This window comes from Marinobacter lipolyticus SM19, from assembly GCF_000397065.2.
Lineage (GTDB): Bacteria > Pseudomonadota > Gammaproteobacteria > Pseudomonadales > Oleiphilaceae > Marinobacter > Marinobacter lipolyticus.
In genome coordinates this window covers 1-56945 of sequence record NZ_KE007330.1, presented here as the reverse complement: position 1 = coordinate 56945, position 56945 = coordinate 1, and the positions used below count along the sequence as shown (strand labels likewise).

General features: G+C 56.7%; 52 protein-coding genes (1 of these 52 running past the window's edge). 40 read left to right on the top strand and 12 right to left on the bottom strand.

Annotation, left to right across the window (positions count from 1 at the left end; translation table 11 throughout):
* Positions 1-463, bottom strand: the 5' portion of a protein-coding gene (gene radA, locus MARLIPOL_RS17690; protein WP_012139715.1) for a DNA repair protein RadA. Its footprint begins 914 nt before the window's first position; only the first 463 of its 1377 coding nucleotides appear in the window; it begins with the start codon at positions 461-463; its stop codon lies beyond the left edge, outside the window.
* On the bottom strand, positions 463-2124 hold the full coding sequence (gene ettA, locus MARLIPOL_RS17685) for an energy-dependent translational throttle protein EttA (RefSeq protein WP_012139713.1): 1662 nt from the start codon (positions 2122-2124) through the stop codon (positions 463-465). Before ettA ends, radA begins: the two co-directional genes overlap by 1 nt.
* Before the next feature lie 245 nt (positions 2125-2369).
* Between ettA and glyA the strand changes: the two genes are divergently transcribed.
* From glyA to MARLIPOL_RS17645, 8 genes are all read left to right on the top strand, one after another.
* A complete protein-coding gene (gene glyA / locus MARLIPOL_RS17680) occupies positions 2370-3626 on the top strand; it encodes a serine hydroxymethyltransferase (protein ID WP_012139712.1) in 1257 nt (418 codons plus the stop codon).
* A 94-nt stretch (positions 3627-3720) separates the two neighbouring features.
* The gene (gene nrdR, locus MARLIPOL_RS17675) at positions 3721-4239 is read left to right on the top strand and encodes a transcriptional regulator NrdR (RefSeq protein WP_012139711.1); all 519 of its coding nucleotides are present in this window, start codon (positions 3721-3723) and stop codon (positions 4237-4239) included.
* Entirely contained in the window at positions 4236-5351 is a 1116-nt protein-coding gene (gene ribD, locus MARLIPOL_RS17670) for a bifunctional diaminohydroxyphosphoribosylaminopyrimidine deaminase/5-amino-6-(5-phosphoribosylamino)uracil reductase RibD (protein WP_012139710.1), read from the top strand. Before nrdR ends, ribD begins: the two co-directional genes overlap by 4 nt.
* A 67-nt stretch (positions 5352-5418) precedes the next feature.
* Positions 5419-6534, top strand: a complete 1116-nt coding sequence (ribBA, locus tag MARLIPOL_RS17665) for a bifunctional 3,4-dihydroxy-2-butanone-4-phosphate synthase/GTP cyclohydrolase II (RefSeq protein ID WP_012139709.1) — start codon at positions 5419-5421, stop codon at positions 6532-6534.
* A gap of 48 nt (positions 6535-6582) precedes the next feature.
* A complete protein-coding gene (gene ribH, locus MARLIPOL_RS17660; RefSeq protein ID WP_012139708.1) occupies positions 6583-7059 on the top strand; it encodes a 6,7-dimethyl-8-ribityllumazine synthase in 477 nt (158 codons plus the stop codon).
* Entirely contained in the window at positions 7059-7535 is a 477-nt protein-coding gene (nusB, locus tag MARLIPOL_RS17655) for a transcription antitermination factor NusB (RefSeq protein WP_012139707.1), read from the top strand. Before ribH ends, nusB begins: the two co-directional genes overlap by 1 nt.
* Before the next feature lie 3 nt (positions 7536-7538).
* Positions 7539-8483 (top strand): thiamine-phosphate kinase, encoded by a 945-nt coding sequence (thiL, locus tag MARLIPOL_RS17650; RefSeq protein ID WP_012139705.1) that lies wholly within the window; start codon positions 7539-7541, stop codon positions 8481-8483.
* Positions 8483-9010 carry a phosphatidylglycerophosphatase A family protein gene (locus MARLIPOL_RS17645; protein ID WP_012139704.1) on the top strand — a complete coding sequence of 176 codons (528 nt, stop codon included), beginning with the start codon at positions 8483-8485 and terminating at the stop codon, positions 9008-9010. The genes thiL and MARLIPOL_RS17645 overlap by 1 nt, the downstream gene beginning before the upstream one ends.
* Positions 9011-9050: 40 nt before the next feature.
* Here the strand turns inward: MARLIPOL_RS17645 and MARLIPOL_RS17640 are convergent, their stop codons facing one another.
* Positions 9051-9260, bottom strand: a complete 210-nt coding sequence (locus MARLIPOL_RS17640) for a DUF6316 family protein (RefSeq protein WP_036192424.1) — start codon at positions 9258-9260, stop codon at positions 9051-9053.
* A gap of 240 nt (positions 9261-9500) precedes the next feature.
* Between MARLIPOL_RS17640 and MARLIPOL_RS17635 the strand changes: the two genes are divergently transcribed.
* Positions 9501-10178: a DUF2057 family protein gene (locus MARLIPOL_RS17635; protein ID WP_012139703.1), complete on the top strand. Its 678-nt coding sequence runs from the start codon at positions 9501-9503 to the stop codon at positions 10176-10178.
* Positions 10179-10195: 17 nt separating this feature from the next.
* Here MARLIPOL_RS17635 and MARLIPOL_RS17630 read toward each other — a convergent pair whose 3' ends face one another.
* Both MARLIPOL_RS17630 and MARLIPOL_RS17625 read right to left on the bottom strand, forming a co-directional pair.
* Entirely contained in the window at positions 10196-11725 is a 1530-nt protein-coding gene (locus MARLIPOL_RS17630) for a WS/DGAT/MGAT family O-acyltransferase (RefSeq protein ID WP_012139702.1), read from the bottom strand.
* 113 nt (positions 11726-11838) lie between these two features.
* Complete coding sequence (locus MARLIPOL_RS17625; protein WP_012139701.1) at positions 11839-12750, bottom strand: LysR substrate-binding domain-containing protein; 912 nt, start codon at positions 12748-12750, stop codon at positions 11839-11841.
* Between the two features lie 105 nt (positions 12751-12855).
* On the opposite strand from MARLIPOL_RS17625, the gene MARLIPOL_RS17620 reads away from it, so the two are divergent.
* Positions 12856-13842, top strand: coding sequence for a glutathione S-transferase family protein (locus MARLIPOL_RS17620; protein WP_012139700.1), 987 nt, complete (start codon positions 12856-12858; stop codon positions 13840-13842).
* 1 nt (position 13843) lies between these two features.
* Here MARLIPOL_RS17620 and ispB read toward each other — a convergent pair whose 3' ends face one another.
* Entirely contained in the window at positions 13844-14812 is a 969-nt protein-coding gene (gene ispB / locus MARLIPOL_RS17615) for an octaprenyl diphosphate synthase (RefSeq protein WP_012139699.1), read from the bottom strand.
* A 241-nt stretch (positions 14813-15053) separates the two neighbouring features.
* Here ispB and rplU point away from each other — a divergent pair, with 241 nt between their 5' ends.
* From rplU to proB, 4 genes are all read left to right on the top strand, one after another.
* Positions 15054-15365, top strand: a complete 312-nt coding sequence (gene rplU, locus MARLIPOL_RS17610; RefSeq protein WP_012139698.1) for a 50S ribosomal protein L21 — start codon at positions 15054-15056, stop codon at positions 15363-15365.
* A gap of 36 nt (positions 15366-15401) precedes the next feature.
* Positions 15402-15662 (top strand): 50S ribosomal protein L27, encoded by a 261-nt coding sequence (gene rpmA, locus MARLIPOL_RS17605; protein WP_012139697.1) that lies wholly within the window; start codon positions 15402-15404, stop codon positions 15660-15662.
* 131 nt (positions 15663-15793) lie between these two features.
* Positions 15794-16987, top strand: coding sequence for an Obg family GTPase CgtA (gene cgtA, locus MARLIPOL_RS17600; protein ID WP_012139696.1), 1194 nt, complete (start codon positions 15794-15796; stop codon positions 16985-16987).
* A gap of 35 nt (positions 16988-17022) precedes the next feature.
* Positions 17023-18147 (top strand): glutamate 5-kinase, encoded by a 1125-nt coding sequence (gene proB / locus MARLIPOL_RS17595; protein ID WP_012139695.1) that lies wholly within the window; start codon positions 17023-17025, stop codon positions 18145-18147.
* Between the two features lie 83 nt (positions 18148-18230).
* Here proB and rpsT read toward each other — a convergent pair whose 3' ends face one another.
* Complete coding sequence (gene rpsT / locus MARLIPOL_RS17590; RefSeq protein WP_012139694.1) at positions 18231-18500, bottom strand: 30S ribosomal protein S20; 270 nt, start codon at positions 18498-18500, stop codon at positions 18231-18233.
* A gap of 203 nt (positions 18501-18703) precedes the next feature.
* Here rpsT and murJ point away from each other — a divergent pair, with 203 nt between their 5' ends.
* The 12 genes from murJ to MARLIPOL_RS17525 all read left to right on the top strand — a co-directional run bounded on the left by murJ (position 18704) and on the right by MARLIPOL_RS17525 (position 32986).
* Positions 18704-20284 carry a murein biosynthesis integral membrane protein MurJ gene (gene murJ / locus MARLIPOL_RS17585; RefSeq protein ID WP_012139693.1) on the top strand — a complete coding sequence of 527 codons (1581 nt, stop codon included), beginning with the start codon at positions 18704-18706 and terminating at the stop codon, positions 20282-20284.
* 83 nt (positions 20285-20367) lie between these two features.
* Positions 20368-21339, top strand: coding sequence for a bifunctional riboflavin kinase/FAD synthetase (gene ribF / locus MARLIPOL_RS17580; protein WP_012139692.1), 972 nt, complete (start codon positions 20368-20370; stop codon positions 21337-21339).
* A gap of 68 nt (positions 21340-21407) precedes the next feature.
* A complete protein-coding gene (ileS, locus tag MARLIPOL_RS17575) occupies positions 21408-24227 on the top strand; it encodes an isoleucine--tRNA ligase (RefSeq protein WP_012139691.1) in 2820 nt (939 codons plus the stop codon).
* Positions 24227-24751: a signal peptidase II gene (gene lspA / locus MARLIPOL_RS17570; protein ID WP_012139690.1), complete on the top strand. Its 525-nt coding sequence runs from the start codon at positions 24227-24229 to the stop codon at positions 24749-24751. Before ileS ends, lspA begins: the two co-directional genes overlap by 1 nt.
* A complete protein-coding gene (locus tag MARLIPOL_RS17565; RefSeq protein WP_012139689.1) occupies positions 24751-25203 on the top strand; it encodes an FKBP-type peptidyl-prolyl cis-trans isomerase in 453 nt (150 codons plus the stop codon). Before lspA ends, MARLIPOL_RS17565 begins: the two co-directional genes overlap by 1 nt.
* 20 nt (positions 25204-25223) lie before the next feature.
* Positions 25224-26177 (top strand): 4-hydroxy-3-methylbut-2-enyl diphosphate reductase, encoded by a 954-nt coding sequence (gene ispH, locus MARLIPOL_RS17560; RefSeq protein ID WP_012139688.1) that lies wholly within the window; start codon positions 25224-25226, stop codon positions 26175-26177.
* 181 nt (positions 26178-26358) lie between these two features.
* The gene (locus MARLIPOL_RS17555) at positions 26359-26961 is read left to right on the top strand and encodes a GspH/FimT family pseudopilin (RefSeq protein WP_012139687.1); all 603 of its coding nucleotides are present in this window, start codon (positions 26359-26361) and stop codon (positions 26959-26961) included.
* A 14-nt stretch (positions 26962-26975) separates the two neighbouring features.
* The gene (gene pilV / locus MARLIPOL_RS17550) at positions 26976-27518 is read left to right on the top strand and encodes a type IV pilus modification protein PilV (protein ID WP_036192448.1); all 543 of its coding nucleotides are present in this window, start codon (positions 26976-26978) and stop codon (positions 27516-27518) included.
* Positions 27519-27526: 8 nt separating this feature from the next.
* The gene (locus tag MARLIPOL_RS17545; protein WP_012139685.1) at positions 27527-28612 is read left to right on the top strand and encodes a PilW family protein; all 1086 of its coding nucleotides are present in this window, start codon (positions 27527-27529) and stop codon (positions 28610-28612) included.
* Positions 28613-28633: 21 nt separating this feature from the next.
* Complete coding sequence (locus MARLIPOL_RS17540) at positions 28634-29119, top strand: pilus assembly PilX family protein (RefSeq protein WP_456085437.1); 486 nt, start codon at positions 28634-28636, stop codon at positions 29117-29119.
* A gap of 423 nt (positions 29120-29542) precedes the next feature.
* A complete protein-coding gene (locus MARLIPOL_RS17530; protein WP_012139682.1) occupies positions 29543-32527 on the top strand; it encodes a pilus assembly protein in 2985 nt (994 codons plus the stop codon).
* A gap of 6 nt (positions 32528-32533) precedes the next feature.
* Entirely contained in the window at positions 32534-32986 is a 453-nt protein-coding gene (locus MARLIPOL_RS17525; RefSeq protein ID WP_012139681.1) for a type IV pilin protein, read from the top strand.
* A 49-nt stretch (positions 32987-33035) separates the two neighbouring features.
* On the opposite strand, the gene MARLIPOL_RS17520 is transcribed toward MARLIPOL_RS17525, so the two are convergent.
* Positions 33036-33596: a GspH/FimT family pseudopilin gene (locus MARLIPOL_RS17520; protein WP_012139680.1), complete on the bottom strand. Its 561-nt coding sequence runs from the start codon at positions 33594-33596 to the stop codon at positions 33036-33038.
* Between the two features lie 181 nt (positions 33597-33777).
* Here MARLIPOL_RS17520 and MARLIPOL_RS17515 point away from each other — a divergent pair, with 181 nt between their 5' ends.
* From MARLIPOL_RS17515 to MARLIPOL_RS17490, 6 genes are all read left to right on the top strand, one after another.
* Positions 33778-34257, top strand: a complete 480-nt coding sequence (locus MARLIPOL_RS17515; RefSeq protein ID WP_012139679.1) for a type IV pilin protein — start codon at positions 33778-33780, stop codon at positions 34255-34257.
* 233 nt (positions 34258-34490) lie between these two features.
* Positions 34491-35003, top strand: a complete 513-nt coding sequence (locus tag MARLIPOL_RS17510; RefSeq protein ID WP_012139678.1) for a GspH/FimT family pseudopilin — start codon at positions 34491-34493, stop codon at positions 35001-35003.
* Positions 35000-35476, top strand: coding sequence for a type IV pilus modification protein PilV (gene pilV / locus MARLIPOL_RS17505; protein ID WP_012139677.1), 477 nt, complete (start codon positions 35000-35002; stop codon positions 35474-35476). Before MARLIPOL_RS17510 ends, pilV (MARLIPOL_RS17505) begins: the two co-directional genes overlap by 4 nt.
* Complete coding sequence (locus MARLIPOL_RS17500; RefSeq protein ID WP_012139676.1) at positions 35469-36551, top strand: PilW family protein; 1083 nt, start codon at positions 35469-35471, stop codon at positions 36549-36551. Before pilV (MARLIPOL_RS17505) ends, MARLIPOL_RS17500 begins: the two co-directional genes overlap by 8 nt.
* Complete coding sequence (locus MARLIPOL_RS17495; protein WP_012139675.1) at positions 36551-37105, top strand: pilus assembly PilX family protein; 555 nt, start codon at positions 36551-36553, stop codon at positions 37103-37105. Before MARLIPOL_RS17500 ends, MARLIPOL_RS17495 begins: the two co-directional genes overlap by 1 nt.
* On the top strand, positions 37102-41136 hold the full coding sequence (locus tag MARLIPOL_RS17490) for a pilus assembly protein (protein WP_012139674.1): 4035 nt from the start codon (positions 37102-37104) through the stop codon (positions 41134-41136). The genes MARLIPOL_RS17495 and MARLIPOL_RS17490 overlap by 4 nt, the downstream gene beginning before the upstream one ends.
* 61 nt (positions 41137-41197) lie before the next feature.
* Here the strand turns inward: MARLIPOL_RS17490 and MARLIPOL_RS17485 are convergent, their stop codons facing one another.
* Together MARLIPOL_RS17485 and MARLIPOL_RS17480 are read right to left on the bottom strand one after the other, a co-directional pair.
* Positions 41198-42583 (bottom strand): sigma-54-dependent transcriptional regulator, encoded by a 1386-nt coding sequence (locus tag MARLIPOL_RS17485; RefSeq protein WP_012139673.1) that lies wholly within the window; start codon positions 42581-42583, stop codon positions 41198-41200.
* A gap of 44 nt (positions 42584-42627) precedes the next feature.
* Positions 42628-44274 carry a sensor histidine kinase gene (locus tag MARLIPOL_RS17480; protein ID WP_012139672.1) on the bottom strand — a complete coding sequence of 549 codons (1647 nt, stop codon included), beginning with the start codon at positions 44272-44274 and terminating at the stop codon, positions 42628-42630.
* 86 nt (positions 44275-44360) lie between these two features.
* On the opposite strand from MARLIPOL_RS17480, the gene MARLIPOL_RS17475 reads away from it, so the two are divergent.
* Complete coding sequence (locus tag MARLIPOL_RS17475) at positions 44361-46025, top strand: NAD+ synthase (protein ID WP_012139671.1); 1665 nt, start codon at positions 44361-44363, stop codon at positions 46023-46025.
* 27 nt (positions 46026-46052) lie between these two features.
* Here the strand turns inward: MARLIPOL_RS17475 and MARLIPOL_RS17470 are convergent, their stop codons facing one another.
* Entirely contained in the window at positions 46053-46886 is an 834-nt protein-coding gene (locus MARLIPOL_RS17470) for an outer membrane protein assembly factor BamD (protein WP_012139670.1), read from the bottom strand.
* A gap of 138 nt (positions 46887-47024) precedes the next feature.
* On the opposite strand from MARLIPOL_RS17470, the gene rluD reads away from it, so the two are divergent.
* The 3 genes from rluD (at position 47025) to clpB (ending at position 51462) form a co-directional block, all read left to right on the top strand.
* Positions 47025-48002, top strand: coding sequence for a 23S rRNA pseudouridine(1911/1915/1917) synthase RluD (gene rluD / locus MARLIPOL_RS17465; protein WP_012139669.1), 978 nt, complete (start codon positions 47025-47027; stop codon positions 48000-48002).
* Positions 47992-48747, top strand: coding sequence for a peptidoglycan editing factor PgeF (gene pgeF / locus MARLIPOL_RS17460; protein ID WP_012139667.1), 756 nt, complete (start codon positions 47992-47994; stop codon positions 48745-48747). The genes rluD and pgeF overlap by 11 nt, the downstream gene beginning before the upstream one ends.
* 138 nt (positions 48748-48885) lie before the next feature.
* Positions 48886-51462: an ATP-dependent chaperone ClpB gene (gene clpB / locus MARLIPOL_RS17455; protein ID WP_012139666.1), complete on the top strand. Its 2577-nt coding sequence runs from the start codon at positions 48886-48888 to the stop codon at positions 51460-51462.
* Positions 51463-51507: 45 nt separating this feature from the next.
* Here clpB and MARLIPOL_RS17450 read toward each other — a convergent pair whose 3' ends face one another.
* Entirely contained in the window at positions 51508-51981 is a 474-nt protein-coding gene (locus MARLIPOL_RS17450; protein WP_012139665.1) for a DUF4124 domain-containing protein, read from the bottom strand.
* 493 nt (positions 51982-52474) lie between these two features.
* Between MARLIPOL_RS17450 and MARLIPOL_RS17445 the strand changes: the two genes are divergently transcribed.
* The 4 genes from MARLIPOL_RS17445 (at position 52475) to pssA (ending at position 56700) form a co-directional block, all read left to right on the top strand.
* Positions 52475-54193: an acetolactate synthase 3 large subunit gene (locus tag MARLIPOL_RS17445; RefSeq protein ID WP_012139664.1), complete on the top strand. Its 1719-nt coding sequence runs from the start codon at positions 52475-52477 to the stop codon at positions 54191-54193.
* Positions 54194-54195: 2 nt separating this feature from the next.
* A complete protein-coding gene (gene ilvN / locus MARLIPOL_RS17440; RefSeq protein WP_012139663.1) occupies positions 54196-54687 on the top strand; it encodes an acetolactate synthase small subunit in 492 nt (163 codons plus the stop codon).
* A 67-nt stretch (positions 54688-54754) separates the two neighbouring features.
* Positions 54755-55771: a ketol-acid reductoisomerase gene (gene ilvC, locus MARLIPOL_RS17435; protein ID WP_012139662.1), complete on the top strand. Its 1017-nt coding sequence runs from the start codon at positions 54755-54757 to the stop codon at positions 55769-55771.
* 89 nt (positions 55772-55860) lie between these two features.
* A complete protein-coding gene (pssA, locus tag MARLIPOL_RS17430; RefSeq protein ID WP_012139661.1) occupies positions 55861-56700 on the top strand; it encodes a CDP-diacylglycerol--serine O-phosphatidyltransferase in 840 nt (279 codons plus the stop codon).
* Positions 56701-56945 lie beyond the last annotated feature (245 nt).

Sequence of the window (56945 nt, the reverse complement as noted above, 5' to 3'; positions counted from 1 at the left end):
TTTCCGACAGCATTTTCAGATCCCTGGTGGGCAAACCCAGGCGTTTGGCACGCATGGCCACCTGTTGCAGGGATTCCTCACCGGTGACATACAGGGCCGGAACACTGGCCGCCAGATGGCAGACTGCCTGAAGCAGCAGCGTACTTTTGCCGGCACCCGGATGGCCACCCATCAGAACGGCCGAACCCTCTACCAGGCCGCCGCCGAGAACCCGGTCAAACTCCTGCATGCCGGAGCTGATACGGGGCTGCTCGGCGAGGCTGACGTCGTCCAGGCTCTGGACTTCCGACAGGCTGCCGGCGAATCCCTCGAAGCGGGCACCGCGGGCGCCTTTGGCATTGCTACTGACGCCGCGGACTTCGCTGACGGTATTCCAGGCCTGGCAGGCCGTGCACTGGCCCTGCCATTTGGAATAGTCCGCACCGCATTCGGTGCAGACGTAGGCGGTTTTGGCTTTGGCCATCAGGCGAGCTTCTTGTACTTCATACGCTTGGGCTGCATGGCAGAGTCCCCCTTGCGTTTCTTGAAGTCTTCGTCGTACTCAGTGAAGTTGCCTTCGAAATAGACTACGTCGCCGTCATCCTCGAACGCCAGGATATGGCTGGCCACCCGGTCCAGGAACCAGCGATCGTGCGAGATCACCAGGGCAGAGCCCGGGAAGTTCAGCAGCGCCTCTTCCAGAGCGCGGAGGGTTTCCACGTCCAGATCGTTGGTGGGTTCGTCCAGCAGTAGCACATTGCCGCCCTGTTTCAGCAGTTTAGCCAGATGCAGCCGGTTACGCTCACCACCGGACAGATCGCCTACACGCTTCTGCTGGTCGCTGCCTTTGAAGTTGAAACGTCCCACGTAGGCCCGGGAGGGGGTCTCGTAGTTGCCCACCTTGATGATGTCATTGCCGTCGGAGAGTTCTTCCCACACGGTTTTACTGCCATCCAGGTCCCGCATCTGATCCACGTAGGCCAGTTCCACGGTGTCACCCACGGTAATGCTGCCGGAATCAGGCTTGTCGAAGCCTGCGATCATCTTGAACAGGGTGGATTTACCGGCGCCGTTGCCACCGATAATACCGACAATGGCGCCCGGCGGGACGCTCAGAGACACGTTCTCATAAAGTAGACGTTCCCCGAAGGACTTGCTGATGCCCTCTACCTCGATCACCTTGTTGCCGAGGCGGGGACCGGGTGGGATATAGAGCTCGTTGGTTTCGTTGCGCTTCTGGAATTCCTGGGAGCTCATTTCCTCAAAGCGGGCCAGGCGGGCCTTGCTCTTGGACTGGCGGCCCTTGGCATTACTGCGTACCCATTCCAGTTCCTGCTTGATGGCTTTCTGGTGAGAGGCTTCCTGCTTGGACTCCATCTCCAGGCGCTTCTCTTTGTTCTCCAGCCACTGGCTGTAGTTGCCTTCAAACGGAATGCCCTGGCCGCGGTCCAGTTCGAGGATCCAACCGGCGACATTGTCGAGGAAGTAGCGGTCGTGGGTGATAGCAACCACGGTGCCTTCGTAGTCATGCAGAAAGCGCTCGAGCCAGGCCACGGATTCGGCATCCAGATGGTTCGTGGGCTCGTCCAGCAGCAGCATGTCCGGGCCGGACAGCAGCAAGCGGCAGAGCGCTACTCGACGGCGCTCACCGCCTGACAGCACCTGGACCTTCTGATCCCATGGCGGAAGACGCAACGCGTCCGCGGCGACTTCCATCTTGCGTTCAATATCGTGGCCGTCAGTGGCCTGGATATACGCTTCCAGTTCACCCTGCTTTTTGGCGAGAGCGTCAAAATCCGCATCCGGTTCGGCATAGGCGGCATAAACCTGATCCAGTTCCGCCAGTGCGTCGTGGACGCCGGAGACTGCCTCATCGACAATTTCCTTGACGGTTTTGTCTTCGTCCAGCTCTGGTTCCTGGGGCAAGTAGCCCACATTGATGCCTGGCTGGGGGCGGGCTTCACCGATGTAATCCTGGTCCACGCCCGCCATAATGCGAAGAAGGGTGGATTTACCAGAACCGTTGAGGCCGAGTACGCCAATCTTGGCGCCCGGGAAGAAGCTCAGGGAAATGTCCTTGAGGATTTCACGCTTGGGCGGAACCACCTTGCCCACGCGGTTCATGGTGTATACGTACTGGGCCATAACTGGCTGTGTCCTCTGTTGTATTCGGAGGTAAATAAAAGGAACTCGCGGATTAGCCCCGTAAGGTAGCGAAACAGGCAGGCTATGGCAATTGTGGGGAAGTGATCGATGTAAGCGAAAATTGCCGTATGACGGTTTCTGCGGAGGGGCAGCTGGCGGTATAAAGGATGATTTTTCACCCATTTGTAGGATAGAATAGCCGCCCAAATTTTTCGGGCAGCTAAGCACACAGGGGCAGCGCATCCATGTTTAATCGTGATATGAAAATCGCCGGCTTTGACGACGAACTCTGGAACGCCATGCAGGCGGAAGAAAAGCGTCAGGAAGTTCACATCGAGTTGATTGCTTCAGAAAACTACACCAGCCCGCGGGTGATGGAAGCCCAGGGCAGCGTGCTCACCAACAAGTACGCCGAAGGCTACCCCGGTAAGCGCTACTATGGTGGTTGTGAGTTTGTCGACATTGCCGAAGACTTGGCGATTAACCGCGCCAAGGAGCTGTTCGGCGCCGCGTACGCCAACGTGCAGCCGCACTCCGGTTCCCAGGCCAACTCCGCGGTATTCATGGCGCTGCTGAAGCCGGGCGATACCGTTCTGGGTATGAGCCTCGCCCACGGTGGTCACCTGACTCACGGTGCCAGCGTGAACTTTTCCGGTAAGATCTATCATGCCGTTCAATATGGTCTGAACCCGGAAACCGGCCTGATCGATTATGACGAAGTGGAAGCCCTGGCGGTTGAGCATAAGCCAAAGATGATCATTGCCGGTTTCTCTGCCTATTCCCAGGAGCTGGATTTTGCCCGCTTCCGCGAGATTGCGGACAAAGTGGGTGCTTACCTGTTTGTGGATATGGCTCACGTTGCAGGTCTGGTGGCGGCTGGTGTCTATCCTGACCCGGTTCCCCACGCCCACGTGGTTGCAACTACCACCCACAAGACCCTGCGCGGCCCACGCGGTGGCCTGATTCTGGCCTGCGACGATGCGGATCTGCAGAAGAAACTGAACTCCGCGGTTTTCCCGGGCGGCCAGGGCGGCCCGCTGATGCACGTGATTGCTGCCAAGGCTGTGTGCTTCAAGGAAGCCATGAGCGAAGAGTTCAAGGCGTATCAGCAGCAGGTTGTGAAGAACGCGTCGGCGATGGCGCAGGTATTCATTGAGCGCGGTTACGATGTCGTGTCCGGTGGTACTAAAAACCATCTGTTCCTGGTCAGCCTGATCAAGCAGGACATTACCGGTAAGGATGCGGATGCAGCCCTGGGCCGTGCCCACATCACCGTCAACAAGAACGCGGTACCGAACGATCCGCGCTCCCCGTTTGTGACGTCTGGGCTGCGTATCGGTACTCCGGCGGTGACTACCCGCGGGTTTGGCGAGACCGAGTGCCGCGATCTGGCCGGCTGGATGTGTGACATCCTCGATAACCTGGAAGACGATGCCGTCAATAACCGTGTACGCGAACAGGTTGAAGCCCTGTGTGCTCGCTTCCCGGTGTACGCGGGCTAAACTTCAGGCAAGGCAGGCCGGGTCGTCCCGTCGACGGCCCGGCAATTCTTTAACCGGTGACTCTTAACCCGGCTATTTTCCGGAGCTCCCGATTATGCACTGTCCCTTCTGTGGTGAAGCAGATACCAAGGTGATTGACTCACGGCTGGTGGCCGAGGGGGATCAGGTGCGTCGTCGCAGAGAGTGTCTGTCCTGCCGTGAGCGTTTCACAACCTTTGAATCCGCCGAACTGGTAATGCCAAGGGTGGTCAAGCAGGATGGCACGCGCCAGCCGTTTGACGAGGAAAAACTCCGTTCCGGCCTGATGAAAGCGCTGGAAAAGCGCCCGGTCAGTATTGAAGAAATCGACGCCGCGTTAAATCGCATCAAGTTCCGGTTGCGCGCTACCGGCGAGCGTGAAGTCAAATCCATGCAGCTTGGCGAGGAAGTCATGACCGAACTTCGCCAGTTGGACAAGGTGGCTTACGTCCGGTTTGCGTCGGTGTACCGGAGCTTTCAGGATATCAACGAATTCAAGGAAGAGATCGAGCGGCTGTCAGCCAATTCCGGCGAGGATCCGGTGGATGTGGCCAAGGTTCTGGCCGGTAATCACTCCTCCAAGGGCAAAGCATGATAGATGCCCAGGACACTGCGTTCATGGCCCGGGCGGTGCAGCTGGCCTGGCGTGGGCGCTACTCGACGCATCCCAATCCACGGGTAGGCTGTGTTATTGCCCGGGGCGGCAAGATCCTGGGGGAAGGCTGGCATGAGCGGGCGGGTGAGGCCCACGCTGAAATTCGTGCGCTGAGTCAGGCAGGGCCGGCGGCGCGAGGCGCTACGGCTTACGTGACCCTGGAACCGTGTAGTCACTTCGGCCGCACACCTCCCTGTGCCAAGGCATTGATTGAGGCCGGCGTTGCCCATGTCTTTGCGGCCACCAAGGACCCCAATCCTTCGGTGTCCGGTCGCGGTCTGGACATGCTTCGCGAAGCGGGTATCCGCGTTACGGAAGGCCTGCTGGCAGATGAGGCCGCCCGGCTCAACCCCGGTTTTATGAAACGAATGAATTCTGGTCGCCCATTTGTCCGGTTAAAGATGGCGGCCAGCCTGGATGGGCGCACGGCGATGGCTTCGGGTGAAAGTCAGTGGATTACCGGGGCAGATGCCCGCCGGGACGTACAGCGCCTGCGTGCCATGAGTGATGCTGTGCTGACCGGTGTTGGTACGGTACTCGCCGACGATCCGTCGCTGACAGTCCGGCGTGAGGAGCTGGGGGATATCGGCGATGCGACCGAGCCATCTCGTATGCCGTTACGGGTGATCGCAGACCGTGATGCCCGCACACCATGCGGCGCAAACATTCTTCAGGGTGGCAACGTTCAGGTGTACTGTGCGTCCCCCACATTGGCGACCGCGCCGGCCCAGGATCTTGCCGCGCTGGGCGTTAGTCTGACCGGGGTCGCCTGGAAGGATAATGGCATCGATGTTGGTGAGCTGCTCGATTCTCTCGGTGAGCTTGGGATCAACGAATTACTGGTGGAAGCCGGGCCAACCCTGGCCGGCACCTTTATTGACGAGCGCCTGGTGGATGAGCTCTGGCTGTACCAGGCGCCGGTATTTCTGGGCAGTACGGGGCGGCCAACAGCCCATCTGCCACTGGAGTCCATGGCGGATAAAGTGCAATGGAAAGTGCTGGATCGCCGTCAGGTGGGTGAGGATCAGCGTTTGATCCTGGCGCCACGATAACGTTTTCAATTCACGGTTTGTTGGTTGCGGGCTCTGCTCCGGCAAACTGAAAGGGTGCAAAATACCTATGGCACTGAATAGTATAGAAGAGATCATTGAAGATATTCGTCAGGGCAAGATGGTGATCCTGATGGACGACGAGGACCGCGAAAATGAGGGCGACCTGGTGATGGCGGCGGAGCATTGCACGCCAGAAGCCATTAATTTCATGGCTCGCTTTGGTCGCGGCCTGATCTGTATGCCCATGACCCGCGCCCGTTGCGAGCAGCTGGGGTTGCCGTTGATGGTTCAGCGTAACGCTTCCGGATTCGGAACCAAGTTTACCCTCTCCATTGAGGCAACCGAGGGCGTAACCACCGGTATTTCAGCAGCGGATCGGTCGCGTACCGTGCAGGCCGCCGTGGCAAAGAATGCCAAGGCATCCGATCTTGTTCAGCCTGGTCATATATTCCCATTGATGGCGGACCCCGGCGGTGTGCTGAGCCGCGCTGGTCATACCGAGGCGTCCTGTGATCTTGCGTCACTGGCCGGTTGCGAACCGGCAGGCGTGATCTGCGAGATCATGAACGACGATGGTTCCATGGCCCGTCGTGAGGATCTTGAACGGTTTGCGGAACAGCACGACCTGAAGGTCGGTACCATCGCCGATCTGATTCATTACCGTACCCTGAACGAGCGTACTATCGAGTGTGTCGAGAAGTACGATCTGGATACAGAATACGGTGTATTCAACCTGAGGACCTATCGGGACAATATCCAGGGTGCAACGCACCTGGCGATGGTGATGGGTGACATCGAGCCGGATGAGCCAGTGCTGGTGCGCGTGCACATCACCGACACCTTGCGCGACCTGTTGGGTGCCCGCCGTGCCGATTCTCGCAGCTGGCCGCTGCACCACGCCCTGGAAAAAGTGGCCGAGGAAGGCCGCGGTGTGGTGGTGCTACTGAACAGCGCCGAGGACAGTTATAACCTGGAAGACCGGATTCACGAGTTCTTCGGAGAAGAGCAGGCGGCAGCTGCGAAAGGCAGTTCCGGTGTGTACTTTACGGTGGGTACCGGCTCCCAGATCCTCAAGGACATTGGTGTGGGCAAAATGCGACTGCTAAGCCCCCCCATCAAGTTTTCTGCGATTTCCGGTTTCGATCTGGAAGTGGAAGAGTACGTACCCTATACCCCCGAATGATGAACCCGCCAGTACTGGTGCTCAGTGCTGCCCGTTAAGGAGCCGTTCATGGCAGATATCAAAGTAATTGAAGGCGATTTCACCCACTGCAGTGGCCGATATGCCCTGGTGGTTGGCCGTTTTAATGGATTCGTTGTGGAAAGCCTGGTGGAAGGTGCGGTGGATACCCTGCGTCGCCATGGCATTGCTGATACAGACATCACCATTGTGCGTGTTCCTGGTGCCTACGAGATGCCGCTGGCGGTCAAGCGCGTTGCCGAAACAGGCAATCATGATGCGATCATCGCACTCGGCGCGGTGATCCGTGGCGGTACGCCGCATTTTGAGTATGTTGCTGGTGAAGCGTCCAGTGGTCTGGGTGCCGTTAGTCTGGAAACGGATGTACCGGTGACCTTCGGTGTGCTGACGGTGGATTCCATTGAACAGGCCATTGAGCGTTCTGGTACCAAGGCTGGTAACAAGGGTGCGGAAGCTGCGATTACCGCTCTGGAAATGGTCAGCCTGTTCAAGAAGCTGGGTGAGTGATGAGCGCAACTGAAGACACTTCTCCGCAGCCAGGCGCGTCCGGGCAACCGAAAGCCGGTGATCGTCGCCGTGCCCGCGCCCTGGCTATGCAGGGACTTTATCAGCGCCATTTCAGCAAGAGCGCGATTTCGGACATCGAATCCGAGTTCCTGGTCGATAACGACATGACCAAGGTGGATACGCTTTATTTCCGGGATTTGTTGCGTGGGGTTCACCGCGAGCAGGCCGAACTCGACAGGTTGCTGGAACCGTTCCTTGACCGTCCGCTCAACGAAGTAGATCCGGTTGAGCTGGCCATCGTCCGTCTTGGTGCCTATGAGCTGAAGCATCGTCTGGATGTGCCGTACAAGGTCGTGATCAATGAAGGCATTGAAATGGCCAAAAAGTTCGGCGGTACGGAGGGGCACAAGTTTGTTAACAGTATCCTCGACAAGCTCAGCCGTCGCTTGCGGCTGGCTGAAACCCGCCCACGCTAACGAATGGGTGAGTTCGAGCTGATACGACGCTATTTCAGTCCTCTCGCCGGGCAGAGCCGCGCTGGGTCGCTTGTGCTCGGCCCGGGGGATGACTGTGCCATCGAGCGTGTTGCGTCCGGTCATGAACTTGTTTTTTCCGTGGACACCCTCGTTGAGGGAGTTCACTTTCCCGCCGGTTATGATCCCGAACATCTCGGTTGGCGATCACTGGCGGTGGCCGCCAGTGATCTGGCCGCCATGGGCGCTCAACCTGTCTGTTTTACCCTCGCGCTGACCTTGCCGGAAGCGTCTCCGGAATGGCTGGATCCTTTTTCCCGCGGACTTTCCCGGGCATCCCGGGCCTTTGGCCTGGAGTTGGCCGGAGGGGATACGACCCGAGGGCCGCTGACGCTCAGTCTTCAGGTACATGGCGAAGTGCCCTCCGGTGCAGCTTTATTGCGTACCGGTGCGGAAGCGGGGGATTTCCTGTGTGTGTCTGGCACACTTGGCGCGGCGGGCGCAGCTCTGGATTATCTTGATTCGGTCTCCCCGTCTGAGGATGAGCGGGCCGTCCTGGAGCGATATCACGCTCCGGTTCCCAGGCTGAATCTGGGGATTGCATTGCGAGGGGTCGCCAGCGCCGCCATCGATATCTCGGATGGCCTGTTGGCAGACCTTGGGCACATTCTGGAGGCCTCCGGTGTCGGGGCTGACCTGGATTGTCAGGCAATGCCGGTGTCTTCGGCAGTCACTCGCCTCAAGGGCCAGGCCGAAGCCCTCAGGCTGGCACTTGAGGCTGGCGACGATTACGAACTATGCGTTGCTATCCCTCCGGCCCTGTGGAAGGAATTGCCAGAGGCTGTACGGACGCAATTGAGTATTGTTGGTAAGGTGGTATCCGAAAGCGGCATTACGGGTATCGAGGGTTCACTGGTGGCTGGTGGATATGATCATTTCGGGAGTAAGTAATGAGTAGTGATAATAACCTGCAGGAGCCCGAATTGACCGGAGCGCTGCTGCCTCCCGGTTTTCTGCGTGATCCGGTTCACCTGCTGGCGTTCGGCTTTGGCAGTGGTGCTGCCTCGCGCGCGCCTGGCACTTGGGGCAGTTTGGCGGCTATTCCGCTATGGCTTGCTATTGCCTGGCTACCATTCGCTGCCTACTGGGCTGTCATTGCGGTTGCCTTTGTCGCAGGGATCTGGCTGTGTGGCAAGACCGCCAATGACCTGAAAGTACACGATCACGGGGGCATTGTCTGGGATGAGTTTGTCGGCATGTGGATTGCCCTGGCACTGATTCCCGACAATATCTATGGGGTGTTGATGGCGTTCGCGTTGTTCCGGTTGTTCGACGTGGTGAAGCCCTGGCCGATCGGCTGGATCGACCGGCGCACACCCGGAGGTCTGGGTATTATGGTAGACGATGTGGTCGCGGGGTTCATGGCGCTCGGTTGCCTGTTCGCCATTGACCGGTGGTTAATGCCGATCATGATCTGATCCGGCTCCTCCCATGAGCCGGATCTGTCGGCTGGTTGAGTCAGTGTATCTGCTGTTGTTGCTCTTCGGGTAGCAGGCGGACAACATGTAAAAAGCGTCTCAGCCCGGTCTCTGCGCGATCACGAGTGGCAAAAGGGCCACTGTCGAAACCTTCCCTGGTCGTGAAGTACCACTTGCTTCCCACACAGAAAAAACGGCTGCTGCGAAACGGTACGGGCCCGTCTTCCCCGGTTCGGCGTTGAGTGTCCATGGAGCCTCCTGTGCCCTGTCGTATTCTGCTTTCAGGGCCACGTCTTGTCCGATTGTATAAAATTAAATCAATTTCGGATGAATTCAACCGTTTTTTGTTGTTTGTAAGCCCTGGGTCTCATTCCGGGTTTTCATCTCTGGAGAGGGCGAGGCTGAAAACCGGGTGCCGCCCTCTTGCCCTGTCCAATGGCACTCGTCAGAATGCCAGCAGTCTGAACTCTTCACATCACAAGGACGCTTCATGAGTATTTATCACGTTTTGCAAGTTTTCAAGGTGACAGCCTTCCCGGTAATGGCTCTCCGATTGTTCGTTTTTGCCCTTGCTGCTGCAATGCTGGCTGGGTGTGCCTCATCCCTGGCCCGGATACAGACGTGGGAAGGGGAGGTTGCTGAGGGTGGTCGTGCGCTACTCAAGGCCCCGGGCGAGATTCAGGTGGTCAGAGTGAATGGTCTGAGCATGAGTGATTTCCTCATGGATGACCTTGCCCTGAATTACGATCTGTTGCCTGGTGAAAACCAGATCGTATTCAACTACAAGACGATCTGGGCCAAAACCGGAGTCGTGCGAGACGGCGAGTCTAAGGTTCATGTGGTGGAGACGGAGCCCCATGCGGTGTCTTTCGTTGCCCAAGCGGGTGAATCCTACACTTTCGAGTTTGACAAACCGGAGTCGCGCCGGGAAGCGGAAGCGCTGCAGGAACGTTTCTCTGGCGCTATTGTGGATGGAGCCGGTGTAGAGGTGGCGAGCTTCAAGTTGTGGAATGGTAAGACGCCTGGTCCTGCGCGCGCACCTGTTTCTGGCGATCAGCGCGGAACGATCGGAACAACAGGCGGTGACACTCTGGGGCAGTTGAAAGCGCTGTGGCAAAACGCCAGCGAAGAGGAAAAGCGTACTTTCTTGCGCTGGGCATTTGAATAACGGTCAGGCGCGGCGCTTCAGCGCCTGAAACGTTGAAGCGTTCTTTTCAGCATACCCTCAAGCAACGTCAGGGCCTCGTCCGCGAGGCTCTGGCCGTTGTCCGTCTGATCATCCAGCTCTTCGTCGGATTCAGTCAGCTTGGCTGCTGAGCTCTCGATGGCGGATAAGCTCTCTTCCAGTAACGGTTTCAGTGACTCGCCATCTGCGACAACGTCGGGGCAGAGTGTGAAGTTTACCGTCAGTCGTCCTTCGTAACTGACCGCTACGATCACCAGTCCCATACTGTCAAACAGCGGCGCGGTATTGTACTGCCGAACCAGGCGTGCACCCTGGAGGTAAAGCGGGACCTGGGGGCCGGGTACGTTGGTGATGGGCAGGTTGAAAACCGGCTGATACCGCTGTGCAATCTGCAGCTCCGAGTAGAGCCGCGCAGACAGAGCCAGCATGGTGGAAGGTAACAGTTCCGTGAGTCTATCCGCCGCAATGGCTTCCCTGTAGGGTTCTGACGCGACTGCATTCCGGTGGATCTTGCGGATTCGGCGGGCGGGGTTCGGTTCGCTGGTTGCCAGATCCAGCAGCATCGCGGACATCTGATTGCCCGTTGCTTTGCGCAGGCTGTTGGAGCGCACGGATATCGGGGTCATGGCGACCAGTGACTTGTCCGGATCCCCTTCCTGGTTTACCAGATATCGCCGGAGTGCCTCGGCGCACAGCCCGAGGACCACGTCATTGAGGGTGACGTTGCCCAGGCTAGCTTTTATGGCCTTGAGGCGAGCCAGATCAATATCGGCGGCTACAATCTGACGATTCGCGGTGATCTGGCGGTTGAAGGGGCTGTGGGGCGCAGAGAATACCGGGAATGGTAGCGGCAACTTCCGCATCTGTTTCTGAATCAGCCCCCGCGCCGTTATCTCCGCTGCGCTGAATGCGAGAGAGGTGACCTGGAGGGGTTTGCGCAGCAGGTTAGCGCCGGTCTGCACAATAACCCGCTCTTCTGACGGAGCGGGCTTGGGGTGCCAGGGGCGGGGAGGGGAAATGGGTCTTGCCTCTGGCGTATATTCCAGCAACTTACCAATGATTTCCTCACCACTGAAGGCGTCAATGGCCGCGTGGTGAAGTTTGACGATCAGGGCGAACCCGTGGTGCCCATCGTCGTCATCCGCTGCGGGGAAACCATCCACAAAGGTGATGTGCCAAAGTGGGCGATCCCGTTTGAGTGGCTCCTCCAGAATTTTGGAAGCCAGTTCCATCATGCCCTGCACATGACCGTGTTCACCCAGGTTGACGTAGGCGAGGTGGCGCTCGATGCTGAAATCTGGATCATCAATCCAGTAGGGACGACCAAGACGAAAGGGGATTTCTTTCAGGCGCTGGCGGAACAGGGGAACCACATGGAGCCGGCTGCGCAGATAAGCCACAAAGGTGCTGAAGGCCAGTGGTTTGTTGCTGCCACGACCATCAAACAGATAGATGCCCCCGATGTGCATGGGCGCCGTTTCCGACTCCAGGTAAAGAAAAGAGGCATCCAGTTCCGACAACTGCCGCATGTTTGAACTCCGTTCGGCGTTTTGTTTTCCGGCAGTATAAACGAGTAGTGCCGGATTCCGTTGGCTGTTTTGCCTCTTCCGCCTACGCCTCGGCGGCCACGTCGACCTCGGGGTTAAGTTTCAAGCCAGGAGGACAATTCCTCTGATTGGCTCAGGTGTTTCCAGAACCACATCAAGGCTTTGCCCTGATCTTCAGCGTGCCGTGCCAGGTGGAGCATAATGGGTTGGCGAACGTCATGGACATCAACGGCAATCAACTGGCCTTCCCTCAGTTGCGAGCGAATCCGCGATTCCGGCAGCCAGCCCACTCCCAGTCCCGCCCGCTGCACAGCAATCTTCTGGTCAATGTTGGCTACCGTGATGGTGCGTTGTCGCCGGAAGATGCCTGCATGCCCAGGCGGTAGTGAGCGGGAGGTGTCCGCCGCAACCGCAGCCGGGTAGCGGGCAATATCCTCTTCCGTCAATGGTTGGGGGGCGGAAGCCAGCGGGTGATCGGGAGCAACGGCGTACACAAAGTTCATCTTGCCGAGGGCCTTGGTGGTAAAGGTGCCGGCCGGCTTGCTGAGCTGATCTGCGCCGACAATCAGATCGATACGGCGACTCTGCAGCGCGTCCCAGGAGCCGGCAAATACTTCTTCAACGAGCTGAACTTCTACGGGAATGTTCAGATCGTTGAATGCCTTAATGGCCGGAAACAGGCATTCGGCGGGGAGCAGGGAGTTGAAGCCGATGCGCAGTCGGGTTTCCCAACCCTGGGCGACCTGTTTGGTGGTGTGCGCCAGGTTTTCCGCAGCTTCCAAAAGGGTTCGGCCTTCCTCCAGCAAGTAGCGTCCCGCTGGCGTCAGGGTGGCGCGATGACCACTGCGGTCGTAGATGGCGATGTTCAGATCTTCCTCAAGCTTCTGCACCGTATAGCTTATGGCGGAGGGTACCCGGAACAGTTCCCCCGCGGCGCCGGCGAAACTGCCTTTGCGGTCAATGGCATCGAGGACTTTGAGAGCGTCTATGGTGATGGCTGTATGCATGTTCGAAATATCTGAGGTTGTTGGCCAGAAAAGCTTGTTTGAGAGGGTAGCAGGCTGACCGTTATTCTTCTTCAAATATTATCGGGTTTTGGAGAGGGAGACATTATGGGCCTTTTAGTTGACGGCAAATGGCACGATCAGTGGTACGACACCAGCAAGACCGGTGGCAAGTTTGAACGGGAGGCTGCGAGGTTCCGCAACTGGGTAACGGCGGATGGCTCGCCTGGTCCGGAAGGTCAGGGTGGATTCAAGGCCGAGTCGGGTCGATACCATCTGTATGTGTCGATGGCGTGTCCCTGGGCACATCGCACCTTGATTTTCAGGAAATTGAAGGGGTTGGAGCAGCACATTTCCGTGTCGGTGGTTCATCCGGACATGGTAGAGAACGGCTGGGAGTTCCGGCCCGGTGATGAGCGCCACAGGGATCATTTGCACGATTATGGTTTCCTGCATCAGGTTTACACCCGGGCGGCGCCGGATTATTCCGGTCGAGTGACGGTACCGGCGTTGTGGGATCGGGAAAAGCAGACCATTGTCAGCAACGAATCGGCTGAGATTATCCGGATGTTCAATTCCGCGTTTGATGGTCTGGATGGTGTGCGTGAGGAGCTGGATTTCTATCCTGAGCCGCTTCGAGGTGAGATCGAAGAGGTGAATGCCCGGGTGTATGACACCGTCAACAATGGGGTCTATAAGGCCGGGTTTGCCACCGCCCAGGACAAGTACGAAGAGGCTTATGGTGCATTGTTTGACTCACTTGACTGGCTGGAGGCGCGCTTGGAAAAGCAGCGCTATCTGGTCGGAGGGCAGCTCACTGAGGCGGATTGGCGTCTGTTTACCACTTTGATCCGGTTCGACGCGGTGTACTACAGTCACTTCAAATGCAACCGGCAACGCATTGGGGACTTTCCGGCGTTATCGGCTTATGTTCGTGATCTGTATCAGGTGCCGGGGGTGTCGGAGACGGTCGACATCGGCCAGATCAAGCAGCACTACTATGTGAGCCAGCGGACCATCAACCCGACCCAGATTGTCGCTGTGGGGCCGCAACTGGATTTTGAGACGCCCCACGGCAGAGAGTCACTGGGTTGAGTTAACTGACGCGGGCAACGGCAACTTCGGTGAGGAGTGCCAGCGCTTCTTTGTAATCGGATTCGGGAAGGGCATCGAGGCACTCCGCTGCCAGGGAAGCCTGCTCCCTGGCTTTCGCCATGGTGTACTCCAGGGCGTCGGAGCTGTCGACTATCTGCAGGATAGCCGGCAGGTCATCCAGGCCGCCCTTGCGAATGGCCTGACGAATCAGCTGGCGTTCATCTTCCACGCCTTTGTCCATGGCGTGAATCAGGGGCAGGGTGGTCTTGCCCTCGGCGAGGTCGTCACCCACGTTCTTGCCCATGGCTTCGGCGTCGCCGCGGTAGTCGAGCACGTCATCCACCAGCTGGAATGCCAGTCCCAGGTGTTTGCCGTAGTCCTTCAGGGCATTTTCCTGACGTTCGTCGGCGCCGGCCAGCAAGGCACCGGTGTGGGAGGCGGCCTCAAACAGCATGGCGGTCTTGTTGTGGATGACCTCCATGTACTGCGCCTCGGTGAGGTCCGGATTCTTTACGTTCATCAATTGCATCACCTCGCCCTCGGCAATGACAGCGGTGGCGTGTGACAATACATCCATGATGCGCAGGCTTTGCAGCTCCACCATCATCTCGAATGCGCGGGCATAGAGGAAATCACCTACCAGCACGCTGGGGGCGTTTCCCCACCGGGCATTGGCAGTGCTGCGGCCCCGGCGCATGTCGGATGTGTCCACCACATCGTCATGGAGCAGGGTTGCGGTGTGCAGGAATTCGATAACGGCGGCCAGTTTGAGGTGGTCGTCCCTGTGGTAGCCTGCGGCCTGGCTGGACAAGAGGACCAGCAGGGGCCTCAGCCTTTTACCACCACTTTCAATGATATAGTGGGCTATTTTCTCCACCAGCGGGACATCGGAAGAAAGCCGTTTGATGATCAGGTCGTTCACGCGGCTGAAATCATCCGCTACGGTGTCGTAGATGCGCTGGGCTGTCATGCGGCTTGTGGATCCCTTTCTGGTGTTTTCGTTGATGCTTTCTTTGATAAATCGGGCAGGAAGCGGCAATGCTAGGTACTGGGGCTTTCTGTGTCAACTTGGCTTGTATTGCCGGGCCGGTTTTCGTACAATCACGCGCCCAACTCATCCCAACCTGCGCTCCCTGCTATAGGGTTGCCGAAGCGCTTCCCTTAGAACCAGGTGGATAAGAGCAGGGATGGGTCAATCGCGGAGAACGTTAATGTACGCAGTTATTGTTAGCGGTGGTAAGCAGCACCGTGTAAAAGAAGGCGAAACTCTGAAGCTGGAAAAGCTGGAAGTGGAAACCGGCGGTAACGTCGAGTTTGACCGCGTTCTGCTGGTTGCCGATGGTGACAAGGTTCAGGTTGGTGCGCCGGTTGTTGATGGTGCCAAAGTGACAGCCGAAGTGGTTAGCCACGGTCGTCACGATAAGATCCAGATCATCAAGTTCCGTCGTCGTAAGCATTCCATGAAGCGTCAGGGCCACCGTCAGTGGTTTACTGAAGTCAAGATCACGGGTATCAAGGGCTAAGACCCTCGAATAACCCCTTAGATAAGGAGGCTTGTAATGGCTCATAAAAAGGCAGCAGGTAGTACCCGTAACGGTCGCGATTCCGAGTCGAAACGACTTGGTGTGAAGCGCTTTGGCGGTGAGGCTGTTTCTGCAGGCAGCATCATTGTTCGTCAGCGCGGCACCCGTTTTCACGCTGGTAACAACGTTGGTATTGGCAAGGACCACACCCTGTTTGCGAAAGCAGACGGTCAGGTGAAGTTCGAAGTCAAAGGCCCGCAGAGCCGTAAGTTCGTGAGCATCGTTCCGGCTGCGTAAGCAGCGGCGATCCGGTTCTGTCGAACCTTGGATTGCTCTGGTGGTATCATCAGGGTGATCCGGAGCCCCGCAAAGCTTCCTAGAGGCTGCGGGGCTTTTTAGTTTATGCGCACAGCGCAAAGGGTTGATCCATGAAATTCGTAGACGAAGCCACCATCATCGTGGAAGCCGGTAAGGGCGGTCACGGCTGCCTGAGTTTCCGGCGAGAAAAGTACGTTCCCAAGGGTGGTCCCGACGGTGGTGACGGCGGGGATGGTGGTTCCGTGTATCTGGAAGCGGACGATTCACTCAATACGCTGATCGACTACCGCTTCCAGCGCAAACACAAGGCTCAGAATGGTGAGCCGGGTTCCGGTCGCAACTGCACCGGCACCAAGGGTGAAGATCTGGTGCTGCCGGTGCCTGTCGGTACCACGGTTGTCGATATGGACACCCATGAGGTGCTCGGGGACCTGACTCATGTCGGGCAGCGCCTGAAGGTCGCCCAGTGTGGTTTTCATGGCCTCGGCAATACCCGCTTCAAGTCCTCGGTCAACCGCGCTCCGCGCCAGACGACCAAGGGCTCGGAAGGTGAGTTGCGCAACCTGCGGCTGGAGCTCAAGGTATTGGCGGACGTGGGCCTTCTGGGTATGCCCAATGCGGGCAAGTCCACCTTTATCCGTTCCGTATCGGCGGCGCGGCCCAAAGTGGCGGACTACCCGTTTACCACGCTGGTGCCTAACCTGGGCGTAGTCAGCGTGCAGGCGCACCAGAGTTTCGTCATCGCCGACATTCCTGGATTGATTGAGGGCGCTGCTGAAGGCGCTGGGCTCGGCATCCGTTTCCTGAAGCACCTGGTTCGCACGCGCCTGCTGTTGCACCTTGTAGACGTGGCTCCCTACGATGGCTCCTCGCCGACGGAGTCTGTTCGAGCCATTGAGCATGAGTTGGAGAAGTTCAGTGAAACCTTGGCTAACCGGGAGCGTTGGCTGGTCCTCAACAAAGTAGACATGGTTGCGGAAGAAGACCGGGATGCCCACTGCCAGGCTATTGTTGATGAGCTGGGTTGGGAGGGGCCGGTGTTCCGTATTTCCGCATTGAGCGGAGAGGGTACCAAGCCGTTGACCCAGGCGGTCATGCGCTGGATTGAAGAGCAAGCCGAGGAGGAGGCTCAGAATCCTGAATTCGCCGAGCGCGAGGCGGCGCGGCGCCGCCAGATGGATGAGGAAGCACGTGCCCGTATTGAGGCGGAGCGTCAGGCTCGCCGTGCTGCCCGTGAGGACGATGACGATGACGACTTCGACGACGATGATTACGACGTCGAAGTGGTTTATGCCCCGGAATAATTCGATAGATTTATCAGTGAGCGCCCAGACGAATCATGAGTGAACGCACCCAGTTACGTCAGGCTCGTCGCCTGGTTGTGAAAATAGGAAGCGCCCTGCTGACCAATGATGGCAAGGGGCTGGATGTTGCGGCCCTGGGGTTGTGGGTGGATCAGATTGCCGAGCTGATTGACGATGGCGTAGAGGTGGTTATCGTTTCTTCGGGCTCCGTTGCTGAAGGGATGAGTCGCCTGGGGTGGACGTCCCGCCCGCAACAGTTGCATGAGTTGCAGGCCGCAGCTGCAGTTGGTCAGATGGGGCTCGTGCAGACCTGGGAGGCCCAGTTCAAGCGCCACGATATCCATACCGCCCAGATTCTGCTGACTCACGATGATTTGTCTGACCGCAAGCGGTACCTGAACGGGCGCAGCACGCTGAGGGCGCTGCTGGATTTTGGTGTGGTGCCCATCGTTAATGAGAACGACACCGTGGTCACGGACGAAATACGCTTTGGTGACAACGACACGCTTGGCGCCCTGGTGGCTAACCTGATTGAGGCGGATGGTCTGATCATTCTCACCGATCAGCTTGGGCTGTTTGACAAGGATCCCCGCAAGCACGCCGATGCGCAGCTGGTCACCGAGCGGAAAGCCGGGGATCATGAGCTGGACGCCATGGCCGGTGGCGGTGCCGGTACTCTCGGGCGAGGCGGTATGCAGACCAAGGTTCGTGCGGCTCGCCTGGCGGCTCGCTCTGGTGCCTTTACCGTCATTGTCGGTGGTCGGATAGAGCATGCCATTACGCGTCTGCGTAGCGGCGATGTGATTGGTACGATGCTGTTGCCGGAGCAGGGGCGGATTGCGGCGCGTAAGCAGTGGCTTGCCAGCCACTTGCAAACGCGAGGTCAACTTGCGCTGGATGATGGTGCTGTAAGAGTGCTGTGCCTGGGTGGTCGCAGTCTGTTGCCGGTTGGCGTCAAGAGTGTGTCCGGTCAGTTCCGTCGCGGCGAAATGGTTTCCTGCGTGGATCGGAGCGGGAAAGAAGTTGCCCGTGGGCTGGTCAACTATGATGCGGACGAGGCCAGGGCCATTGCCGGCCGTTCCAGCGGCAGGATTGCAGAAGTGCTTGGCTATATCTCGGACGAAGAGATGATACACCGGGATAACATGGTAATTGTCTAGCGTTTCCACTTCCCCCGATTTGGCGGGCAGGCACAAAAAAACCGGCTCGAAAGCCGGTTTTTTTAGCTCTGAAGGAAAGTCGCTTACGCGCTCTTCAGGGCCTTGATCTTGGCGCTCAGGCGGCTCTTATGGCGAGCAACCTTGTTCTTGGCGAAGATGCCCTTGTTGACCATGCTGTCCATGATCGGCTGAAACTGCTGGAAGGCAGTCTGTGCTTCTTCGTAGTTGCCGGCTTCAATCTTGGATTGAACTTTTTTCATGTAAGTACGAGCCATGGAACGCAGGCTGGCATTGTGCTTGCGGTTCTTCTCGTTCTGACGAGCGCGCTTCTTGGCTTGCGGGGAATTTGCCACCGTATAACTCCTGAAAATCTGTAATTGATTCGAAAAATTCGCGGGCGCGCCAAAACCAGCGCGTCGAAATAAATGACGCGGAACTATGCCGCTGATGGGTTTAAATGTCAAGGCTTAAACCCATTTCATCCCGTGGCACATAAGGGCTGTGCTAAACTCGCCGCCAGCCATTTTCATGAGCCATTTCAGACATCAGGACCCGCATGTCATCCCAAGCTGAAGATACGCCACAGAAAAAAGAACCGCCGAAAGCGCCGGGCCTGCTCCGCTCGTCAGGATTGGTTGGGGTGATGACGATGCTCTCGCGGGTGCTGGGGCTGGTGCGGGACATGGTGATTGCCCGTTATTTTGGCGCCGGAGCCAGTGCCGACGCCTTCTTCGTCGCCTTCAAGATTCCCAACTTCCTCCGCCGGCTGTTCGCAGAGGGGGCTTTTTCCCAGGCCTTTGTGCCGGTGCTGTCGTCCTATCGGGAAAAAGAGGACATTGCCGAGGTGCGTCGGTTGGTCAACGCGGTCGCCGGCTCCCTCGGACTGGTGCTGCTTGGGGTGACCATCGTTGCGATGCTGGGGGCGCCATTATTGACGGCACTGTTTGCGCCCGGCTTTCTTGATGACGACTACAAGTTTGGTCTGGCCAGCGACATGCTGCGGATTACCTTTCCGTACCTGTTGTTGATCTCGCTGACCGCCTTCGCGGGCGGCATTCTCAACAGCTATGACCGGTTTGCGATCCCGGCCTTTACGCCAGTGTTGCTGAACCTGGCGATGATCGGTGCCGCGATATTCCTCACGCCACTGATGGAGACCCCGATAATGGCCTTGGCTTGGGGGGTGTTTATTGCCGGGGCGCTGCAGTTGTTCTTCCAGTTGCCGTTTCTGATGCGTCTTGGGCTGCTGCCCCGGCCCAGGGTGGATTATCGCCATGAAGGTGTAAACCGGATTCTGAGGCTGATGGCGCCGGCGTTATTTGGTGTCTCGGTCAGTCAGATCAACCTCCTGTTGGATACGGTGCTGGCCTCTTTCCTGCAAACCGGCAGTGTCTCCTGGCTGTATTACTCCGACCGCTTATCCGAGTTGCCCCTTGGGGTGTTCGGCATCGCCATTGCCACCGTGATTCTGCCCAGCCTGTCCCGCAAGCACGCGGCAGCATCCGCTGACCAGTTTGCCGCCACGCTGGATTGGGCTGTGCGGGCGGTTCTGCTGATTGGCGTGCCAGCGGCACTGGCACTGGCGTTACTTGCCGAGCCGCTGATCGCCACGCTGTTCCATTATGGCGAAGTGACGGATCGTGATGTCACCATGTCCGCGCAAAGTTTGCGTGCTTACTCGGCCGGGTTGCTGGCCTTTATGCTGATCAAGGTGCTGGCGCCGGGTTTCTTTGCCAGGCAGGACACCAAAACACCGGTCAAGATCGGCGTGATCGCCATGGTTGCCAACATGGTGTTTAACCTTATGCTCGTCTTTCCGCTGGCCCACGCTGGGCTGGCATTGGCGACCTCGTTGTCCGCCTGGTTGAACGGTTTCCTGTTGTGGCGGGGGTTGCGAAAAGAGGGGGCCTGGCAAAGCCAGCCAGGATGGCCCCGGTTCCTCGGTCAGCTTGCCTTTGCCAATGTTGCGCTGGCTGGTGTTGTCGTCTGGTTGCAAGCCCCGGTTGCCGACTGGCTTGCCGCTGATGGGCTGCAAAAGGCGGCAGACATGGGTGTTCTGGTGGCTGCCGGGGTGGCTGTTTACTTTGTTGCGCTGGCCGTTGCCGGCGTCCGGGTAAGACATTTCCGCCACAGGTAGGGTATAATCGCGCGTTTTCTCACCAGCGGATGGCCGTCGGCTATCCGTGGAATGTACAGCTGGCAATTGAAGGTTCGCATTACATGCGTCTGATCCGGGGCCTGACCAACCTGAAAGCGCTCTCCCGGCAAGAGGGATCCCCTCTTGCCGATGGTTGCGTTGCCACCATTGGCAACTTCGACGGTGTTCATCTTGGTCATCAAACCATTCTGGACCAGGTCAAGGAAAAGGCCCGCGTCCTTGGGGTGCCGTCGGTGGTGATGATCTTCGAGCCTCAGCCCCGTGAATTTTTCCAGGGCAGTGAGGCACCACCCCGTTTGATGGCGTTTCGTCAGAAATTCGAGGCTCTGCTGGCTGAAGGCATCGATATCGTGTTGTGCCTGCATTTTGATGAGAAATTTCGTAGCTACTCCGGCATGGGATTCATTGAGGACGTCCTGATCGACGGGCTTGCGGTCCGGCATCTGGTGGTTGGTGATGATTTCCGCTTTGGCTGTGATCGCGCCGGGGATTTTGCCTTGCTGGAGCAGGTCGGCGCACAGCGGGGCTTCAGCGTTGAGAATACCCGAACCGTCACCGTTGGCGGCAAGAGAGTAAGCAGTACCCGGGTACGAAACCTGTTGAACGTCGATGGTCTGGAGCAGGCGGAACAACTGCTTGGCCACCCCTACCGGATACGGGGGCGGGTAGTCTATGGCCGCCAATTGGGCCGAGAGCTTGGCGCACCGACGGCAAACATCCTGTTGCGCAGAATGCCTGCGCTTCAGGGGGTGTATGTTGTCAGTGCGACTCTGGAAGACGGCTCCATTCACGACGGTGTCGCCAATATCGGCCTCCGGCCGACGGTGGATGGCAAGCAGCCGTCGCTGGAAGTGCACCTGTTTGACTTTGCTGGCACACTTTACGGACAGCATATTGAAGTGGTGTTTCGTCACGGTGTGCGGGAAGAGATCAAATTCTCCTCCGTGGACGAGCTGAAAGCGCAAATAGCCCGTGATTTTGACAGCGCCCGGGCGTGGATTGCCGACAATGGTTCTGCCGCTGGTGACCGCTGAGGTCGACCGGCGTGATCTGGCCTCTATTTTACTGATGACAACTGACCGAAAGAGTACGCACACATACCATGAGCGACTACAAGCACACTCTGAATCTGCCTGAAACCGCCTTTCCCATGCGCGGTAACCTGGCCAAGCGAGAGCCGGACATGCTCAAACGCTGGCAGGACCTGGACGTCTACGGCAACCTGCGCAAGCAGCGTGAAGGGCGGGACAAGTTCATTCTTCATGACGGCCCTCCTTACGCCAACGGCAGCATTCACATCGGTCACGCGGTCAACAAGATTCTCAAGGACATGATCGTCAAGTCCCGAGGCTTTATGGGGTACGACGCCCCATACGTACCGGGCTGGGACTGCCACGGTCTGCCCATCGAGCACAAGGTTGAGCAGGAAATCGGCAAAGCGGGTGTGAAGGTGGATTATAAAACCTTCCGTCAGGCCTGCCGTGACTACGCCACCAAGCAGATCGCCGGTCAGAAAGCCGACTTTATCCGTTTGGGCGTAATGGGGGAGTGGGACAAACCCTACCTCACCATGGACCCGAAAGTGGAAGCGGGTATTGTTCGCGCGCTTGGCAAGATCGTTGCCAAAGGTCATCTGGTTCGTGGTTACAAGCCGGTTTACTGGAGTGTGGTGGGTCAGTCCGCACTGGCAGAAGCCGAGGTAGAATACCAGGACAAGACGTCCACGCAGATTGATGTGCGCTTCACAGCGGTGGATCAGGCCAAGGCACTGTCGTTGTTTGGCGCTGACAAAGGCGAAGGGGACGTGTCTGTGGTGATCTGGACCACCACGCCCTGGACCATCCCCGCCAATCAGGCGGTGTCGCTGAGTGCCGATCTGGACTACGCCCTGGTTCAGCTGGATGTCGGGCAGGGACCGGAACGGATGATCCTGGCCGCTGACATGGTGGAAGGCATCATGGCGCGCTGGACTGTGGAGAATTTCGAGGTACTGGCCACCTGTTCCGGTGCGGCGCTGGAGCATCTGGCGCTTCACCACCCGGTTTATGACAAACAGGTGCCGGTGACTCTGGGGGGTCACGTATCAACGGACGCGGGTACGGGCGCCGTTCACACTGCCCCCGACCATGGTATGGAAGACTTTGAAGTCGGCAAGGCCTACGGTATCGATACCCTGAACCTGGTACAGGCTGATGGCACCTACACGACTGCCGCGGGTGAGTTTGCCGGTGTGCACGTGTATAAAGCCGATGAGCCGGTGTGTTCCGCGCTGGAGCGTGAGGGCAAGCTGGTGTTCTCCGAGAAGTTCCGCCACAGCTATCCCCATTGCTGGCGCACCAAGACGCCGCTGATCTACCGCGCCACCCCGCAGTGGTTCATCAGCATGGAGAAAGAGAACTTGCGTGCCGATGCCCTGGAAGCCATCAAGGGGGTGCGCTGGATTCCGGCCTGGGGCCAGAACCGCATTGAGGCCATGTTCCAGCAGTCCCCGGACTGGTGTATTTCCCGTCAGCGTACCTGGGGAGTGCCGATTACCCTGTTTATCCACAAGGAAACCCAGGAACTGCACCCGGATACCCAGAACCTGATTGAGGCCGTGGCCAAAGAGATCGAAACCGGTGGTATCGACGCATGGTACGAGATTGACACCAACGCCCTGCTGGGTGATGACGCCGACCAGTATGAGAAGGTCACGGATACTCTGGATGTCTGGTTCGACTCAGGGGTGACCCACGAGTCCGTCCTGCGCCCGCGGACCGAGCTGGGCCAGTTCCCGGCCGATATGTATCTGGAAGGTTCTGATCAACACCGTGGCTGGTTCCAGTCGTCCCTGAAAACCTCCATCGCCATGAACGGTGTGGCACCCTACAAGCAGGTGCTGACCCACGGTTTCACGGTGGACGGCAAGGGCCACAAGATGTCAAAGTCCATGGGCAACGTGATTGCGCCCCAGGAAGTGATGAACGAGCTGGGCGCCGACATCCTGCGTTTGTGGGTGGCTGCCACGGATTACAGTGGCGAGATGACGGTGTCCAAGGACATCCTCCGTCAGACCGCAGACGGTTACCGTCGAATCCGCAACACCGCGCGCTTCTTGCTCAGTAACCTCACCGGTTTCGAGCCGGACCAGCATATGGTCGCGCCGGAGGACATGATTGCTCTGGACCGCTGGATGGTGGATCGTGCCCTGCAGTTGCAGAACGAGCTCAACGAGGACTACCAGAACTACGCCTTCCTGCGCATCTATCAGAAGGTGTATAACTTCTGCGAGGCGACGCTGGGCGGGTTTTACCTCGATATCATCAAGGATCGCCAGTACACCACTCAGGCAGACAGCCGGGAGCGTCGCTCCTGTCAGACCGCGCTCTACCATGTGGCCGAAGCCCTGGTGCGCTGGATTGCACCGATTCTGAGTTTCACCGCGGACGAGATCTGGCAGACCTTGCCGGGTGAGCGTGGCGACACCGTATTCTACGAGACATGGTATGAGGGGCTGACGGCGCTGCCGGAGGATGCCGAGCTGGGGCGCGACTACTGGCGTGAAATCTACAGCGTCAAGGAAGCGGTGAACAAGTGCCTGGAGGAGGCCCGCGGACGTGGTGAAATCAAAGGCTCCCTGAGTGCGGAAGTCACCCTGTATTGTGAAGGTGAGCTGGCGGCGGATCTCAAACACCTGGGTGAAGAGCTGCGGTTCGTTCTGATTACCTCGGAAGCCACCGTCAAGCCGGTGTCCGAGGCTGGTGATGCCGAGTCCACCACCCATGAAGGATTGTTGGTGAAGGTGACCCCGGCGGCTCATGCCAAGTGTGAGCGCTGCTGGCATCACCGTGAAGATGTGGGACAGCACGCGACTTACACGGATCTCTGTGGCCGTTGTGTGACCAACGTGGAAGGGGCGGGTGAAGCCCGTTCGTTTGCCTGATGGATGCGGTTATGAGCGATGAACGCCCCGGCGCCAAACTGAAGTGGCTGTGGCTGTCCGTTCTGGTGATTGCGCTGGACCTGGGAACCAAGGCCATGGCGACAGCCATGCTGACCTACGGCAACCCGGTGCCCGTAATCCCGAGCTTCAACCTGACGTTGCTGCACAACACCGGCGCCGCCTTCAGCTTCCTCGCGGGCGCCGATGGCTGGCAGCGCTGGTTTTTCGTGGTGCTGGCCATTGGCGTGAGCGTGGCCTTGGTGATTTGGCTCCGCTCCCTCAAGCGCCATGAAACCTGGCTGGCCGTTGCCGTCGCCCTGATTCTCGGGGGCGCACTCGGCAACGTCTATGACCGAGTGGTGCATGGCTATGTAGTGGATTTCCTGCATTTCTACTGGCAGGACTGGCACTTTCCCGCGTTCAACCTGGCCGACACCGCGATCACCATCGGTGCCGGCATGATGATTCTCGACATGTTCCGCAAGCCCCCCGAGGAGGTTGCGGACGGGAGCGATAAACACTGATGAAAGAATTGCCTGTAGACAAGGGAACCCGCGTTACTCTCAACTTCGCCCTGAAGTTCCAGGACGGGGAAGTGGTGGATTCCACCTTTGATAAAGAGCCCGCTACCCTGGAGATCGGTGACGAAAACCTGCCCGAGAACTTCGAAGCCTACCTGATGGGCATGACTGCCGGTGAGCAAAAGTCGGTAGAAGTACCGCCTGAGCGGGCCTTCGGTCAGCACAACCCGAATAACGTGCAAACCTTCAAGCGTCACGAATTCAGTGCCGATATGGTACTCGAGCCGGGGGTGATGATCTCCTTCGCCGATGCCCGCCAGCAGGAGTTGCCGGGTGTGGTCAGCCGTGTCGAGGGTGACGAAGTGGAAGTGGACTTCAACCATCCCCTGGCAGGGCGTACACTGACCTTCGACGTGGAAATTATTGACGTGGAGCCGGTCGGACCGGCCCACTAACCATAGCAGCAGGCGCAGATATGCAGATCCGACTCGCGAACCCCCGTGGCTTTTGTGCCGGTGTCGACCGTGCCATCGAAATCGTTAATCGGGCCCTGGATGTGTTCGGGGCGCCCATTTACGTGCGCCACGAGGTCGTTCACAACAAGTTTGTGGTCGACAACCTGAGGGATCGGGGCGCGATTTTCGTGGACGAACTGCACGAAGTGCCGGACGATACCCTGGTCATCTTCAGTGCCCATGGGGTTTCCCAGGCGGTACAGAACGAAGCCGCCAGTCGTGGCCTGAAAGTGTTCGATGCCACCTGTCCGCTGGTCACCAAAGTCCACATGGAAGTCATGCGCTACAGCCGCGAAGGCCGTGAGTGCATCCTGATCGGGCACCAGGGCCACCCGGAAGTCGAAGGCACCATGGGGCAGTACGACCACAGCAACGGCGGCGATATCTATCTGGTTGAAAACGAAGAGGATGTTGAAAAGCTGGAAGTGCAGGACCCGTCCAAGCTGTCCTACGTTACCCAGACCACGCTGTCGATGGACGATACCGCCCGCGTCATTGACGCCCTGCGTGCCAGGTTCCCCGAAATCCAGGGCCCCCGGAAAGACGATATCTGCTACGCCACCCAGAACCGCCAGGATGCGGTCAAACAGCTGGCCGGCGACTGCGACCTGATGCTGGTGGTCGGCTCACCCAACAGCTCCAACTCCAACCGCCTGCGGGAACTGGCCGAGCGCATGGGCACCCCCGCCTACCTGATCGACGAAGCCGCCCAGATCGAACCGCAATGGCTGGACGGAAAACAGTCCGTTGGCGTCACCGCTGGCGCCTCCGCCCCGGAAGTGCTGGTGAATGATGTGATATCCCGCCTCCGGGAGCTTGGTGGTGATCTGCCCGAGGAGATTGCGGGCAGGGAGGAGAACATTGTGTTTTCTATGCCTAAGGAATTGCGAATTGATGTGGTGGATGTAAGCTGATTTTGCATCTGGGCCCGATGGTGCATCGTGGACGTATCTGAGTGTTCGTGTACGTGATGGCCATCACACCAAAAACAGTTTGCATGCCGCTCATCCCCTGACATTTGCCGCTGATCGAGTGACGCTGGCCTATCAATTTCATCTGGCATAATCTTTATCCAAGTAAAACTGGGAAGGATTTATGTCTGGAATCAAGCGTCATTCGGGTTTTACCCTCCTTGAACTTCTGATCACCATTATCATCCTCGGGATCATTGCAGCGTTTGCAGTCCCGTCTTTCCGTGAGATGGTGCTGAATAATCGCCTTTCTGCACAAATCAATGAGACTAGCAGCCTTGTCAGCTTTGCGCGCAGCGAAGCGTCGAAGATTCTTTCCGGTGTCGTTACAGTATGTGCGTCCGCCGACAGTGCGACCTGCAGTGGCAACTCCAACTGGGAAACAGGTGTCATTGTATTCCGCGACGATGACATGAATGCGACATTTGGTGGCACTGATGAGCTGCTCAAGGTCAGCGGGGGGCTTGCGGGCGGAAATACGCTGAGAATTATTGATATGACCAGTGACAGCGGCAACTTCGTGCAGTTTGACAATAAAGGCTTTCCCAGAGCTTCGGCTGCTGTCCCGCCGAATGTAGCTGGCACGTTTGTTGTCTGTGACGAAAGAGGTGCTGCCGAGGCGAGGGCTATCTCGATCAATTTCTCGGGTCAGACCCATTTGGCCAGGGACACCGATGGCAATGGCACTCTGAACGACCATGAAGGCAACGATGTGACCTGTCCGTGATGGTGAGCCAAGACATGAACAAAAAGCGTACATATAAGCATCTATTTTTCCGCACCGGCGACGCGGCCCGAGGTCAGCGTGGCTTCACGCTCATTGAGATCCTCGTAACGGTGTTCATCCTGGCGATTGGCTTGCTCGGTCTGGCCGGTCTCACCCTGGAGGGCATGCGCAACAACCAGGGGGCGTATCTCAGGACGCAGGCCAGCATCCTTGCCTACGATATGGCTGATCGAATGCGCGCCAACAAAGAAAGGGCGGCTGATTATGCCGGCTTCAGCACCGACGGCGCGACCACGACGCTCCCGGCCTGTGCCACTGATGCTGCCGGCTGTACGCCTGCAGACCAGGCAACGTTGGATAAGGTGGAATGGACCCGTCAGATCCAGGGCATAGGCAGCGACACGGTCTTGTTGCCTGGCGGGGTTGGGACGATTCAATTCGATGCAGCCACGTCCAGATTCACTGTCACCGTGACCTGGGATGAGGTCGCCCGGGAGGGGGACGCGGGTGAAAACATTAGCGGCGACGGTTCATACACCGTGCGGTTTCTATTGTGAGGTATGACATGATCAAGGCTCCTGACGTCAGGAACATTGCCAGCATGAGGAATGCCCAGCGCGGTCTTTCTCTGGTGGAGCTGATGGTTGCTCTCGCTCTCAGTGCCACCCTGATATTCGGGGTGTTCACCGTGTACATGGATTCCAACCGGACCTCTCAGGTAAGCAATGCGCTGGCGCGAACCCAGGAGGCCGCACGCATCGCCACAGACCTCATGGCCCGGGATATGCGCATGGTCGGGTTCCAGGGGTGTGCCGATCCGGATGATGTGACGTTGAACATTATCGCCGACAACCCGCCCACATCCGATTTTTTTGAGACTACGTTGCGTGGCTGGGAAGTGACGGACGGGGCCTGGGCCGATGGTACCGAATTTGACGGTACCGCAATCGAGTCGAGTGCCAAAGTGGGCAGTGACGTGATCTCTGTGCAGCGTGGCGAAACAATGGCTATTGGGCTTACGGGCAACATGGAAGTGGAGAATGCCAATGTTCAGGTAACAGGTAACGATGTAGCCCGGTTTGCCCAGAACGATATCGTGATGATCTCCAATTGTGAGGCGGCGGATCTCTTCCGTATCTCCAGTCAGCCCTCTTCCAACACATGGGCTCATGCCAAGGGCGTAAACAGTTCAAACCGTTTGAGCCGGGCCTACACGGCAGACGCAAGAATTATGAGGTTCTCCTCGACACTCTACTTTGTCGCCGATACTGGCCGGGATGATGCCCGAGGCAACGATATTTTTGCACTATACCGTCAGATAAATAAGTTGGATGGGTCGCTCTTGCCGCCGGAAGAAATCGTTGAAAACGTGGAGAATCTCCAGATCGAATTCGGTGAAGTGCTGGCTACCAATAATATTCGTTACCGTCCTGCCAATCAGGTGGGAAATATGACTAGTGTGAAAGCGCTCCGGATTGGCATGCTGATCAGTCACTCTGATCCGGTCCGGGACGACATTGATAGCGCGGATTATGCACTTCCAGGTGAGACAATAACCGGAACCAGCGGTGGTGGTACTGTCACTCACCCGGAGGACCAGCGGTTGCGCCGGACCTTCGTATCAACAGTAATGCTCCGCAACCGTGACTGATGACAGGGTAATGGTGACCAGATGATGAACAGGCAAACAAAATTCGTTTTAGTCCAGCGGGAGCGTGGGGCTACGCTGATCGTATCCCTGATTGTGTTGCTGGTGCTGACGCTGATCGGGATTGCGGGAATGAATACGTCAGTGATGCAGGAGCGCATGGCAGTGAATTCCCAGAATTCCAATCGGTCATTCCAGGCAGCGGAGAGCACGGTTAGGTCGCTGATGGATCTGGTGTACGCAAACAACCTCGATCTGTTGCGAGAGTCCATGCAGAACGCCTCCGGTCTGAGCTCCGAGGTCAATGTGACCATCGATTCTGGAAACGGCGTAAGCGGAAGCTATCAGGCGCGTTATCTGGGTGAGGTCATCGTCACCAGTGGCAGTTCCATGGATGCTGACGAGAGTTCCAACCAGTTAAAGGGATTTCGTTACGAATTGGAGGGCGAGGCCAATATGACAAATACCGGTGCATCCGCGCGAGTGTTCAAGGGCATTGAATACTACTGATATTAATAAGGGGATTTCGTCCCCGGAGGCAGAGATGGGCAAGTTTCACTCAAATAGTATGTTCAACCTTAAAGCTGTCGTTGCCGTGTTGATGTGGGGGCTGGTGTCATTGGTATTGGCCGATGAACCCACAGGTCAGCTTATAGATTCGCCCTACGAGGCAGTGGAGGCGCGGGCAATTGAATTGGTAGTCAGCGCTCGTGGTGATGTGGTCGGAGTCCGTGGCGAGGGCTGTCCTGGCTGTCCCTCTTCTTCCCTCCTTCCGTCGGGGAATCTGACGGTTGAGGCTGGAGGCCGGCAATTACAGCAGGGCGAGTTGGACACTTTCAATGGTAGACCGGGAGTTATACATATCCACCGGCCGACGGGCATGGCTCACCGTGTGTCCTTCACTGGCGTTTATTCCTCTGGAGGTGGCGAATAATGAAAACAAAACTCAATTTCCGCCTGATAATCTCGGTGGTGGCAATGGCCTTTGCTGCTACAGCGAGCGGACCGGTCTACGCGGACGATACCGAAATCTTCTTCACACCGCCGGGCACCTCGCAGATTGTTAAGCCCAATATCATGTTTATCATCGATAACTCGGGCAGCATGGGCAGTTCCGTTGACAACGCTGGCACTACCCGCATGGATGTGGTTCAGACGGTGACCAAGAATCTGATCGATAAGATGCAGGACATCAACGTTGGTGTCATGAAGTTCAACATCCAGACAAAATGCACTAGTAAAGATGATGACGGTACCTGTACAGAAAATACAGCTTATACGGAGAGTGGCGGCCATATCCTCTCTGCACCGGTCGACGTGGAGACTAACGCGGCAACCTTGAAGGGGTTAGTTGACGGTCTGTACCCGGTGGGTAACACGCCTTTATCTGAAACTCTGGCTGAAACCGCTCGCTACTTTCGGGGTGATGCCCCCTCGTACGATGATCAGCCGATTTCATCGGTCACTTCCGAGACGGACGGGTCATACGTTTCGCCGGTTACCTACCAATGCCAGAAGAACTATGCAGTTTTCCTGACTGACGGCGCACCTACTGCGGATGATACGGATTCGGCTATTGGTACCTATATAGGTCAGGCTTGCGGGGACGGTAACGCATCGGATTCCAATGGCAGCTGCCTCGACGAAGTGGCCGGTTTTCTGGTCGATGCTGATCTGAGTGCGTCCCTGGATGGTGACCAGTACCTGATCACCCACACAGTCGGGTTCCACACAAACCAAACCTTACTGTCGGATACTGCCGCCGCTGGCGATGGCAATTATTATCTGGCTAATGATCAGGCCGCTTTGGAAGACGCATTCGATAAAATCTATCAGGCGGTCCGAGCTCAGGGCACAACCTATGTATCCCCGGGCGTTGCGATCAACACCTTCGATCGACTAAACCACCTGAACACTCTCTATTACGCACTGTTCCGGTCGGATAAGGGCGCCATCTGGGATGGCAACCTGAAGCGGTACAAGCTGGATATTCAAACCGACAATTCAGGTAATTCGGTTGCGGTCATCGTGGATTCCAATGGTAATCCCGCTATAGACAATACCACCGGATTCTTTAAAGAAACGGCAAAAAGCTGGTGGAGCCCAGAGGTTGACGGGCCGGACGTCAGTCTCGGGGGAGCTGCATCCCAATTGCCAACGACGACATCCACACGCAACGTTTATTCAAACCTTGACTCTCGTAGTTCGAATCTCACGAACTCGGGTAATGAGGTCGTCACTACCAACACCAATATTACCAAGGCGGATCTTGGTGACACTGACGGCACCATGACCGATGCAGAATTCGAGAAAATTATCAGCTGGACACGCGGGGTGGATGTCAACGATGTGGACGGTGACTCGGATACAACCGATGCGCGGCAGTTGCTGACAGATCCACTGCACTCTGTGCCCCAGTTGGTGATCTACGATGCGACGACCACTCCCCAGAATACTACTATCTACTACGCTGATAATCAGGGCTTTATCCATGCAGTGGATGGCAATACAGGGGAAAGTGACTTCGCTTTTATCCCCCGGGAATTGCTAAAGAACCAGCAGGCGATGATGAACAGTACAGAATCTTCCACCAAGCTGTACGGCATGGACGGTTCGGTCGTGAAGTGGAGCCATGATGAAAATAACGATGGTAAAATCGCCAGTGCAGATAATGATTTTGTCCGTATTTACTCTGGCATGCGCCGCGGTGGTCGAAGTTATTATGCTCTGGATGTAACCAGCCCCTCCTCACCGAGCCTGATGTGGTCCATAACCGGAGGTGCGAGTGCCACAAGCGGGTTTGAGGAAATGGGGCAAACCTGGTCGACGCCGGTCAAAACAAAGGTATCAATCCAGGGGAAGGCTTATGAAGTGCTGATCTTCGGTGGCGGTTATGACCCGGATCAGGATTCGGCAACCACCCATACTGCCGATGATGAAGGCAGAGCGGTGTATATTGTTGACGCCGCGACGGGAGAGCGAATCTGGTGGGCAGGCCCAACTGACAGTGGCGCAGATCTTGAACTTGCGGAGCTTCAGTACAGTATTCCGGCTTCTCCAAAAGTCCTGGACATTAATGGTGACGGCTTTGCTGACCAGATATATGTTGGCGATATGGGCGGTCAGATTTTCCGTTTTGATACGGGAGATTCCAGTAAGAGTAACACCCTTGTGGTCACTGGCGGGCGTATTGCCAACTTGGGTGTTACCCATTCGGACCTGACCGAAACCTCCGAGGAGAAGGCCCGTCATTTTTATCATACGCCGGATCTGTTCGGGATAAAGATCGGTGGCACACGGTATCTGGGCCTGGGGATTGGTTCCGGCTATCAGGCGCACCCGCTCAATACCACGATCAAGGACAGGCTCTACATGCTGAAAATTGAATCGGTGAGTTCGGCGCCCATTGATCCATCAGACCCGGATGAAACTAGGGTGCTCTATGAAACCCTGACCGAAGATGATCTGTATGACGCAACAGATAACGTCATTCAGGAGGGCACTGACGCTGAAAAGACCGCGGCTTCGACTGACCTGGCAGGCAAACACGGTTGGTTTATTCGTTTGACCAATGCCGGCGAAAAGGTTCTGTCCGAAAGCACGACGGTCAATAATGAAATCTATCTGACCACTTATGAGCCCAAAGCCAGCAGTAACCCCTGCCTCCCGCCAACGGGCACGTCCAGGCTTTACCACCTTTCGGCATTTGACGGCAGGGCAGTTCAGAATTACGACGGCACAGGGGCTGATGATGCTCTGACCAAGAGCGATCGTTATGTGGAGCTAAAAACGGCCGGGCTGCCCCCAACGCCCCAGAGGATGCGGGTTGAGGATACGGACGTTATCTGTATCGGTACGGAGTGCAAGACCATTGATACGGTCAAGGGTGTTGTCGAAACCTATTGGTATGAGGATTAAGGTTTGATGAGATCATGCAAAGATCAAAAAGGCTTCACCCTGATCGAATTGATGATTGTGGTGGCTATCGTTGGCATCATCGCCGCCATCGCATACCCGAGCTACACCGAGCATGTCCGGAAGACCAAGCGCTCTGATGGCCAGGGGGCGCTGATGGGACTGGCAGGCGCCATGGAAAGGCATTATGCTTCTAACAACAGCTATACGGGTGCTGCAAGTGGTGGAGCAGACACAGGATCGCCTGCTATTTATCCTGACGAGGCGCCACTGGATGGCAATGACAAGTATTATGACTTGAGCATTCAGGCTGCGGATGCCACGTCCTTTACGTTGAGGGCGACTCCCAAGGGAGCGCAGGCCGGCGATGGTATGTTGGAACTGGACTCTACCGGAGTGAGGCGTTGGGATAAGGATGCCAGTACGGTTTTCGAGGCCGGCGAAAATACCTGGAGTAAATAGGCAACTTCTTCAAAGCCGGTCGAATGACCGGCTTTTTCATTTGCCCCGTTTAACAAGTAATGGTGGTTCCCCAGCGCAGCCTGATGATGCCGTCGGCATCATCATCGTATTCAACCCGGAAACGCCCAGCCATATTAACGGGCATATACGTCATGGTGCCACTGTCGATTTCGTTGGGGCAGAGAACCAGGCTGCCGGGTGACCCGTGGGCCATGCCGTATTCATTGAAGCGGAAGTAGCCCCGTCCGCCGGTTCGTGAGCGCAGTGTGAAAGGTCTGATCCCGGGAGCCATTTGCCTAAGGATTCTGCCATCGTCTGGTTGTTTATCCTTATCCTCGTCTATGAACACCGATACCGGTAACTCCCAATTGTCTACGCATTGTTGTTTATCCGAGAGAGGGCAGACGGTAACAAGTTTGCGTTGGCTGGCGGCGCTCCAGCGGGCGAAAGCAAACAGTCCGTGGTAGTTTTCAAGAATAGCTCTATGCTGTCCCTTGTTGACCAGCATTTTCCAGCCGGGTACGGCTAAACTCAGAGTGACGGCGACAATGGCTATGACAATAATCAATTCCAGTAGGGTAAAACCTGTGGGATGCTTTGTCGGCAGCATTCTGAACACTCCATGTTGTTGGTAAATACAGGGTACTGACTTCCTGTCAGGGCCTGGGCAGGGAGTATAACTGATTACTTGAGGTGGATATGAGGGGCACGTCTCTCAAAATCCGGTTAATGGGCTTGTACGTTTAATTTGATTTCTTGCTGGCTAAGCCATAAAAATGTTGAGGAAAATCATGAAGTTTTCACGGCCCTCTGGTCAGATCGGCTTTACCCTGATTGAGTTGATGATCGTCGTTGCCATCATTGGTATCCTCGCAGCGATTGCCTACCCCAGTTATCTGGAGCACGTCAAGAGTACCAGGCGTGGAGATGCGCAAGGCGATCTGGCGTCCTTTGCGAATGCCATGGAGCGCTACTACACCCGGAACAGTACGTACATTGGCGCCGATGGAGGTAGTTCGGATATAAGCAACACGCTCACCGTTCCCGATGCGTCGGTATTTCGAAGTCAGTCACCAGCCGATGGAACCGCTTTCTATAACTTGAGAATCTACAACCTGACGGCCAACAGCTACGAGTTGAGAGCTGTGCCAATTGCGGGAACCCCTCAAGCTGATGATGGCTTTCTTCAGCTTATGTCTTCGGGTATGCGCGGCTGGGATCGCGACAACCTGGGTTCGATTGATGCGGGAGAACAGTCCTGGTCGAAGTAGAGTAGTTGTCTAAACGTTAGTGGAGTCTATGTCATTGGAGGACATTCCTGTTGCTCCATGTATCCCGCCAATTGCGAAATGCGTCGCAAAAGTTCCAAATTGTCAATTGTTGAAAAACTCACCGATTTAGCGTTAACAAACCAATCCTAACGGCCGATTAATAGTGTAATGTCGACTATGTAGAGGTTGGTCTGGTTTCCCGGCAACGAAGTGAATTCGGGAGTTTTCTCAGTATGACGTTCAAAAGCCAAAAAGGGTTCACTTTAATTGAATTGATGGTGACCATTGCCGTTCTGGCAATTATTGTCGGCTGGGCTATTCCCTCAATGTACTCACTGATAAACCAGAACCGGCTTACTGCTACCTCCAATCAGATGCTTGGCCTCATCAACCAGGCTCGCAGTGAAGCTCTGCGCAGGGCGGACAGGGTCTGGGTCTCTCCCCTTGACGGCAGTTCCTGGTCTTCGGGCGTTGCCATCTGGCGTGATGCGGATGGTGATGGTGCCCGCAGTGACTCGGAAATCATCCGTATGGTGGAAGGTAGCAGCGGTCCGATTTCCGTTACCGGATCGGCGTCTGCCCTGGCAACGGCACCGTTTGGCTTCAATGGAGCCGGCTTTGCCATTGATGAACAGGCATACCGTATGACTGTCTGCATTGATGGCAAGACTGATGGCCAGGAAATCGAGATCAATGGTGGCGGACAGATCCGCGCCCAAAGCGCTGTGTGCGGGGGTGGCGGATGATTCGTCAACAGCGTGGCGTGGGCATGATCGAGATTCTGGTGGCTACCCTGATTTTTGCCATCGGCCTGCTCGGTGTGGCGGGTATGCAGGTGTTTACCCTCAAGATGAACAGCAACTCGGAGATCCGCACCCGGGCAACGTTGCTGGCTTCCGACATCGTGGAGCGAATGAGGGCCAATCCGAGTCAGTGGGACGCCTACAGTATGGGCACGGATGAATGTGCGACGGCGGTTGCCGGAAGTCCGTCTTCCACCAATGTGGCCGCGCTTGATCGTCGCCAGTGGTGTCTCAGGCTGGATCGTGAACTGCCTGCTTCCGAAGCAGAGATAGTGGTAGCGAATGAGGTCGTTACGGTCAGCATTCGCTGGCAGGAACGCGAGGGGCGTGAGTTGGTGGACGCGGATGGTGCGGGCACCGGGTCTGAGCAGAGCACCAATGAGTTCGTTTTAAGGGCGAGGCTGGGCAATGCGTGACGTTGAATCAAGCCAGGTATCACCACAGTTGGGCTTTACGCTGGTTGAGCTGATGGTCTCCATGACCCTGGGGCTGATCCTGACTGCGGGCCTGGTACAGATCTTTGTCTCCAACAAGCAGTCGTTTGTTATGAGCCAGGCCCTGTCGAACGTTCAGGAATCCGGTCGTGAAGGCGCGATGATTCTGGCCCGGGAAATCCGCAATGCCGATTACTGGGGATGTATTACGGCTGCAACATCGGTTAAGAATAATCTCAACCCTGGTGGCACCGATGACGTGCTGGATTTTTCTCGGGGGCTGGAAATATACCCCGATGCCGACGGTGACAACGCGATTGTGGACGGCTCTCACGTGATTGTTATGCGAGGCATCGGTGGCGGACCCGAAGTCACGGTAGAGAAAGTACCCGCTGCGGATTCCGCTTCTCTCCATGTCAGCGATGCATCACTATTTGATGTGGGTGATATTCTTCTGGTGAGTGACTGCGAGCACGCCAATATATTCCAGGTCAGCAAGGCCAACGATAATGGAAATGATCTTGTCGTTCACAACACTGGCGGAACAATGCAGCCTGGCAATGCTGTTAAAACCATGCCAAAGAAGTACAGCGACAACGCTAAGGTATACCGGCCTTCTGTGACGCGCTATTCAGTGCAGGCGGATGCAAATGGCCGACGCTCGCTTGTGGTAGAGCGTGCCCTGATTGCTGATAATAGTGGTACCGCGAGTGCCCTGGGTACCCCCGTTGAGCTGGTTGCCGATATTCGTGACATGCGAACCCACATCGGAGTCGATACCGATGATGATGGCGCTGTCGATAGCTGGCAGGACCCTCCAGCGAAAGATGCCGCTAACGCTACTGATATTTTGGCTCAGACCCTGGCAGTCAAAGTCAGCATTCTGGTGCGCTCTCGTGATGACAATGTGAACGACGATGCGATTGAATTCTGTTTTCCGGGCTGGCTGGACTGCACCAGTGACGCCACCGGCCTTCAGACCGCCGATGACAGTGCGCTTTACCGGGTCTACACGATGACCGCCAGCATTCGTAACCGGACGTTGGAGGGGATTTGATGAAAGCCCATAACCGGCAGCAGGGGGCCGCACTGGTGATGACCCTGCTCATCCTGCTGATCCTGACATTGCTCGCATCCAGCAACATGGAGCGGACCACCATGCAGGAATTGATGGTGAACGCTCAGCGGGACGGTGAAATGACACTGGAGCTGACCGAGGAAGTTCTGCGCGAAGCAGAACGAAGAATCGATAGTGGTCTGGTGGTGTTGTCCGACTTTGATAAGGATGGTCCGCTGTATGCCGCCGGTTCGGCTCCAGATGCCAATGCCTCGTCCACCTGGACCGATTCCAACACCTTCACAGCCCAGCAAACGTACGACGACTGGGTTACGGAGTTCGGTGCCAAGTCCCTTGTGGTGCCCAGGTACTACATTGAACTGGTCGGGGATGTTGAGGGCATGAGCCAGGTCACCGATGTGGTGATGGCTGGCCGGCAGGATATGACCACCGGGGATATTCGCCCGCTGGGATTCCGGATAGTTGCCATGTCACAGGGGCTCAGCGGAAATGCCCGCCGGGTTGTGGAAGTCTATTATGCAGGTGAGCTATGAATAACCGGCTGGCAGTGTTTGCACGTAATGTGTTCGTGGCTTTCTGTCTGGTGCTGCCGGCATCCGGATATGCTGCTACTGGCGGTCTGGCCCAGACGCCGTTGTTCATCAGCCCCGGCACTCAGCACAATGTGATGTTCGTGATGGACGATTCCAGGCTTATGGACCTGGAGCTGTTGTTGAATGGGGCGCCTTCCGGGGCTGCAGATGACGAGACCCTGACCACCTGGTTCGGCCAGCTACTGGGGGACTCAGGCGTGGACGTGTTGAACCTGTCCGAATTACTGATCGGAAGCGCGAACTATGGCTACCTGTTCGAAACGTTTCTTGCTCCGGAATCCGGTGGGGTGCGTCGCTACAATGGCCAGCGCCTGAATGAGGACCACCAGGTGGTCCCGCCGATGAAAGCCTTTGGCTTTATGCGTTCCAACACCTATAACCCGCAATACTATGATCCTGCTGTGGATTATGCCCCATGGAGCCAGGATGGAGTATATGGTGATGCCGTACTAGGAAATCCGCTTCTCGATCCAAACTATCCGATGACATTTGATGAAGCGACCACAACGGCCGGTGGTGCACTGATTTCCGGTGTTACCGATTTGATCGATAGCGCGTTTTGTGCGTTCTTCGATAGCCCGTTGAATATTTTTGGCCTGCCGAAGCCAGACTATTGCAAGGAAACCTATCCGCTGGCTGAAACCCGCATACTGCCTTTCGCATTTTCGGGCAGCCTCGCACAACAACTGAAAATCGCCACCGAGACGGGGGCAAGCGTCAACAGGATAATTTCAGAGAGTGCCGATGGCAGTTTGAGTCTTGCCGATGCAACCGAGATGGGGCTAGGGTGCACAGCGGAACAACTGAGTGCAAACTTTCAGGATCTTGCAGAAGATCTGGTGCAAGATGTGTACTACCAGTGTATTGCCTTTACCCCGGCCACATACTACGTTCCTGTCAACAACGGTTCCTACAAGCTTTGGTTCCTGCCTGAAACTTTTAACTGTGCCTCCCCAAATCCTGAGCACTTTGCATCTCTCGTTCAGCAATGGTCACTTGAGAACAGTCTGACGTTTAAGCGGGCAGATGGCACCGCTTTTGACGGTGCCTTGGCACCTGATGGGCGTTGTCTTGAAAGAATCCGTGTTAACGACGAGAGCCGGGTTTATCATGCCGGAACCGACTATGAACGGACTTTCGTGGAAGAACTCCAGAACTTCTCGAACTGGTTCCAGTATCACCGCAGTCGTCATCAGTCCGTCCGGTACGGGCTGGGCGAATCCCTGCAATCCATCAGTGGCATCCGCGCCGACCTTCTGACTGTCAATGACCAGACCACGGACGCCAGTATGCTGGATACCAGTGATCGGGCCGTCGACGGCGACTTCGAGGCGCTGCAGGAAAAGGTATTCCATGCCTATGACGACGTTCCCGCAACCAACGAGGCGCCCTTGCGTGGGGCACTTGATTACGTTGGAACACAGTACCAGCGAACAGGCGTCGATGCGCCCATTCAATACGAGTGTCAGCGCAACTATACATTGATGTATACCGACGGATTTGCCACCGATTACGAGGTCGATTCGTCGTCGCTGGCCGATATCGCAGCAGAGTATTATTCAACCAACTTGCGGACAGATTTGCCGCAGGGGCAGGTGCGCATACCGGGCCAGTGCCTGGATAATGATCCTTACCCGGGATTGGACTGCAACTCCAATCTGCACATGAACACCTACGGCGTGTTGCTGGGATCAAAGGGAACCGTCTACGGCCAGCAGATTGACGGTACGCTCTACGATTCCGTTGATGATGTATACGCCGTTGAGCCGGCGTGGCCGGATGTCAATGATGTGACTGACCCTGCAATTTCAATGTTTCAGATTGACGACCTGTACCGTGCCACCGTGAACGGTAAAGGGGAGATCTACAACGCCCGTCTCCCGGCAGACATCACCGATGGCCTGAACCGTGCGCTGGAAGATATCGACAATCAGTCCGGTGCTGCAGCCGCTGTGACATTCAGCAGTGCCACGGTGGAGTCGGACTCGCTGATCTTCAGTGCTATTTTCAACAGTCGTCGCTGGAGTGGACAGCTGTCTGCGCGGGCCTTGAACAGCAGCAATGGTCGTCTGGTAAAGAACGCTGACGGTTCTTACATTGGCGATGTTGTGTGGGAAGCTGGCGCCATACTTGATAGCCGCAACCTGAATGCCAATGCCCGGGAGATTATCACCTACAACTCTGTAACTGGCCAGGGCGTGCCGTTCCAATGGTCAAGTCTGACGACAACGCAGCGTGCTGATCTGTTAACGGCCACCGATAGCCTGGACGCCACGGCTGCTGAGAACCTGGCTATTGATCGCCTGGCTTATATTCGAGGGAATCGTGGCAAGGAGGCTCCATTCGGTCAATTCCGCGTACGAGATGGTCGTCTGGGAGATATTGTTCACAGTGCGCCGGTCTACGTGGCCGAGCCGCGGATGGGATGGCCGGATCAGTTCCCCTACGGCGCCGAGGGTGCCCGTTATTCGGATTTCCGCTACTCCGATACCATTTCCGGGCGAACACCGGTTGTTTATGTGGGCGCCAATGACGGTATGCTCCATGCGTTCAAGGCTACCCGGGATGCGACCGGAGGCGATGAGTTGTTCGCCTACGTTCCGGATCTGGTATTCAGCGACAGCCCTGGTAAAGGCCTCAATTACCTCACCGACCCGGGTTACCTGCACCGTTATTACGTCGACCTCACGCCGACGGTCTTTGATGCCTACATTGATGTTGATGATGGTACGGGAGATGGCTGGCGGAGCCTGCTGATTGGTGGTTTACGTGCTGGCGGCCGGGGTCTGTTTGCACTCGATATCACGTCGCCGGACAGTGTCGGTGAGGCAGACGCAGACGATCTCGCACTCTGGGAGTTTGTGAACGACGATCTTGGCTATGTCATTGAGCCGGTCAACGTCATCCTGACGGATCTTGGCTCGGGTTATGAGTGGGTCGCAGTGTTCGGTAACGGGCTGGATGCACCCAGTGGTCGAACCGGGCTGTTTCTGCTGCGGCTGGAAGGCGGACTGGACGGAACCTGGACTGAGAACAGTGATTACTGGTTTATCGAGGTAGACAGTGGTCCTGCCGGAGGCATGAACTCGGATGTCCGGTTGATCGACCTGGATGCAGACAATCTGGTGGACCGCATTTATACCAGCGACCTGGACGGACGCATCTGGGCCTTTGCGTATGATGCGAACAATGATGAATGGGCCAGTGCATACAATGGCAATGGCGCAGATGCCGGACCTAAGCCGCTGTTTACCGCACCGGCTGGTCAGCCGATTACCTCAGCGCCTATGGTCGTGCGTAATCCCTTTGTAGAGACCGGCAATCAGACCGCGCCGAACCTTCTGGTGCTGTTTGGTACTGGTCAGTATCTGAATCAGGGAGACGTAGTAAACACGACACCCACACAGTCATTTTATGGTATCTGGGATTCCGGGGTGTCAGATCTCGATACGGAGGGCGGGCTACTGCTGGAGCGCGATATTACCGAGTCCACCACAGACGAGGGGGTGGTTCGCAACCTCAGTGATGATGAGATTACCTGGGGTGATAAGAATACCCCATACATGGGCTGGTACATTGATTTCGATACCCTTTCCGGAGAACGGGTGATCATGGTGCCACAGGTGCGTGGCAATACCATTCTTTTCAATACCACGATTCCGCCGACGAACGAGTGCTCCTCCAACGGTGGGAGCTTCCGGATGTTTGTAGATCTCGATGGGACGGATCCGGACCAGCAGGTATTCGATACCAATGGAGATGGCCGAGTAACGAATGCGGACACGCTGGTGTCCGGTTTCTATTTCGCTGGCGGGGTGCTTTCCATGTCCAGGATATTGGGTAAGGTGATGTTCGATAACACCGCCGGTGGCGTTGGCGAGCTTCAGGACTTTACCAATGAGAACGTCGTGGAGTTTGGGGACAAGACTCTGAGCGGGCGTTTGGGGTGGAGAGAATTGATTTCAGATTGATAGCAGGTGGATCAAGAAAAGGGATAGCGGTGCATCGACTATCCCTTTTTCGTTATGGCGTCTATTCCATCCCCAGCTTCTTCAATCGATACCGCAGAGCCCTGAAGCTGATCCCCAGCCGTTTGGCTGCGGCTGTCTTGTTCCAGCGGGTGGCTTCCAGTGCCTTTTCTATGGCCTGCTTTTCGATGGTTTCGAGGTAACCCTCGAGGTCTATTTCTCCGTCGGGCACATCGGCCTGTTCGGCATTACGGGTAATTTCGCGGGTCGCTGCGCCACCCAGGCCGGGCGGTGTGGGGGCGTTACCCAGATGAAGGTCGGACGCGCCAATCTGATCGTTGTCGCACAGGGTAAATGCCCGCTCCAGAATGTTCTCCAGCTCACGGACGTTACCGGGAAACTCGTAATCCTTCAGCCGCTCGATGGCATCGGGTGTGAGTGTGGCGGGCTCGCACTCATACTCGCGGGCAATGCGTTCCAGGATATGGTTGGCGAGCAGGGCAATATCATCGGGGCGTTCCCGCAGTGGTGGCACAGCCAGCTCAATGACGTTGATACGGTAGAACAGGTCCTGGCGGAAGGTCCCCTCCTGTACCAGATCCGGCAGGTTCTTGTGGGTAGCGCTGAGCACCCGGATGTCCACGGGCACTTCTTTGGTGTCTCCCACCGGCCGTACCGCCTTTTCCTGGATGGCCCTGAGCAGTTTGACTTGCATGGCAATGGGAAGGTCCGCCACCTCGTCCAGAAACAAGGTGCCGCCATCGGCTGTGCGAAACAGGCCATCCTTGTTGTCGACCGCGCCGGTAAAGCTGCCTTTCTTGTGACCGAAGAACTCGCTTTCCATCAGCTCGGAAGGAATGGCGCCACAGTTCACGGCGATGAAGGGGCCATCCCGGCGCGGGCCCTGCAGATGAATCATCCGGGCAACCAGTTCTTTACCGCTGCCGGATTCGCCGCTGATAAAGACCGGCGCCTGGCTTCTGGCCAGCTTTCGAACCTGATTGCGTAGCCGTTTGATTTCAGCAGACTTGCCCAGAAGAAGGCCGGGTTCGTCGGGTGCTATCTCCAGTTCCGGCTTGGGCTCGGAGAGTTTGAGGGCGCTGTTGACCAACTCCCGCAGACGTGGCAGTTCCACGGGCTTGGACACAAAATCGAAGGCGCCGGCTTTCAGGGATTCAATGGCTGTGTCCATGTTGCCATAGGCAGTGATCACGGCAACTGGCGTACAGGGCGTATGCTGCTGGATCCAGTGCACCAGGTCGATGCCATTGCCGTCCGGTAGGTTCATGTCGGTCAGGCACAGTTGGGGGCGGTGTTCTTCCAGCAGCTTTTTGGCGCTGCTAATGTCTGGCGCGGTCAGGGTGTTGATGCCCATGCGGGTCAGGGTGATCTCCAGAAGATCCCGGATGTCGGGTTCGTCGTCTACAATCAGCGCGGTGTGAGTGGTCATTGTCTGGTTTTGGTTCCCTATCGTTATGCTTTCGTCCACCGTCATTAAATCATTCGCCCCGGGTGGGCGAAGGTTATGCGAAAACAGCAGCCGGGTTTGTCGTCTTCCACCAGGGAAAGATGGGCCTGGTTAGCCTCGCACAGTTCCCGGGCCAGATAAAGCCCGAGGCCTGTGCCGCTTTTGTCGGTTGTGAAAAACGGTTCAAAAATCGACGACCTCTGATCCGGCGGTATGCCCGGGCCAATATCGTGTACATCCAGATAAGCCCTTTCGCCGTCTGCTGTGGGACCGGCGTGCAGTTCGATTGTGCGTTTGCCGGTTTGCTGTTCACTATAACGCAGTCCATTATCACAGAGGTTGACCAGAACCTGTTCAATCTGGCTTTTATCAAACCTGGCTTGCGGAATGTTCGTGTCCAGCTCGAGCTTTATCTCGGTAGAGGGCTGATTTTCATTGTCCTGTGTCTGTAGGTATTCATCTCTGAACTCCCTCAGCCATAACGCCACATCCAGCAGTTCGCTGCTGGCAACGCGGCGGCGAGACAGGTCCAGCACGTTCTCGATGATGCCGTTGACCCGTCTGGAATGGCGTCGGATGATGTCGAGCATCTGTTGATCGCTCTTATCTAGATGGTGTGATTCTTCCATCAATTGCGCCGCGTGACTGATGGCGCCCAGTGGGTTGCGGATTTCATGGGCAATACCGGCGGTTAACCGGCCCAGCGACGCCAGTTTCATTTGTTGCGCCTGCTGGGTGACTTTGCTCATGTCGTCGATGAACACGAGGATATGATCGCCCCGCTCCTGGTGCAGCTGGGTGAAATTGACCTGCAGCAGCGGCGAGGTCGGTGACGCCTGGAAAGGCTCTGTCCTGCGGGCAGGGTCCTTGAGCCAGTCTTCCAGGCCGAGACGAAGTTGCTGGGGTAGGTGGCGGCCCCGATTACTGTCGTCAGGCTTTTCTGCCTGGGCGCCAAACAACAGCTCCTCTGCTGCTGCATTTGCCATCCGAATCTGGCCGAAGCGGTCGAGCACCAGGATTCCGGTGCGCATGCGCTGGATGATCTGGCGGTTGATTTGCTCCAGCTCAGCAATGCTACGAGCCCTGGAAGTGGCCAGGGCTTCGCTGCGCACCATGCGTCTGGAGATATTCTGGAGAATGAACGCTGCGGCAAAGTAGAGAATGCCCAGGGACCCGGCTCGTACGATGTCGTCTCCGGATTCGTCCCACGCCAGCACTGCCCAGCTGGAAATGCCCAGCGAGCAGATGGCGGCAAGCGCGGCATAGAAGGTGCCCATACGACTGGGGGTCAGAATGTTGCCGGCTGCAACGGATACGATGACCAGATTCGCAAGGCCGTTGGTGATGCCGGTGCTGGTCAGCAGCAGCCCGTGCATGATGAGAATGTCCAGCAGAACCGATAATGTAATGTGTCGCTGGTTGGGCTGCATGCCCGCCAACAGGATCATGGCAATAAAGCCATTCAGCGCAAAGTAGGTGACAGCCCCGGCCTGGTAGTAATCCAGCATCCGGAAGCGGGTATCGAAATTCACCGGATCGATAAACAGCAAAGCCACCAGCATCAGGCTGATGACCACTCGATAATGATTGTAGATGCGGAACAGCTTGGCCCGCTGAGTGACTGGTGGACTGTCTGGCCAGGTTTGGTTTGGCCTGATTGCCGTTTTTACCATAATTGGTTGGGGTTCCCGGGAGAATTCCATTGTCTTGAAGGGTTATAATAGCCTTTTAACGGCAATAAGTTACAGGAGCTGCCTTTATGTCCGTCTCACAGCAACCGTCCTCTGCTGGCACGTCAACACGAAAACTGTGTGTGGTTATGGCGCAACTGGATTTCCTGGTGGGGGATATTCAGGGCAATACTCAGGCGGTGATTGAGGCGGCGCAGAAAGCGCACAATGAACATGGCGCCGACATTTTGGTGTTTCCGGAGTTATGCCTGACCGGGTATCCGCCGGAAGATCTGCTGTTGCGGCCAAGCCTGGAATTGCGGGTCAGCGAGGCGCTCGAAACTCTGCGTGGGGCGAATCTGAAACCCGCCATCGTTATTGGGGCCCCTGTCCGACAGGGTGGTCTGCTATACAATTCGGCGGTGGTTATTGAAGGTGGTGAGATTTCTGGACGCTATTTCAAGAAGTTCCCGCCGAATTACCAGGTGTTCGATGAAAAGCGTTACTTTGCCGAGGGGCGTGAGACGCTGGTAATGCCTATCCACGGTGTGCAGGTTGGCATAACGGTTTGTGAGGATCTCTGGAGTGACGGTCCGGTGGAGGACGCTGCCGCTGCAGGGGCGCAACTGATTCTGAACCTGAACGCCTCTCCCTACGATATCGACAAACAGGCCTCCCGCAAGGCGCTGTTGGAGCGCAAGTCCCGGGAAAACCGGGTGAGCATTGTGTACGTGAATCTGGTGGGTGGCCAGGACGAGCTGATCTTCGATGGCGGTTCCATGGTGTTCGATCATTCCGGACGGCTGGATGTGGAAGCACCGCAGTTCGTTGAAGGGTTGTTTCCGGTGGAATTCCTGTGTGAGCATCCTTGCCAGCCCGTATCCCAGCCTCTGCCCGACGAACCCTCGCTGGAGGCGAATGTCTATAACGCTCTGGTGCTTGGGGTGCGGGATTACGTCAACAAAAATGGCTTTAAATCTGTTGTTCTCGGGTTGTCCGGTGGCATTGATTCGGCGGTGACGCTGGCGGTAGCGGTAGACGCCTTGGGGCCCGAGCGCGTCAGAGCGGTGATGATGCCGTTCCGCTACACCTCGAGTATGAGTCTGGAAGACGCCGAAGCGGAAGCGGTTGCCCTGGGGGTACAGTACGACGTGTTCTCCATCGAGCCCATGTACGATGCTTTCATGGCGAGTCTGGAGAAGCCGTTTGAGGGCACGACACCGGACACGACCGAAGAGAATCTTCAGGCGAGGTTGCGGGGGGTGTTGCTGATGTCCCTGTCCAACAAATTCGGATCCCTGGTGCTGACCACCGGGAACAAGAGTGAGATGGCTGTTGGTTATTCCACCCTGTACGGCGATATGGCCGGTGGTTTTGATGTGCTGAAGGATGTGCCCAAGACCCTGGTGTTCCGACTTGCCAGGTATCGCAACACACTGTCGTCGGTCATTCCCGAGCGCGTCATCACACGTCCACCCTCGGCTGAACTGGCGCCGGACCAGAAGGATGAGGACAGCCTGCCGGGCTACGACGTGCTGGATCAGATCCTGAATCTGTACGTTGAACGGGATTTCAGCGCGGACGCGATTGTGGCGGAAGGGTTTGACCGTACTGATGTAGAGCGGGTCATTCGCCTGGTGGATATCAACGAATACAAGCGGCGCCAGGCGCCGATAGGTGTGCGTATCACCGAGCGCGGCTTCGGTAAGGACCGTCGCTATCCGATTACCAATGGATGGCGCATCGGGAAATAGGGGCGAGTGCCCCGTTTTCCCAAGGTGTTATTCGTCGCCCATCAGGCCGAAGGTGACCACGCTTGAAAGGGAGCGGTTCTCCCGCTTCAGCAGGTCGGGTGCAAATTCGCCATTGTCATCAAACGCATTGCTGTCAGGATAGTTTTTAGCCAGCAGGGCAATGGCATCGTCAGCGGCCTTATTAAGTTCCATAAAGCGGAACGTTTCCGCCAGGATCACCAGGGCTTCCTCCACGGACGGTGACGTAGAAAAGTTCTCGACCACGTAGCGGGCCCGGTTGTTGGCGGCGATATAGGCTTCCCGCTTGATGTAGTAGCGCGCGGCATGAATTTCCAGTTCGGCCATGCGGTTACGGATGGCAATCATGCGCTGTCGTGCGTCAGGAGCGTATTCGCTGTCGGGGTAGCGGTTGAGCAGGTTGGAAAAATCCCGGAAGGCCTGGCGTTGTTCGCCCGGATCGCGGGCCGCCACATCAATCGGGAAATAGCGTGCGGCGAGGCCGATATCCAGGTTGTAGGATGCCAGCCCTCTCATATACAGCGCATAATCCGTGTGTTCGCTTTGCGGGTTAAGCCGCATGAAACGGTCAGCGGCCGCCCGCGCACCTTCAAGATCCAGGTTCTGATAGCGGGCATAGATCAGGTCCATCTGGGCCTGCTCGGCATAGCGACCGAACGGGTAGTAGGTTTCCAGATAATCGAGATTCTCTTCGGCTTCGTTGAAATTGCCGGAGTTCATGGCTTCGCGGGCATTTTCATAATAGGTTTCTTCCGGCAGCACTTCTTCCTGTTTGTTGGAAGCACAGGCACTGATTAGTAGCGCTGTGGTGGTCAGTAGCAATAATAGAACAACTGATCTCATGCCGGAATCCCGTATAATGACTTAATGCGAATGATCGGCCATTGTAACGGGGAACCTGTGCCTTGTGCAGTGGCTGGCCAACTTGATTGAGAATTTCTGACTGAAACGTAACACAACACCATCGGCCCCGGGGGCTTAATGTCTGCTGAAAACCGTATTACCGCTGCTTTTTCCGTTCCGCCGGAGTTGAGTGACCGACGCCTGGATCAGGCTGCGGCAGAACTGATGCCGGAGCATTCCCGCTCGCGTTTGCAGGGTTGGATCAAAAGTGGTGCCCTGACCGTCAACGGTGAAAATCGTAAGCCGCGGGACAAGGTGATGCTTGATGACCGTCTGGAGCTGGATGCTGAACCGGAAGCACAGGTGAGCTGGCAAGCGGAATCGATTACGCTGGATGTGGTCTACGAAGATAAGCATCTGCTGGTGATCAACAAACCGGCCGGACTGGTGGTGCATCCTGCCGCAGGCCATGCCGATGGTACCCTGGTCAACGCGTTGCTCAATTATGCACCGGAAGTGGAGAACCTGCCCAGGGCAGGCATTGTCCACCGTCTCGACAAGGACACTTCCGGCATTATGGTGGTCGCGCGCAGCCTGATTGCCCATACATCCCTGGTGGATCAGTTGCAGACCCGAACCATGGGGCGTGAATACGAAGCCGTGGTGGTGGGAACGTTGACGGGAGGTGCCACGGTGGATGCCCCTATTGGTCGTCACCCCCGCGAGCGTAAGAAGATGGCTGTCGTGCCGACCGGCAAACCGGCAGTGACACACTATCGGTTGGTGGAGCGATTTGCAGCGCACACCCATGTTCGCTGCAAGCTCGAGAGCGGACGTACCCACCAGATTCGCGTCCACATGGCCCATGTGAAGCATCCGTTGCTCGGGGACCCTGTCTATGGTGGTCGGCTGCGTCTGCCCAAAGGCACCACGGAGGAATTGCGAGAGGTGCTGGCGGCGTTTCAGCGTCAGGCGCTCCATGCGCGCCAACTGACCCTGGAGCATCCGGAAACCGGAGAAATTCTCACCTGGGAAGTGCCTTTGCCGGAGGATATGGAGCACTTGTTGGCAGCGTTACGCCAGCATGTGAAGGATCTGGATAGCCATGAATTCTGATCGGTCTGTAATAGCGCCCGACTGGCCGGCCCCAGCGCGCGTGCGAGCGATTTCTTCCACCCGTGCGGGTGGGGTCAGTCCGGCACCATGGGATTCCATGAATCTTGGCAATCATGTTGGTGATGATCCGCAGCGTGTGCAGGAAAACCGGCAGCGTCTGGCTGCGATGGCAGGGGTTGAGCTGTGCAAGGTCGGCTGGCTGGAACAGGTCCATGGAACGGACGTGGTATCGCTACCGGTTGCAGGTGTTCCGAAAGCCGATGCCAGTCATACCGATCAGGCTGGTCATGGCTGCGTGATCATGACCGCTGACTGCCTGCCAGTGCTACTCTGCGACGTTTCTGGTACCCGGGTGGGAGCGGCCCACGCTGGGTGGCGCGGTCTCTGTGATGGCGTCCTGGAGGCGTTGGTGAGCGACATGGGGTGTAACCCGGCGGAGTTGATGGCCTGGCTGGGTCCGGCCATTGGCCCCCGTCAGTTCGAAGTGGGGGCCGAAGTGCGGGAGGCTTTCCTGCTAAATGATCCTGCCGCTGCCGACGCGTTCTCGGGGCAGGGCGCGCGGGAAGGTCACTATATGGCGGATATCTATCTGCTTGCCCGTCAGCGTCTGGCCGCGTCCGGTGTGAGCCAGGTCTACGGTGGCGACCGTTGCACCGTTTCCGAGCCTCACACGTTCTTTTCCTACCGACGCGATGGCCAGACAGGGCGTATGGCCAGCATGATCTGGTTATCGGACTGCGCCTGACGCCCGTCAATTTTCTGACAGATTCTGTCTCTCCCTGCTTGAAGTCCACCCGGTTGCCCCTACATTTAATGTCAAGGCAATCGGGATGTCAGCGATACCGCTGGAGCATCCGGTCATTGAATCGGGGAAAAACTCATTATGCGAATTGACAAACTCACCAGCCGACTGCAAACCGCGCTCGCCGATGCGCAGTCCCTTGCCGTGGGCAAGGATCATAACTTTATTGAACCGGTGCACTTGATGCAGGCGTTACTGGATCAGGATGCCGGCTCTATCAAGCCGTTATTGAAGCAGGCTGGAGTTGAACCCGGCCGTGTGCGTCAGGCCGTTGCCCGTGAGATTGAGAATCTCCCGGAAGTTAAGGGCTCTGCGGGTGATGTCTCCATGTCCAACGACATGGGGCGCCTGTTCAATATCGCGGACAAGCTGGCCCAGAAGCGCAAGGATCAGTTTATTTCCAGTGAGCTGATGTTACTTGCCGCCCTGGAAGATCGAGGCACTCTCGGGCGGGTTTTGCGGGAGCAGGGCGTGGACAAGGCCGCGCTGGAAAAAGCCATCGATGAGGTTCGTGGTGGTGAGCCCGTCAACGACGCGGCCGCGGAGGAAAGCCGCCAAGCGCTTTCCAAATACACCATTGATCTGACTGAACGGGCCGAGGCGGGCAAGTTGGACCCGGTGATCGGGCGTGATGACGAAATTCGACGCACAATCCAGGTGCTGCAGCGTCGTCGCAAGAACAATCCTGTGTTGATTGGCGAGCCCGGGGTGGGCAAAACCGCCATTGTTGAGGGATTGGCTCAGCGAATTGTGAACGGAGAAGTACCTGAAGGTCTGAAGAACAAAAAGGTGCTGTCCCTGGATATGGGATCGTTGATCGCGGGTGCCAAATTCCGCGGTGAGTTCGAGGAGCGCCTGAAGGCGGTGCTGAATGAGCTGGCGAAGCAGGAAGGCCAGATCATTCTGTTCATCGATGAAATCCATACCATGGTGGGTGCCGGTAAGGCCGAAGGTTCCATGGACGCCGGCAACATGCTCAAGCCGGCTCTGGCTCGGGGCGAGTTGCATTGTGTGGGCGCCACCACCCTGGACGAGTATCGTGAAAATATCGAGAAAGACGCGGCCCTTGAGCGCCGTTTCCAGAAAGTCTTGGTCAGCGAGCCTAACGAAGAAGACACCATCGCCATCCTGCGTGGTCTGAAGGAACGTTACGAGGTTCATCACGGGGTTGAAGTGACGGATGGGGCGATCATTGCCGCCGCCAAGCTTTCCCATCGCTACATTACCGACCGTCAGCTGCCGGACAAGGCCATTGATCTGGTCGACGAGGCCGCCAGTCAGATCCGAATGGAAATGGATTCAAAGCCGGAAGCGCTGGATCGCCTTGAGCGTCGCCTGATTCAGCTCAAGATCGAGCGTGAAGCGCTGAAAAAGGAAACCGATGCCGCTTCGAAAAAACGTTTGGAAGAGCTGTCTGACGTGATTTCTGGTGTTGAGCGCGAATACGCCGACCTGGAAGAAGTGTGGAACACTGAAAAGGCCGCGCTGCACGGCTCCCAGAAGATCAAGAGCCAGTTGGAGCAGGCCAGGATTGACCTGGAAAACGCTCGCCGCGCCGGTGATCTTGGCCGAATGTCCGAGCTTCAGTACGGCAACATACCGGAGCTGGAACGTCAGTTGGATATGGCCAGTCAGGCTGAAATGATGGAGATGAAGCTGCTCCGAAATCGGGTCACGGACGAGGAAATTGCCGAGGTTGTCTCCAAGTGGACCGGTATTCCGGTGTCCAAGATGCTGGAGGGGGAGCGTGACAAGCTGATGCGCATGGAGGAAGCGCTCCATGGTCGGGTCATTGGTCAGGATGAAGCGGTGGAAGCCGTATCCAATGCCGTCCGCCGTTCCCGCGCTGGTCTGGCTGATCCCCACCGACCGAACGGCTCGTTCCTGTTTCTTGGGCCAACCGGTGTTGGTAAGACCGAGTTGTGCAAGTCGCTGGCGTCGTTCCTCTTCGATACCGAAGAGGCTATGGTGCGAATCGACATGTCGGAATTCATGGAGAAGCACTCTGTGGCACGACTGATCGGTGCACCTCCCGGCTATGTGGGGTATGAGGAAGGTGGGTACCTGACCGAAGCGGTTCGCCGTCGTCCTTATTCAGTGCTGTTGCTGGATGAGGTTGAGAAGGCTCATCCGGATGTATTCAATATCCTGTTGCAGGTGCTGGAAGACGGTCGCCTGACGGACGGGCAGGGCCGGACGGTCGACTTCCGTAATACGGTGATCGTGATGACCTCCAACCTGGGATCGGACATCATTCAGCAGAAGGCCGGTGAGGAAAACTATGAATCCATGAAGAGTGCGGTGATGGAGGTCGTGGGTACTCACTTCCGGCCCGAGTTCATCAACCGTGTGGATGAAGTGGTGGTCTTCCATCCGCTGGCGGAAAGCCAGATCCAGGGTATTGCAAGAATCCAGATCGAGTCGCTGAGTAAGCGTCTGCGGGATCAGGACATGAAGCTGGAGCTGGACGATGCTGCTATGGAGTTGCTGGCAGAAGTCGGTTACGACCCGGTTTATGGCGCTCGGCCGCTGAAGCGTGCTATCCAGCGCATGATTGAAAACCCGCTGGCACAGCGCCTGTTGCAGGGCGAATTTGTTCCCGGGGATACCATTCGCGGGACCGTGCAGGAACACGCGCTGGTGTTTGATAAACTCTGAAACCAGAAGGGGTGATCACTTTGATCGCCCCTTCTGGCATATCTCTTAGCGCTCTGCCTGAGCGTCCTCTTCTGCGCCGCAGTTCTCGTCTGCAATCTCCTGGAACTTCTGGCGTTGCTCGTCAATCTCTTCCGGGGATAGGTAGCGTTGTTCGCCATCTTCCTCAACGCGAATCCGGCTGTTGCGGTCCAGAATTCTCAGATTGCTGCGGGCGGTTGCGCAGTTTGCTTCCCTCTGTTTGCGGCGGGCTTCCTCAACGGCTGATTCTTCGCGCTTTTCAGCCTCGTCTGCCTGCCGCGCTTCCAGGTCTTCCAGTTGTTCCTGAGGGCTTTGCCCTTGTTGGCCACCTGAGGATGTACCGCTTCGGACATTGACGCGTTCGGCTTGCTGGCCAGTCGGTTGGCGGTCGCCAAAGTGGGTGACGCCTTGCTCGTCAGTCCATTTGTAGACGGATGCAGCTGAGGCAGCAACAGGTGCGGCTACCAGAATGAAAGCCAGTGTCAGGATTCTTTTATTCATTACTCTACTCGTCTCGCGTTAGCCGGTTCGGGCCAACCTCTGGTTGCCCAATGTTTTTTAGTGCTTTTATCATGCCATCCGATGGCCGGATTTTCTCTATCGTGGTTCAAAAATCTGCATAAAGTATGGCAGACCTTTCGCCAGTATGGGCATAGAATCCGTACACTGCTATTGACAGGGAGTTTCCCGCTGTCAAAATTACCGATTGCCTGAAGACAGGGGTCAATACGGCAGGCAATCCCGAGCGAGTATCCCCCGTTAATCACCACACTGAACGCGCCGCGCACAGGTCGCGGGATGGTTGTTGCTTTTTTGCAACCCGTCGATTGGCCGTTCTCCGCAACCCTCAGGAGGGCGGCTGGCCAGGAGACAACCTCTTAAAGGTAGTGTGGAGGAGCAGCCGGTGCCGCTTTCACAAGAAGCAGGCAGGCCGGGTATCCAGGCAACCGGGAATGTTCCCGGCTCATTCACTCGTAGAAGAGGGTAGAAAATCGTGGAGTTATTGTCTGGCGCCGATATGCTGATCCGGTCCCTTCAAGATGAGGGTATCGAATACATATACGGCTATCCGGGTGGTGCAGCCCTTCATATTTATGATGCGCTGTTCAGGCAGGACAAAGTCAAGCATATTCTGGTTCGGCACGAACAGGCCGCGGTCCATATGGCCGACGGTTATGCTCGCGCAACCGGAAAACCAGGTACCGTACTGGTGACCTCGGGTCCTGGAGCCACCAACACTATCACCGGCATTGCCACTGCGTTCATGGATTCCATCCCCATGGTGGTTCTGTGCGGTCAGGTTGCATCCACCCTGATTGGTGAAGATGCATTCCAGGAAACCGATATGATCGGCGTTTCCCGTCCCGTGGTGAAACACAACCTGAGCGTGCGTCACCCCGAGGAAATTCCCGAGGTGATTCGCAAGGCTTACTACATTGCCTCGACCGGTCGCCCTGGTCCGGTGGTGGTCGATATTCCCAAGGATATGACTACACCGAACGAGCGCTATGAATACGTATTCCCCAAAAAGATCAAGCTACGTTCCTACAACCCTGCGATCCGTGGCCACGCCGGCCAGATCAAGAAGGCTGTGGATATGCTGCTGGCGGCCAAACGCCCGATCATTTACGCGGGTGGTGGCGTCATTCTTGGTAAAGCGTCGGGTCAGTTGACCGAGTTGGTAAGGATGCTGGGGTATCCCATCACCAATACCCTGATGGGTATCGGTTGCTATCCGGCCTCTGACAAGCAGCACCTTGGCTGGTTGGGTATGCACGGCACTTATGAGTCCAACATGGCCATGCATCACTCGGATCTCATCCTGTGTGTGGGTGCCAGGTTCGATGACCGCGTGACCAACGCTACGGAGAAATTCTGTCCGGGCGCACGCATTGTTCACATCGATATTGATCCGGCGTCCATTTCCAAGACAATCGATGCGGACGTCCCCATTGTGGGGCCGGTCGATGCGGTGCTCAAGGAGATGATCACCCTGGTCAAGGAAAGCAAGGAAAAGCCGGATGCGGATGCCATTGCTTCCTGGTGGAAGCAGATTGACGAGTGGCGCGCGTTCCATGGTATGCGATACGAAACCAGTCCCGATGTGATCAAGCCACAGGAAGTGATAGAAGCGTTGTGTCGGCTGACCAATGGCGAGGCGTTTGTCACCTCTGACGTGGGGCAGCACCAGATGTTTGCGGCCCAGTACTACAAGTTTGACAAGCCCAACCGCTGGATCAACTCCGGTGGTCTCGGCACCATGGGCTTCGGTCTGCCGGCCGCGATGGGTGTGAAACTGACGCACCCGGATGACGAAGTGCTTTGTATTACCGGTGAAGGTAGTATCCAGATGAACATCCAGGAGCTGTCCACCTGTAATCAGTACAACCTGCCGGTGAAAATCATCAACCTGAACAATCAGGCTCTGGGCATGGTCAAGCAATGGCAGGACATGAACTACGAGTCCCGCCACTCCCAGTCCTACATGGAGTCTCTGCCAGATTTCATCAAGCTGGCAGAAGCCTATGGCCACGTTGGGGTCCGAATCGACCGCAAAGAGGACCTGGAAACCAAGCTCAAAGAAGTGTTGGCCATGAAGGACAGGCTGGTGTTCGTGGATATCTACGTGGACCGGTTTGAACACGTGTATCCAATGCAGGTGGCCCGTGGCTCTATGAAAGACATGTGGCTCAGCAAGACGGAGAGGGTGTGATCATGCGTCGAATCATTTCTGTTTTGCTTGAGAACGAGCCGGGTGCATTGTCGCGGGTTGTGGGGTTGTTTTCCCAGCGCAACTACAACATTGAAACCCTGACGGTGGCCCCGACTGAGGATGAGACTCTGTCTCGTCTGACCGTCACTACCACCGGGTCGGACAAGGTCATTGAGCAGATCACCAAACAGTTGAACAAGCTGATCGAGGTGGTGAAGCTGGTGGATCTGACCGAGGGTTCTCATATTGAGCGTGAACTGATGTTGGTCAAGCTAAAGGCCGCCGGGTCCCAGCGCGCCGAGATCAAGCGCACCGTTGATATTTTCCGTGGTCAGATTGTCGATGTAACCAGCTCGGTTTACACGGTTCAGTTGGCGGGGGACAGCGATAAGCTGGACGGCTTCATTCAGGCGGTTGGCACGTCAGGTGTACTTGAAGTTGTCCGTACGGGTGTGTCCGGTATCGCTCGTGGCGAAAAGGTGTTGAGTCTCTGACCGACGGCCTATTCATTTTTAAATCATGGCCCCGGTAACGGGGTCGTTACAATATAGAGGTTATCCCATGCAGGTTTATTACGATAAGGATTGCGATCTTTCTCTCATCCAGGGCAAGAAAGTAGCCATCATCGGTTTTGGTTCACAGGGCCATGCCCACGCGTGCAACCTGAAAGAATCCGGCGTTGATGTCACCGTGGGTCTGCGCCCCGGTTCTTCCTCCATCGCCAAGGCCGAAGCCTACGGCCTGAAGACCAGCGATGTGCCTTCTGCTGTTGCCGCCGCTGACGTGGTAATGGTTCTGACCCCGGACGAGTTCCAGGCTCAGCTGTATGCGGCCGAAATCGAGCCGAACCTGAAGCAGGGTGCGACTCTGGCGTTCGCTCACGGTTTTGCGATCCACTACAACCAGATCGTTCCGCGCAAGGATCTGGATGTCATCATGGTTGCGCCGAAAGCACCGGGCCATACCGTTCGCACCGAATTCACCAAAGGCGGCGGTATTCCGGATCTGATCGCGATCTTCCAGGACGCATCCGGTAATGCCAAGAACCTGGCTCTGTCCTACGCCAGCGGCATCGGCGGCGGCCGTACCGGTATCATCGAAACCACTTTCAAGGACGAAACCGAAACCGATCTGTTCGGTGAGCAGGCGGTTCTGTGTGGTGGTGCTGTTGAGCTGGTCAAGGCAGGTTTCGAAACCCTGACCGAAGCCGGTTATGCTCCGGAAATGGCTTACTTCGAGTGTCTGCATGAACTCAAGCTGATTGTTGATCTGATGTACGAAGGTGGCATCGCCAACATGAACTACTCCATCTCCAACAACGCGGAGTATGGTGAGTACGTGACTGGGCCGGAAGTGATCAACGAACAATCCCGTGAAGCCATGCGCAACGCACTGAAGCGCATTCAGAGTGGCGAGTACGCGAAGATGTTCATCTCCGAGGGTGCCCTGAACTACCCGTCCATGACGGCGCGTCGTCGCCAGAATGCCGCTCACGACATTGAAACCGTCGGTGAGAAGCTGCGTGGCATGATGCCGTGGATCTCCGCGAACAAGATCGTGGACAAAGATAAGAACTAAGTCGGATTTGCGGCAAGTTCTGAAAACGCGGCCCGGGTGGCCGCGTTTTTCGTATATACTCCGCACAAATGCCCTTCGGAGTGAACGGAATGACTGAAGATAGAAAAATCCCGGAATCGAAAGAAACCGAAAAGGCTGATAAACCCTCCAGCGCATCCTCCGTGGGCGAGTTCGAGCCCGGTGAGGTTGTGGAGGAGGAGTTTGTGGAGGGAGCACCGGTGAGGCGCAAGGGGATATACCTTTTGCCGAATGCGCTGACCACTGCGTCCCTGTTTTCCGGTTTCTACGCGATTGTGTCCGCTGCCAACGGTATGTTCGACAACGCCGCGATTGCGGTGTTCGTCTCAATGATACTGGACGGCCTGGATGGTCGGGTGGCGAGAATGACCAACACCCAAAGCAAGTTTGGTGAGGAGTACGACAGCCTGGCGGACATGGTAGCTTTTGGTGTCGCTCCGGGAATGGTGGCCTTCTTCTGGTCGCTTAATGAGTTGGGGCAGGTCGGTTGGGCGATCACCTTTATCTACGTGGCCGGGGCAGCGTTGCGTTTGGCTCGATTCAATACCCAGATTGGCTCGGTGGACAAAAAGTTCTTTGTCGGGTTGGCTAGTCCGGCGGCTGCGGCGTGTGTCGCGGGCATGGTGTGGTGTTTCCACGATGTGGACCCTGCAACCTGGCTGACGTTCATGACAATTGTCGTAGTGGGTGGTAGCGGTGTGTTGATGGTCAGCAATATTCTGTATCGCAGTTTCAAGGACCTGGATCTGCGGGGCAGGGTACCTTTTGCGGCGATACTGCTGGTGGTGCTGATCTTTGTAGTGATCGCCCTGGATCCCGCTACGGTTCTTTTTACCGGGTTCCTTATTTATGGGTTGTCCGGCCCCTTCATGGCGCTGACGCGCAAAGCCCGCCGTAACTCCGCTTCCTGAGTACCCGCTTCCCGGCCCGTATCAGCGGGCCGGGAATGTTTGCTGCATTCCCCGGTCAATCTTGAAGGCTTTTTGTTCCCCGGCATATTTTCCTGTTGAAGCGGAGTGTTGTTGGTTTTATGATCAGTTTGTGTGCATTCTGAGCGGGCTGATAGGGGGAAACCGAAATATCTTTGAAATAGTTTCAAAAGCTCGTTGACTCCTCGCCTGAGCTCTGTAGAATGCGCATCTCTTTCGAGGGGTAA

Excerpts from the sequence above, each read along its gene's own strand:
- MARLIPOL_RS17475 (WP_012139671.1), top strand. The coding sequence starts at position 44,361 with ATGTCCGTCTCACAGCAACCGTCCTCTGCTGGCACGTCAACACGAAAA.
- MARLIPOL_RS17480 (WP_012139672.1), bottom strand. The coding sequence starts at position 44,274 with ATGGTAAAAACGGCAATCAGGCCAAACCAAACCTGGCCAGACAGTCCA.
- MARLIPOL_RS17485 (WP_012139673.1), bottom strand. The coding sequence starts at position 42,583 with ATGACCACTCACACCGCGCTGATTGTAGACGACGAACCCGACATCCGG.
- MARLIPOL_RS17625 (WP_012139701.1), bottom strand. The coding sequence starts at position 12,750 with ATGCATACAGCCATCACCATAGACGCTCTCAAAGTCCTCGATGCCATT.
- MARLIPOL_RS17490 (WP_012139674.1), top strand. The coding sequence starts at position 37,102 with ATGAATAACCGGCTGGCAGTGTTTGCACGTAATGTGTTCGTGGCTTTC.
- MARLIPOL_RS17450 (WP_012139665.1), bottom strand. The coding sequence starts at position 51,981 with ATGAATAAAAGAATCCTGACACTGGCTTTCATTCTGGTAGCCGCACCT.
- MARLIPOL_RS17470 (WP_012139670.1), bottom strand. The coding sequence starts at position 46,886 with ATGAGATCAGTTGTTCTATTATTGCTACTGACCACCACAGCGCTACTA.
- MARLIPOL_RS17510 (WP_012139678.1), top strand. The coding sequence starts at position 34,491 with ATGACGTTCAAAAGCCAAAAAGGGTTCACTTTAATTGAATTGATGGTG.
- ribF (WP_012139692.1), top strand. The coding sequence starts at position 20,368 with ATGCGTCTGATCCGGGGCCTGACCAACCTGAAAGCGCTCTCCCGGCAA.
- ribH (WP_012139708.1), top strand. The coding sequence starts at position 6,583 with ATGGCAGATATCAAAGTAATTGAAGGCGATTTCACCCACTGCAGTGGC.
- thiL (WP_012139705.1), top strand. The coding sequence starts at position 7,539 with ATGGGTGAGTTCGAGCTGATACGACGCTATTTCAGTCCTCTCGCCGGG.
- glyA (WP_012139712.1), top strand. The coding sequence starts at position 2,370 with ATGTTTAATCGTGATATGAAAATCGCCGGCTTTGACGACGAACTCTGG.
- ispB (WP_012139699.1), bottom strand. The coding sequence starts at position 14,812 with ATGACAGCCCAGCGCATCTACGACACCGTAGCGGATGATTTCAGCCGC.
- clpB (WP_012139666.1), top strand. The coding sequence starts at position 48,886 with ATGCGAATTGACAAACTCACCAGCCGACTGCAAACCGCGCTCGCCGAT.
- nusB (WP_012139707.1), top strand. The coding sequence starts at position 7,059 with ATGAGCGCAACTGAAGACACTTCTCCGCAGCCAGGCGCGTCCGGGCAA.
- rpmA (WP_012139697.1), top strand. The coding sequence starts at position 15,402 with ATGGCTCATAAAAAGGCAGCAGGTAGTACCCGTAACGGTCGCGATTCC.
- MARLIPOL_RS17640 (WP_036192424.1), bottom strand. The coding sequence starts at position 9,260 with ATGGACACTCAACGCCGAACCGGGGAAGACGGGCCCGTACCGTTTCGC.
- MARLIPOL_RS17545 (WP_012139685.1), top strand. The coding sequence starts at position 27,527 with ATGATCAAGGCTCCTGACGTCAGGAACATTGCCAGCATGAGGAATGCC.
- lspA (WP_012139690.1), top strand. The coding sequence starts at position 24,227 with ATGGATGCGGTTATGAGCGATGAACGCCCCGGCGCCAAACTGAAGTGG.
- ettA (WP_012139713.1), bottom strand. The coding sequence starts at position 2,124 with ATGGCCCAGTACGTATACACCATGAACCGCGTGGGCAAGGTGGTTCCG.
- MARLIPOL_RS17645 (WP_012139704.1), top strand. The coding sequence starts at position 8,483 with ATGAGTAGTGATAATAACCTGCAGGAGCCCGAATTGACCGGAGCGCTG.
- cgtA (WP_012139696.1), top strand. The coding sequence starts at position 15,794 with ATGAAATTCGTAGACGAAGCCACCATCATCGTGGAAGCCGGTAAGGGC.
- rluD (WP_012139669.1), top strand. The coding sequence starts at position 47,025 with ATGTCTGCTGAAAACCGTATTACCGCTGCTTTTTCCGTTCCGCCGGAG.
- MARLIPOL_RS17500 (WP_012139676.1), top strand. The coding sequence starts at position 35,469 with ATGCGTGACGTTGAATCAAGCCAGGTATCACCACAGTTGGGCTTTACG.
- ispH (WP_012139688.1), top strand. The coding sequence starts at position 25,224 with ATGCAGATCCGACTCGCGAACCCCCGTGGCTTTTGTGCCGGTGTCGAC.
- MARLIPOL_RS17630 (WP_012139702.1), bottom strand. The coding sequence starts at position 11,725 with ATGCGGCAGTTGTCGGAACTGGATGCCTCTTTTCTTTACCTGGAGTCG.
- ilvC (WP_012139662.1), top strand. The coding sequence starts at position 54,755 with ATGCAGGTTTATTACGATAAGGATTGCGATCTTTCTCTCATCCAGGGC.
- pgeF (WP_012139667.1), top strand. The coding sequence starts at position 47,992 with ATGAATTCTGATCGGTCTGTAATAGCGCCCGACTGGCCGGCCCCAGCG.
- ribD (WP_012139710.1), top strand. The coding sequence starts at position 4,236 with ATGATAGATGCCCAGGACACTGCGTTCATGGCCCGGGCGGTGCAGCTG.
- murJ (WP_012139693.1), top strand. The coding sequence starts at position 18,704 with ATGTCATCCCAAGCTGAAGATACGCCACAGAAAAAAGAACCGCCGAAA.
- MARLIPOL_RS17515 (WP_012139679.1), top strand. The coding sequence starts at position 33,778 with ATGAAGTTTTCACGGCCCTCTGGTCAGATCGGCTTTACCCTGATTGAG.
- MARLIPOL_RS17620 (WP_012139700.1), top strand. The coding sequence starts at position 12,856 with ATGGGCCTTTTAGTTGACGGCAAATGGCACGATCAGTGGTACGACACC.
- MARLIPOL_RS17635 (WP_012139703.1), top strand. The coding sequence starts at position 9,501 with ATGAGTATTTATCACGTTTTGCAAGTTTTCAAGGTGACAGCCTTCCCG.
- MARLIPOL_RS17530 (WP_012139682.1), top strand. The coding sequence starts at position 29,543 with ATGAAAACAAAACTCAATTTCCGCCTGATAATCTCGGTGGTGGCAATG.
- ileS (WP_012139691.1), top strand. The coding sequence starts at position 21,408 with ATGAGCGACTACAAGCACACTCTGAATCTGCCTGAAACCGCCTTTCCC.
- MARLIPOL_RS17540 (WP_456085437.1), top strand. The coding sequence starts at position 28,634 with ATGATGAACAGGCAAACAAAATTCGTTTTAGTCCAGCGGGAGCGTGGG.
- nrdR (WP_012139711.1), top strand. The coding sequence starts at position 3,721 with ATGCACTGTCCCTTCTGTGGTGAAGCAGATACCAAGGTGATTGACTCA.
- ribBA (WP_012139709.1), top strand. The coding sequence starts at position 5,419 with ATGGCACTGAATAGTATAGAAGAGATCATTGAAGATATTCGTCAGGGC.
- pilV (WP_012139677.1), top strand. The coding sequence starts at position 35,000 with ATGATTCGTCAACAGCGTGGCGTGGGCATGATCGAGATTCTGGTGGCT.
- MARLIPOL_RS17565 (WP_012139689.1), top strand. The coding sequence starts at position 24,751 with ATGAAAGAATTGCCTGTAGACAAGGGAACCCGCGTTACTCTCAACTTC.
- proB (WP_012139695.1), top strand. The coding sequence starts at position 17,023 with ATGAGTGAACGCACCCAGTTACGTCAGGCTCGTCGCCTGGTTGTGAAA.
- ilvN (WP_012139663.1), top strand. The coding sequence starts at position 54,196 with ATGCGTCGAATCATTTCTGTTTTGCTTGAGAACGAGCCGGGTGCATTG.
- rplU (WP_012139698.1), top strand. The coding sequence starts at position 15,054 with ATGTACGCAGTTATTGTTAGCGGTGGTAAGCAGCACCGTGTAAAAGAA.
- MARLIPOL_RS17525 (WP_012139681.1), top strand. The coding sequence starts at position 32,534 with ATGAGATCATGCAAAGATCAAAAAGGCTTCACCCTGATCGAATTGATG.
- MARLIPOL_RS17555 (WP_012139687.1), top strand. The coding sequence starts at position 26,359 with ATGTCTGGAATCAAGCGTCATTCGGGTTTTACCCTCCTTGAACTTCTG.
- MARLIPOL_RS17495 (WP_012139675.1), top strand. The coding sequence starts at position 36,551 with ATGAAAGCCCATAACCGGCAGCAGGGGGCCGCACTGGTGATGACCCTG.
- MARLIPOL_RS17520 (WP_012139680.1), bottom strand. The coding sequence starts at position 33,596 with ATGCTGCCGACAAAGCATCCCACAGGTTTTACCCTACTGGAATTGATT.
- pssA (WP_012139661.1), top strand. The coding sequence starts at position 55,861 with ATGACTGAAGATAGAAAAATCCCGGAATCGAAAGAAACCGAAAAGGCT.
- pilV (WP_036192448.1), top strand. The coding sequence starts at position 26,976 with ATGAACAAAAAGCGTACATATAAGCATCTATTTTTCCGCACCGGCGAC.